This window comes from Pseudomonas sp. AL10 (assembly GCF_029960685.1).
Lineage (GTDB): Bacteria > Pseudomonadota > Gammaproteobacteria > Pseudomonadales > Pseudomonadaceae > Aquipseudomonas > Aquipseudomonas lactis.
Genome location: NZ_JASBQZ010000001.1, coordinates 55601 through 112449, shown reverse-complemented (window position 1 = coordinate 112449; position 56849 = coordinate 55601). Strand labels below are relative to the sequence as shown.

General features: G+C 61.3%; 50 protein-coding genes and 1 pseudogene (2 of these 51 running past the window's edge). 35 read left to right on the top strand and 16 right to left on the bottom strand.

Going from position 1 to position 56849, the window contains the following annotated elements; genetic code table 11:
* From QK296_RS00535 to QK296_RS00505, 7 genes are all read left to right on the top strand, one after another.
* A protein-coding gene (locus tag QK296_RS00535; RefSeq protein ID WP_003195249.1) for a glutamine synthetase family protein crosses the window boundary here: on the top strand, positions 1 to 1214 show its 3' portion. 145 nt of this gene lie to the left of the window's left edge; the window shows 1214 of its 1359 coding nt (coding positions 146–1359); the start codon falls outside the window, past its left edge; it ends in the stop codon at positions 1212 to 1214.
* Between the two features lie 58 nt (positions 1215 to 1272).
* Positions 1273 to 2637, top strand: coding sequence for an aspartate aminotransferase family protein (locus QK296_RS00530; protein ID WP_192002069.1), 1365 nt, complete (start codon positions 1273 to 1275; stop codon positions 2635 to 2637).
* Between the two features lie 183 nt (positions 2638 to 2820).
* The gene (locus QK296_RS00525) at positions 2821 to 3915 is read left to right on the top strand and encodes a polyamine ABC transporter substrate-binding protein (protein ID WP_032897707.1); all 1095 of its coding nucleotides are present in this window, start codon (positions 2821 to 2823) and stop codon (positions 3913 to 3915) included.
* 239 nt (positions 3916 to 4154) lie between these two features.
* Complete coding sequence (locus tag QK296_RS00520) at positions 4155 to 5249, top strand: polyamine ABC transporter substrate-binding protein (RefSeq protein ID WP_003195242.1); 1095 nt, start codon at positions 4155 to 4157, stop codon at positions 5247 to 5249.
* 66 nt (positions 5250 to 5315) lie between these two features.
* On the top strand, positions 5316 to 6458 hold the full coding sequence (gene potA, locus QK296_RS00515; protein WP_003195240.1) for a polyamine ABC transporter ATP-binding protein: 1143 nt from the start codon (positions 5316 to 5318) through the stop codon (positions 6456 to 6458).
* Positions 6459 to 6493: 35 nt separating this feature from the next.
* Positions 6494 to 7375 (top strand): ABC transporter permease subunit, encoded by an 882-nt coding sequence (locus QK296_RS00510; RefSeq protein WP_169855749.1) that lies wholly within the window; start codon positions 6494 to 6496, stop codon positions 7373 to 7375.
* A complete protein-coding gene (locus tag QK296_RS00505; protein WP_003195236.1) occupies positions 7372 to 8256 on the top strand; it encodes an ABC transporter permease subunit in 885 nt (294 codons plus the stop codon). The genes QK296_RS00510 and QK296_RS00505 overlap by 4 nt, the downstream gene beginning before the upstream one ends.
* A 138-nt stretch (positions 8257 to 8394) precedes the next feature.
* On the opposite strand, the gene QK296_RS00500 is transcribed toward QK296_RS00505, so the two are convergent.
* Positions 8395 to 9036: an HD domain-containing protein gene (locus tag QK296_RS00500; RefSeq protein WP_069558179.1), complete on the bottom strand. Its 642-nt coding sequence runs from the start codon at positions 9034 to 9036 to the stop codon at positions 8395 to 8397.
* A gap of 247 nt (positions 9037 to 9283) precedes the next feature.
* Between QK296_RS00500 and QK296_RS00495 the strand changes: the two genes are divergently transcribed.
* Positions 9284 to 10249 carry a GlxA family transcriptional regulator gene (locus QK296_RS00495; RefSeq protein ID WP_003195232.1) on the top strand — a complete coding sequence of 322 codons (966 nt, stop codon included), beginning with the start codon at positions 9284 to 9286 and terminating at the stop codon, positions 10247 to 10249.
* Positions 10250 to 10366: 117 nt separating this feature from the next.
* Here the strand turns inward: QK296_RS00495 and QK296_RS00490 are convergent, their stop codons facing one another.
* Positions 10367 to 12721, bottom strand: coding sequence for a penicillin acylase family protein (locus QK296_RS00490; protein ID WP_003195230.1), 2355 nt, complete (start codon positions 12719 to 12721; stop codon positions 10367 to 10369).
* Between the two features lie 26 nt (positions 12722 to 12747).
* Positions 12748 to 13323: a DUF6436 domain-containing protein gene (locus QK296_RS00485; RefSeq protein WP_282390475.1), complete on the bottom strand. Its 576-nt coding sequence runs from the start codon at positions 13321 to 13323 to the stop codon at positions 12748 to 12750.
* Positions 13324 to 13421: 98 nt separating this feature from the next.
* Here QK296_RS00485 and QK296_RS00480 point away from each other — a divergent pair, with 98 nt between their 5' ends.
* Complete coding sequence (locus QK296_RS00480; protein WP_034134012.1) at positions 13422 to 14363, top strand: alpha/beta hydrolase; 942 nt, start codon at positions 13422 to 13424, stop codon at positions 14361 to 14363.
* 86 nt (positions 14364 to 14449) lie between these two features.
* Here QK296_RS00480 and QK296_RS00475 read toward each other — a convergent pair whose 3' ends face one another.
* Positions 14450 to 15202, bottom strand: a complete 753-nt coding sequence (locus QK296_RS00475) for a DUF2059 domain-containing protein (protein ID WP_003195224.1) — start codon at positions 15200 to 15202, stop codon at positions 14450 to 14452.
* A 131-nt stretch (positions 15203 to 15333) separates the two neighbouring features.
* On the opposite strand from QK296_RS00475, the gene QK296_RS00470 reads away from it, so the two are divergent.
* Positions 15334 to 15966, top strand: a complete 633-nt coding sequence (locus QK296_RS00470; RefSeq protein ID WP_057710221.1) for a 2OG-Fe(II) oxygenase — start codon at positions 15334 to 15336, stop codon at positions 15964 to 15966.
* A 2-nt stretch (positions 15967 to 15968) separates the two neighbouring features.
* Positions 15969 to 16451, top strand: a complete 483-nt coding sequence (locus QK296_RS00465) for a DUF523 domain-containing protein (protein WP_003195220.1) — start codon at positions 15969 to 15971, stop codon at positions 16449 to 16451.
* Between the two features lie 47 nt (positions 16452 to 16498).
* Here the strand turns inward: QK296_RS00465 and QK296_RS00460 are convergent, their stop codons facing one another.
* Positions 16499 to 16972 (bottom strand): transporter substrate-binding domain-containing protein, encoded by a 474-nt coding sequence (locus tag QK296_RS00460; RefSeq protein WP_003195218.1) that lies wholly within the window; start codon positions 16970 to 16972, stop codon positions 16499 to 16501.
* Positions 16973 to 17106: 134 nt separating this feature from the next.
* On the opposite strand from QK296_RS00460, the gene QK296_RS00455 reads away from it, so the two are divergent.
* Positions 17107 to 17547 carry a DUF4399 domain-containing protein gene (locus tag QK296_RS00455; protein WP_003195216.1) on the top strand — a complete coding sequence of 147 codons (441 nt, stop codon included), beginning with the start codon at positions 17107 to 17109 and terminating at the stop codon, positions 17545 to 17547.
* Between the two features lie 38 nt (positions 17548 to 17585).
* Here QK296_RS00455 and QK296_RS00450 read toward each other — a convergent pair.
* A pseudogene (locus QK296_RS00450) lies at positions 17586 to 17672 on the bottom strand (outer membrane lipoprotein carrier protein LolA); the annotation flags it as partial.
* 11 nt (positions 17673 to 17683) lie between these two features.
* A complete protein-coding gene (gene serA, locus QK296_RS00445) occupies positions 17684 to 18913 on the bottom strand; it encodes a phosphoglycerate dehydrogenase (RefSeq protein WP_003195214.1) in 1230 nt (409 codons plus the stop codon).
* Positions 18914 to 19118: 205 nt separating this feature from the next.
* Here serA and QK296_RS00440 point away from each other — a divergent pair, with 205 nt between their 5' ends.
* From QK296_RS00440 to QK296_RS00425, 4 genes are all read left to right on the top strand, one after another.
* Entirely contained in the window at positions 19119 to 20513 is a 1395-nt protein-coding gene (locus QK296_RS00440; protein WP_003195210.1) for an FAD-binding oxidoreductase, read from the top strand.
* A 22-nt stretch (positions 20514 to 20535) separates the two neighbouring features.
* The gene (locus QK296_RS00435) at positions 20536 to 21201 is read left to right on the top strand and encodes a fumarylacetoacetate hydrolase family protein (protein WP_034134009.1); all 666 of its coding nucleotides are present in this window, start codon (positions 20536 to 20538) and stop codon (positions 21199 to 21201) included.
* 247 nt (positions 21202 to 21448) lie between these two features.
* Entirely contained in the window at positions 21449 to 22372 is a 924-nt protein-coding gene (locus QK296_RS00430; RefSeq protein WP_137204141.1) for an SdiA-regulated domain-containing protein, read from the top strand.
* Positions 22373 to 22493: 121 nt separating this feature from the next.
* Positions 22494 to 23402, top strand: a complete 909-nt coding sequence (locus tag QK296_RS00425; RefSeq protein WP_034134008.1) for an SdiA-regulated domain-containing protein — start codon at positions 22494 to 22496, stop codon at positions 23400 to 23402.
* Here QK296_RS00425 and QK296_RS00420 read toward each other — a convergent pair whose 3' ends face one another.
* Both QK296_RS00420 and rpiA read right to left on the bottom strand, forming a co-directional pair.
* The gene (locus QK296_RS00420) at positions 23403 to 25349 is read right to left on the bottom strand and encodes an autotransporter domain-containing protein (protein WP_282390474.1); all 1947 of its coding nucleotides are present in this window, start codon (positions 25347 to 25349) and stop codon (positions 23403 to 23405) included. It lies immediately after the preceding gene.
* Between the two features lie 333 nt (positions 25350 to 25682).
* The gene (gene rpiA / locus QK296_RS00415; protein WP_003195201.1) at positions 25683 to 26354 is read right to left on the bottom strand and encodes a ribose-5-phosphate isomerase RpiA; all 672 of its coding nucleotides are present in this window, start codon (positions 26352 to 26354) and stop codon (positions 25683 to 25685) included.
* A 138-nt stretch (positions 26355 to 26492) separates the two neighbouring features.
* On the opposite strand from rpiA, the gene ilvA reads away from it, so the two are divergent.
* The gene (gene ilvA / locus QK296_RS00410) at positions 26493 to 28007 is read left to right on the top strand and encodes a threonine ammonia-lyase, biosynthetic (protein WP_003195199.1); all 1515 of its coding nucleotides are present in this window, start codon (positions 26493 to 26495) and stop codon (positions 28005 to 28007) included.
* A 40-nt stretch (positions 28008 to 28047) separates the two neighbouring features.
* Positions 28048 to 28461: a DUF2269 family protein gene (locus tag QK296_RS00405; RefSeq protein WP_282390473.1), complete on the top strand. Its 414-nt coding sequence runs from the start codon at positions 28048 to 28050 to the stop codon at positions 28459 to 28461.
* Positions 28462 to 28577: 116 nt separating this feature from the next.
* Here the strand turns inward: QK296_RS00405 and QK296_RS00400 are convergent, their stop codons facing one another.
* Entirely contained in the window at positions 28578 to 29234 is a 657-nt protein-coding gene (locus tag QK296_RS00400) for an HAD family hydrolase (RefSeq protein ID WP_281915962.1), read from the bottom strand.
* 143 nt (positions 29235 to 29377) lie between these two features.
* On the opposite strand from QK296_RS00400, the gene QK296_RS00395 reads away from it, so the two are divergent.
* Together QK296_RS00395 and ptsP are read left to right on the top strand one after the other, a co-directional pair.
* Positions 29378 to 29857, top strand: coding sequence for an RNA pyrophosphohydrolase (locus tag QK296_RS00395; protein ID WP_003176750.1), 480 nt, complete (start codon positions 29378 to 29380; stop codon positions 29855 to 29857).
* Between the two features lie 22 nt (positions 29858 to 29879).
* Positions 29880 to 32159 carry a phosphoenolpyruvate--protein phosphotransferase gene (gene ptsP, locus QK296_RS00390; protein WP_014720364.1) on the top strand — a complete coding sequence of 760 codons (2280 nt, stop codon included), beginning with the start codon at positions 29880 to 29882 and terminating at the stop codon, positions 32157 to 32159.
* A gap of 230 nt (positions 32160 to 32389) precedes the next feature.
* Here the strand turns inward: ptsP and QK296_RS00385 are convergent, their stop codons facing one another.
* Positions 32390 to 33136 carry an NRDE family protein gene (locus QK296_RS00385; RefSeq protein WP_282390471.1) on the bottom strand — a complete coding sequence of 249 codons (747 nt, stop codon included), beginning with the start codon at positions 33134 to 33136 and terminating at the stop codon, positions 32390 to 32392.
* A 216-nt stretch (positions 33137 to 33352) separates the two neighbouring features.
* On the opposite strand from QK296_RS00385, the gene lgt reads away from it, so the two are divergent.
* Both lgt and QK296_RS00375 read left to right on the top strand, forming a co-directional pair.
* Positions 33353 to 34165, top strand: coding sequence for a prolipoprotein diacylglyceryl transferase (gene lgt / locus QK296_RS00380; protein WP_057710229.1), 813 nt, complete (start codon positions 33353 to 33355; stop codon positions 34163 to 34165).
* Between the two features lie 51 nt (positions 34166 to 34216).
* Positions 34217 to 35050, top strand: a complete 834-nt coding sequence (locus tag QK296_RS00375) for a thymidylate synthase (RefSeq protein ID WP_014720362.1) — start codon at positions 34217 to 34219, stop codon at positions 35048 to 35050.
* Between the two features lie 130 nt (positions 35051 to 35180).
* Here QK296_RS00375 and cadR read toward each other — a convergent pair whose 3' ends face one another.
* The gene (gene cadR, locus QK296_RS00370; protein WP_003195185.1) at positions 35181 to 35621 is read right to left on the bottom strand and encodes a Cd(II)/Pb(II)-responsive transcriptional regulator; all 441 of its coding nucleotides are present in this window, start codon (positions 35619 to 35621) and stop codon (positions 35181 to 35183) included.
* Positions 35622 to 35706: 85 nt separating this feature from the next.
* On the opposite strand from cadR, the gene QK296_RS00365 reads away from it, so the two are divergent.
* The 8 genes from QK296_RS00365 to QK296_RS00330 all read left to right on the top strand — a co-directional run bounded on the left by QK296_RS00365 (position 35707) and on the right by QK296_RS00330 (position 45423).
* Positions 35707 to 38043 (top strand): heavy metal translocating P-type ATPase, encoded by a 2337-nt coding sequence (locus tag QK296_RS00365; RefSeq protein WP_282390470.1) that lies wholly within the window; start codon positions 35707 to 35709, stop codon positions 38041 to 38043.
* A gap of 16 nt (positions 38044 to 38059) precedes the next feature.
* Entirely contained in the window at positions 38060 to 38923 is an 864-nt protein-coding gene (locus QK296_RS00360) for a LysR family transcriptional regulator (RefSeq protein WP_044269645.1), read from the top strand.
* A gap of 212 nt (positions 38924 to 39135) precedes the next feature.
* Positions 39136 to 40200, top strand: coding sequence for a putative 2-aminoethylphosphonate ABC transporter ATP-binding protein (locus QK296_RS00355; RefSeq protein WP_169855667.1), 1065 nt, complete (start codon positions 39136 to 39138; stop codon positions 40198 to 40200).
* Position 40201: 1 nt separating this feature from the next.
* On the top strand, positions 40202 to 41914 hold the full coding sequence (locus tag QK296_RS00350; protein ID WP_212614830.1) for a putative 2-aminoethylphosphonate ABC transporter permease subunit: 1713 nt from the start codon (positions 40202 to 40204) through the stop codon (positions 41912 to 41914).
* 23 nt (positions 41915 to 41937) lie between these two features.
* Entirely contained in the window at positions 41938 to 42951 is a 1014-nt protein-coding gene (locus tag QK296_RS00345) for a putative 2-aminoethylphosphonate ABC transporter substrate-binding protein (protein WP_003195177.1), read from the top strand.
* A 123-nt stretch (positions 42952 to 43074) separates the two neighbouring features.
* Positions 43075 to 44205: a TIGR03364 family FAD-dependent oxidoreductase gene (locus tag QK296_RS00340; RefSeq protein WP_116667627.1), complete on the top strand. Its 1131-nt coding sequence runs from the start codon at positions 43075 to 43077 to the stop codon at positions 44203 to 44205.
* Positions 44202 to 44756 carry a phosphonate degradation HD-domain oxygenase gene (locus tag QK296_RS00335; RefSeq protein WP_003195174.1) on the top strand — a complete coding sequence of 185 codons (555 nt, stop codon included), beginning with the start codon at positions 44202 to 44204 and terminating at the stop codon, positions 44754 to 44756. The genes QK296_RS00340 and QK296_RS00335 overlap by 4 nt, the downstream gene beginning before the upstream one ends.
* Before the next feature lie 91 nt (positions 44757 to 44847).
* Positions 44848 to 45423 carry a hypothetical protein gene (locus QK296_RS00330; RefSeq protein WP_282390469.1) on the top strand — a complete coding sequence of 192 codons (576 nt, stop codon included), beginning with the start codon at positions 44848 to 44850 and terminating at the stop codon, positions 45421 to 45423.
* Positions 45424 to 45468: 45 nt separating this feature from the next.
* Here the strand turns inward: QK296_RS00330 and QK296_RS00325 are convergent, their stop codons facing one another.
* Both QK296_RS00325 and QK296_RS00320 read right to left on the bottom strand, forming a co-directional pair.
* Positions 45469 to 46848, bottom strand: a complete 1380-nt coding sequence (locus QK296_RS00325; RefSeq protein WP_003195170.1) for a DUF3482 domain-containing protein — start codon at positions 46846 to 46848, stop codon at positions 45469 to 45471.
* Positions 46841 to 48220, bottom strand: coding sequence for a DUF2868 domain-containing protein (locus QK296_RS00320; protein WP_282390467.1), 1380 nt, complete (start codon positions 48218 to 48220; stop codon positions 46841 to 46843). The genes QK296_RS00325 and QK296_RS00320 overlap by 8 nt, the downstream gene beginning before the upstream one ends.
* A gap of 69 nt (positions 48221 to 48289) precedes the next feature.
* On the opposite strand from QK296_RS00320, the gene QK296_RS00315 reads away from it, so the two are divergent.
* Entirely contained in the window at positions 48290 to 48802 is a 513-nt protein-coding gene (locus tag QK296_RS00315) for a dihydrofolate reductase (RefSeq protein WP_003195166.1), read from the top strand.
* Positions 48803 to 48887: 85 nt separating this feature from the next.
* Here the strand turns inward: QK296_RS00315 and QK296_RS00310 are convergent, their stop codons facing one another.
* Positions 48888 to 50279 (bottom strand): L-cystine transporter, encoded by a 1392-nt coding sequence (locus tag QK296_RS00310; RefSeq protein ID WP_003195164.1) that lies wholly within the window; start codon positions 50277 to 50279, stop codon positions 48888 to 48890.
* A gap of 242 nt (positions 50280 to 50521) precedes the next feature.
* On the opposite strand from QK296_RS00310, the gene QK296_RS00305 reads away from it, so the two are divergent.
* The 4 genes from QK296_RS00305 (at position 50522) to QK296_RS00290 (ending at position 55846) form a co-directional block, all read left to right on the top strand.
* Complete coding sequence (locus QK296_RS00305) at positions 50522 to 51583, top strand: haloacid dehalogenase-like hydrolase (protein ID WP_282390466.1); 1062 nt, start codon at positions 50522 to 50524, stop codon at positions 51581 to 51583.
* A 213-nt stretch (positions 51584 to 51796) separates the two neighbouring features.
* Positions 51797 to 52330 carry an RNA polymerase sigma factor gene (locus QK296_RS00300; protein WP_057702093.1) on the top strand — a complete coding sequence of 178 codons (534 nt, stop codon included), beginning with the start codon at positions 51797 to 51799 and terminating at the stop codon, positions 52328 to 52330.
* Positions 52327 to 53274 (top strand): FecR family protein, encoded by a 948-nt coding sequence (locus QK296_RS00295; RefSeq protein ID WP_282390465.1) that lies wholly within the window; start codon positions 52327 to 52329, stop codon positions 53272 to 53274. The genes QK296_RS00300 and QK296_RS00295 overlap by 4 nt, the downstream gene beginning before the upstream one ends.
* A gap of 130 nt (positions 53275 to 53404) precedes the next feature.
* The gene (locus QK296_RS00290) at positions 53405 to 55846 is read left to right on the top strand and encodes a TonB-dependent siderophore receptor (RefSeq protein WP_282390464.1); all 2442 of its coding nucleotides are present in this window, start codon (positions 53405 to 53407) and stop codon (positions 55844 to 55846) included.
* A gap of 186 nt (positions 55847 to 56032) precedes the next feature.
* On the opposite strand, the gene ilvD is transcribed toward QK296_RS00290, so the two are convergent.
* Positions 56033 to 56849: the 3' portion of a dihydroxy-acid dehydratase gene (gene ilvD / locus QK296_RS00285; RefSeq protein ID WP_003195159.1), read on the bottom strand. The gene runs 1025 nt beyond the window's last position; 817 of the gene's 1842 nt are visible here — the last part of the coding sequence; the start codon falls outside the window, past its right edge; its stop codon occupies positions 56033 to 56035.

The window sequence follows — 56849 nt, the reverse complement described above, 5'->3', positions numbered from 1 at the left end:
TGCCCGAAAGCGTTCTGTTGCAGACCGTGACCGGCGACTATGTCGAAGACGACATCTATTACGAATTGCTCGACCCGGCCGACATCGACATGATCTGCCGCCCCGACCAGAACGCGGTATTTCTGGTGCCGTGGGCCATCGAGCCGACCGCCCAGGTGATCCACGACACCTACGACAAGCAAGGCAACCCGATCGAGCTGTCGCCGCGCAACGTGCTCAAGAAAGTCCTCAAGCTCTATTCCGACCGCGGCTGGCAGCCCATCGTGGCGCCGGAGATGGAGTTCTACCTGACCAAGCGCTGCGAAGACCCGGACTTCCCGCTGCAACCGCCGATTGGCCGCTCCGGTCGCCCGGAAACCGGTCGCCAGTCCTTCTCTATAGAAGCGGCCAACGAATTCGACCCGCTGTTCGAAGACGTCTACGACTGGTGCGAACTGCAGGAACTGGACCTCGACACCCTGATCCACGAGGACGGCACCGCGCAGATGGAAATCAACTTCCGTCACGGCGATGCCTTGTCCCTGGCCGACCAGATCCTGGTGTTCAAGCGCACCATGCGCGAAGCCGCGCTCAAGCACGACGTGGCCGCCACCTTCATGGCCAAGCCCATGACCGGCGAGCCCGGCAGCGCGATGCACCTGCACCAGAGCATCATCGACATCGCCACCGGCAAGAACGTCTTCTCCAATGAAGACGGGACCATGAGCCAACTGTTCCTCAACCACATTGGCGGCCTGCAGAAATTCATCCCTGAATTGCTGCCTTTATTCGCCCCCAACGTGAACTCGTTCCGCCGCTTCCTGCCCGATACCTCGGCGCCGGTGAACGTGGAATGGGGCGAAGAAAACCGCACTGTCGGCCTGCGCGTCCCGGATGCCGGCCCGCAGAACCGCCGCGTGGAAAACCGCCTGCCGGGCGCCGACGCCAACCCGTACCTGGCGATTGCCGCCAGCCTGTTGTGCGGCTACATCGGCATGGTCGAAGGCCATAACCCGAGCGCGCCGGTGGTGGGCCGTGGTTACGAGCGACGCAACCTGCGTCTGCCGTTGACCATCGAAGACGCCCTGGAACGCATGGAAAACAGCAAGACCATCGAGAAATACCTGGGGCAAAAATTCATCACAGGCTACGTCGCGGTCAAGCGGGCCGAGCATGAAAACTTCAAGCGCGTGATCAGTTCGTGGGAGCGGGAATTCCTGCTCTTCGCCGTCTGATGCGCCGGGCGCGCCCTTCAAACGGCGCGCCCTTCACTGAAAAGTCTAGGAGATCGGTATGTCCAGCAACAACCCGCAAACCCGTGAATGGCAAGCCTTGAGCAATGATCACCATCTGGCGCCGTTCAGCGACTTCAAGCAATTGAAAGAGAAAGGCCCAAGGATCATCACCAAAGCCCGCGGCGTTTACCTGTGGGACAGCGAAGGCAACAAGATCCTCGACGGTATGGCCGGCCTGTGGTGTGTGGCGATCGGTTACGGTCGCGATGAACTGGCCGATGCCGCCGCCAAGCAAATGAAAGAACTGCCGTACTACAACCTGTTCTTCCAGACCGCACACCCGCCGGTATTGGAGTTGGCCAAGGTCATTTCCGATGTCGCGCCGGCCGGCATGAACCACGTGTTCTTCACCGGCTCTGGCTCCGAAGGCAACGACACCATGTTGCGCATGGTCCGCCACTACTGGGCGATCAAGGGCCAGCCCAACAAGAAAACCATCATTGCCCGCAAGAATGGCTACCACGGCTCTACCGTGGCCGGCGCCAGTCTGGGCGGCATGACCTATATGCACGAGCAGGGCGACTTGCCGATCCCGGGCATTACCCACATCGCCCAGCCGTACTGGTTTGGCGAAGGCGGCGACATGAGCCCCGAGGAATTCGGTGTGTGGGCCGCCAACCAGTTGGAAGAGAAAATCCTGGAGCTGGGCGTGGACAACGTCGGCGCCTTTATTGCCGAGCCGATCCAGGGCGCCGGTGGCGTAATTGTGCCGCCTGCCACGTACTGGCCGCGCATCAAGGAAATCCTCGCCAAGTACGACATTCTGTTTGTCGCCGACGAAGTGATCTGCGGTTTCGGCCGTACCGGTGAGTGGTTCGGTAGCGATTTCTACGACCTCAAGCCACACATGATGACCATCGCCAAGGGCCTGACCTCGGGCTACGTGCCCATGGGCGGCCTGATCGTGCGCGACGAAGTGGTGGCGGTGCTCAACGAAGGGGGCGATTTCAACCACGGCTTTACCTACTCCGGTCACCCGGTCGCTGCGGCTGTGGCCCTGGAAAACATCCGCATCCTGCGCGATGAAAAAATCGTTAACCGTGTGCACGAAGAAACGGCACCGTATTTGCAGAAACGTCTGAGGGAACTGGGCGATCATCCGCTGGTGGGTGAAGTACGCGGCGTCGGCATGCTCGGGGCGATCGAGCTGGTGCAGGACAAGGCGACGCGCAAGCGTCACGAAGGCAAAGGCGCCGGCATGATCTGCCGAACCTTCTGCTTCGAGAATGGCCTGATCATGCGCGCCGTGGGCGACACCATGATCATTTCGCCGCCGCTGGTCATCAGCAAGGCTGAAATCGACGAGCTGGTAACCAAGGCCCGCCATTGCCTGGACCTGACTTTGGCTGCCTTGCAGGGCTAAGTGCTAGGCTCAGTGCGCGGTGCATTGGGCAGTTAAAAATGCAGGGGCTTTGGTTGAAAGCCGGCCCCTGAACTTGCCAGACTGTCGCCCTGTTTTGTTGCCCTTCGGTTGGGCCGTAAAACATACAACGCTTGTGGCCCAAAAAAGAAAAAATTGGAGCATCACCAAATGAAGGCATTAGGTTTGAAGAACGCTGGCAAGACCCTCCTCGCCTTGTCCCTGATGGGCGCAATGGCGGGCGCGGCCCAGGCAGACAGCAAAGTGCTGCACGTCTACAACTGGTCCGACTACATTGCACCGGACACCATCGCCAACTTTGAAAAAGAGTCGGGCATCAAAGTGGTGTACGACGTTTTTGACAGCAACGAAACCCTGGAAGCCAAGTTGCTGGCGGGCAAGTCCGGCTACGACATCGTCGTGCCGTCGAACAGCTTCCTCGCCAAGCAGATCAAGGCAGGTGTCTACCAGGAGCTGGACAAGTCCAAGCTGTCCAACTACGACAACCTGAACAAATCCCTGCTCAAGGCCGTATCGGTCAGCGACCCGGACAACAAGCACGCCTTCCCGTACATGTGGGGCTCGATGGGCATCGGCTACAACCCGGAGAAGGTCAAGGCCGCACTGGGCGTGGACAAGATCGACTCGTGGGACGTACTGATGAAGCCGGAAAACATCGCCAAGCTGAAAAGCTGCGGCGTGAGCTTCCTCGATTCGCCAACCGAAATGCTGCCGGTAGCGCTGCATTACCTGGGCCTGCCGACCGACACTACAAAGAAGGCTGATCTGAAACAGGCCGAAGACCTGTTCATGAAAATCCGTCCTTCGATCGGCTACTTCCACTCGTCCAAGTACATCTCCGACCTGGCCAACGGCAACATCTGCGTGGCTGTGGGCTACTCGGGTGACATCGAACAGGCCAAAACCCGCGCGGCTGAAGCCGGTGGCAAGGTCAAGATCGCCTATGACATTCCCAAGGAAGGTGCTGGCAGCTTCTTCGACATGGTCGCCATTCCCAAGGATGCCGAAAACGTCGACGCTGCCTACGCATTCATGAACTACCTGCTCAAGCCAGACGTCATGGCCGCGATCACCAACAGTGTGCGTTTCCCGAACGGTAACGAGAAAGCCACCGCCCTGGTCGATAAAGACATCACCAGCGACCCGGGTATTTATCCGTCGGCCGAAGTGCAATCCAAGCTCTACGCCATTGCCGACATGCCGGCGGCAACTCAGCGTGAAATGACCCGTAGCTGGACCAAAATCAAATCCGGTAAATAACGCACAAACCTGTAGGAGCGAGCTTGCTCGCGAAAATCGTCAACGATAACGCAGCGCCTCTGGTCGCCCGCGTTGCCTGTGAGTTCTTCGCGAGCAAGCTCGCTCCTACAAACAGCGGCAACCGTACAGAAAATAAATGACAGAAAGTTTTGCCGGATCGGTTTATCGACGGTAAGTTGCGCGCCGGTTTTGTTGCCGGGCAACAACTTCAAGGCCCCAACTATTAAGAGGACCTCCACTTGCCAATTTCTTTATTTCGCAAAGCCATGCTGGTGGGTGCAGGTATCACGCTGGCTGCCAGCGTACAGGCCGCACCGACGGTGCATATTTATAACTGGTCGGACTACATCGGCCCCGACACCCTGGCCAACTTCGAAAAGGCCAGCGGTATCAAGCCTGTGTATGACGTGTTTGACTCCAACGAAACCCTGGAAGGCAAGTTGCTCGCCGGGCGTACCGGCTACGACGTCGTGGTGCCGTCCAACCATTTCCTGGGCAAGCAGATCAAGGCTGGCGCGTTCCAGAAGCTCGACAAGTCACTGCTGACCCACTACGCCAACCTCGACCCGGTACTGCTCAAACGCCTGGAAAAGAACGACCCGGGCAACCAATACGCCGTGCCGTACCTGTGGGGCACCAACGGCATTGGCTACAACGTCGACAAGGTCAAGCAAGTGCTGGGTGTCGACAAGATCGACTCCTGGGCGGTGTTGTTCGAACCGGAAAACATGAAGAAGCTGGCCACTTGCGGCGTGTCGTTCATGGACTCGGCCGATGAAATGCTGCCGGCAGTACTCAACTACATGGGCCTGGACCCCAACAGCACCAACCCGGCCGACTACAAGAAAGCCGAGGAAAAATTGCTGAAAGTGCGGCCCTACGTGACCTACTTCCATTCCTCCAAATACATCTCGGACCTGGCCAACGGCAACATCTGCGTGGCGGCCGGTTTCTCCGGCGATGTGTTCCAGGCCAAGGCTCGCGCAGCAGAGGCGGGCAAAGGCGTGAACATCGCCTACACGATTCCAAAAGAAGGCGGCAACCTGTGGTTCGACGTGCTGGCGATTCCCAAGGATGCCAGCAACGTCAAGGAAGCCCACGCCTTCATCAACTATTTGCTGCAGCCTGAGGTGATCGCTCAGGTCAGCGATCAAGTCGGTTACGCCAACCCTAACCCAGGGGCGGACAAACTGATGGAGCAATCGATACGCACTGACGCAGCGGTTTACCCACCGCAGGCGGTTCTCGAGCGGACATTCGTCAACTTTGAGCTACCCCCGAAAGTGCAGCGTTTAATGACCCGTAGCTGGACCAAGGTCAAGACGGGCAAGTAAGGCTCAAACTATCCAAGGCTGGCCCGCATTGGGCCGGCTGCACAGTTTTTTTTGGGAGTTTCGTAAATGGCAGTTGCCTCCGGCGCCTATAAGAAAGCCCTCGAGGGCGACCAAACACCGAAAAAGGTGCTGGTCAAAATCGACCGGGTCACGAAGAAGTTCGACGAGACGATTGCCGTGGACGATGTGTCCCTGGAAATCAAGAAAGGCGAGATCTTCGCCTTGCTCGGTGGTTCGGGTTCGGGCAAATCCACCTTGCTGCGCATGCTGGCAGGTTTCGAGCGCCCAACCGAAGGTCGCATCTACCTCGACGGTGTGGACATCACCGACATGCCGCCCTACGAGCGGCCGATCAACATGATGTTCCAGTCCTACGCCTTGTTCCCGCACATGACCGTGGCGCAGAACATCGCCTTCGGCCTGCAACAGGACAAGATCCCCAAGGCTGAAGTCGACGCACGCGTGGCCGAGATGCTCAAGCTGGTGCAGATGAGCCAGTACGCCAAGCGCAAGCCGCACCAGTTGTCCGGCGGCCAGCGCCAGCGTGTGGCGTTGGCTCGTTCCTTGGCCAAGCGCCCGAAACTGCTGCTGCTCGATGAGCCAATGGGCGCGCTGGACAAGAAGCTGCGCTCGCAGATGCAGCTTGAGTTGGTGGAGATCATCGAGCGCGTTGGGGTGACCTGCGTGATGGTGACCCACGACCAGGAAGAGGCCATGACCATGGCCGAACGCATCGCGATCATGCACCTGGGCTGGATCGCCCAGATCGGCAGCCCCATCGATATCTACGAAACCCCCACCAGCCGCCTGGTGTGCGAGTTCATTGGCAACGTCAACATCTTCGACACCCAAGTGGTGGACGACGCTGAAGGCCACGCGGTGCTCAAGTGCCCGGACCTGGACCGCGACATCTACGTGGGCTACGGCATCGCCACCTCGGTGGAAGACAAGTCGGTGACCTACGCCATTCGCCCGGAAAAGCTGCTGGTGACCACCGAAATGCCAACCTGCGAGCACAACTGGTCCAGCGGCAAGGTGCACGACATCGCCTACCTGGGCGGCCACTCGGTGTTCTACGTGGAGCTGCCGAGCGGCAAGCTGGTGCAGTCCTTCGTCGCCAACGCCGAACGCCGTGGCCAGCGCCCAACCTGGGGTGACCAGGTGTATGTGTGGTGGGAAGACGATAGCGGCGTGGTACTTCGCTCATGAACATGAAGAAATTCAAGCGGCGCTTGGATCGCATCGTGCCCAATGGCAAGCAGGTGGTCATCGGGATTCCCTTCCTCTGGCTGTTCCTGTTTTTCGCACTGCCGTTTTTCATCGTGCTGAAAATCAGCTTTGCCGAAGCCGATGTGGCGATCCCGCCCTATACCGAGATCTATACCTACGTTGAGCAAAAGCTGGAGGTGGTGCTGAACCTGGCCAACTACAGCTTGCTGGCGGGCGACGAGTTGTACATCGCCGCCTACCTGGGCTCGCTGAAGATGGCGTTTTTCAGCACGCTGCTGTGCCTGCTGATCGGCTACCCGATGGCCTACGCCATCGCCACCGCGCGCAAAGAGATGCAGACCGTGCTGGTGCTGCTGATCATGATGCCCACCTGGACCGCGATCCTGATCCGGGTGTATGCGTGGATGGGCATCCTCAGCAACAACGGCCTGCTCAATGGCTTCCTGATGTCCATGGGCTTGATCAACGAGCCGCTGCAGATCCTCAACACCAACATCGCGGTGTACATCGGCGTGGTCTATTCGTACCTGCCGTTCATGATCCTGCCGCTGTACGCCAACCTGGTGAAGCACGACCAGAGCCTGCTGGAAGCCGCCTCCGACCTGGGGTCGAGCACCTTCAACAGCTTCTGGAAAATCACCGTGCCGCTGTCCAAGAACGGCATCATCGCCGGTTGCATGCTGGTGTTTATCCCGGTGGTGGGCGAGTTCGTGATTCCTGAACTGCTCGGCGGCCCGGAAACCCTGATGATCGGTAAGGTGTTGTGGCAAGAGTTCTTCAACAACCGTGACTGGCCGGTGGCGTCTGCCCTGGCGGTGGTGATGCTGGCGATCCTGATCGTGCCGATCATCCTGTTCAACCGCAGCCAAGCCAAAGAGTTGGAGGGCAAGATATGAAACGCTTTCGTTTCTCCAGCTTCATGCTGGTCGCAGGCTTGTTGTTCATCTACCTGCCAATGTTGATCCTGGTGATCTACTCGTTCAACGAATCCAAGCTGGTAACAGTGTGGGGCGGTTGGTCGATCAAGTGGTACGTGGGCCTGTTGGACAACACCCAGTTGATGGGCTCGGTGGCCCGCTCCCTGGAAATCGCCTGCTACACGGCGGTGGCGGCGGTGGCGTTGGGTACCCTGGCAGCCTTCGTGCTGACGCGCATCAGCCAGTTCAAGGGCCGCACGCTGTTCGGTGGCCTGGTGACGGCGCCGTTGGTGATGCCCGAAGTGATCACCGGTCTGTCGCTGTTGCTGCTGTTCGTGGCCATGGCGCAGATGATCGGCTGGCCCCAGGAGCGTGGCATCGTCACCATCTGGATCGCCCACACCACCTTCTGTGCGGCGTATGTGGCGGTGGTGGTGTCGGCGCGCTTGCGTGAGCTGGACCTGTCGATCGAAGAAGCGGCGATGGACTTGGGCGCACGGCCGTGGAAGGTGTTCTTCCTGATCACCATCCCGATGATCGCGCCGTCGCTGGCTGCGGGCGGGATGATGTCCTTCGCACTGTCCCTGGATGACCTGGTACTCGCCAGCTTCGTGTCGGGCCCCGGTTCCACCACCTTGCCGATGGAAGTGTTCTCGGCGGTGCGCCTTGGGGTTAAGCCCGAGATCAACGCCGTGGCGAGCCTGATTCTGTTGGCGGTGTCGCTGGTGACCTTCCTGGTGTGGTTCTTCAGCCGTCGGGCCGAAGAGCATCGCAAGAAGGCCATCCAGCAGGCGATTGAAGAGGCTGCGGCGGATGGCTGGCAACAGCCGGACAAGCGCCGGGCGCCAGCACCGGTCTAACTGCCGGAACAGGGTGAAAATGTGGGAGCTGGCTTGCCTGCGATTGCGGTGTATCAGTCACTTATAAGATGCTGACCCACCGCCATCGCAGGCAAGCCAGCTCCCACAGTAGTTTTGCGGTGCTTATAAAATCGGGTTTCAGTCAGCCCACGGCGATGTGCGGATCACCTGCACAAAATTCATCGGCTTGAACCCAGGCTCCTGGTCCACCAGCACATCGGTCTTCACGTTGCCAAACGTGGTCTGCGGGCGATGGCGCAAGCCGTCGGCGAACGCGCAGATGATGCACTCCTTGAACCCTTCACCCCGTGGATGCGCATGCACCACCGCTTCGCGCTGCACGCTGCTGAAGGCGGCGTAGTCCATGCCCAGCACGTCCATCTCCACACCAGCGGTCACCAACGCCACCGTGGGGCGCAGGTGTTTCGGCACGCCCGGCGTGGTGTGCAGGGCGATGGACAACCACACTTGTTCAATATCGTCATCGCTCAACCCATAAGGCTTGAGGAACGCGGCGGCGGCGTTGGCGCCGTCCACTTCGAAACGCTCGTCGTCACTGCGGTGGCCTTCCACCAGGCCCAGGTCATGGAACATCGCGCCGACGTAGAGCAACTCCGGGTTGTAGGCCAACTGCTTGCGCTCACCGCTCAAGGCGCCGAACAGGAAGACCCGACGCGAATGGTGGTAGAGCAGGTCGGACTCGACGTCGCGGATGTATTCGGTGGTGGCCCGGGCCAAGGCGCTGTCAGGAATCTGGATACCGGCTATGGTGGTGCTCATGGTGGATCTCCTCTGGAAAGATTCCAGTCTGGTCCCATGACCCAGGAGCGGCTATCGCCACAGGGAGGCGATCCCGGCCAATGTGCCACCACATCGTGCCAAGCCTGTAAGCGATCCCCTGTGGGAGCTGGATTGCCTGCGATAGCATCACCTCGGTGTACCTGAGGTACCGAGGCGTCTGCATCGCAGGCAAGCCAGCTCCCACAAGGGATTGGTGTTTATTCAGTGGAAAAAGGTGTTTGTGAGTATGGGCAAAACCGTCGCCATCCTGATCTTTCCTGGTGTTCAGTCGCTGGACGTGACCGGGCCGATGGATGTGTTCTGCGAGGCCAACCGCTTCCTGGCGCCCGAGGCTCACTATCGGCTGGAAGTGCTCGGCTTCGGCCACGGCGCCATGGCGGCCTCCAACGGTTTGTCATTGCAGGCGCACAAGCACTACAGCGAAGCTCGGCAACCCTACGACCTGCTGCTGGTCGCCGGTGGCCCGCAGTTACCCTTCGACGATTTCGGCCCCGAGTTTGACGCCTGGCTGCGCACTGCCGCCGCTAAGGCACAGCGCTTCGGCTCGATCTGCAACGGCGCCTTTATGCTGGCCCGTGCGGGCCTGCTGGACGGTAAGACCGTCACTACCCACTGGAACGACGCCGCCAGCCTGGCGCGCCTGTGCCCCTCTGCCCAGGTCGAAGCCGACCGTCTCTATGTGCAGGATGGCAAGCTCTACACCTCCGCCGGGGTCACGGCAGGTATCGACCTGTCGTTGTATCTGCTGGCCCAGGATCACGGCCCGGAAGTCGCCCTGAGCGTGGCCAAGCGCCTGGTGGTGTTCACCCAGCGCTCGGGCGGGCAATCGCAGTTCAGCCCGTTCCTAACCCCCCATGCCGAAACCACCTCGGCGGTGGCGCTGGTGCAGCTGTACGTGTTGGCCAACCTGACGGGAGACCTGACCATTGCCGACCTGGCCAAGGCGGCCAATATGAGTGCACGTAATTTCTCCCGGGTGTTTGCCCGTGAAGCGCGGATTACGCCGGCGGAGTTTGTCGAGAGGGCGCGTGTGGATGCGGCGCGGGTGATGCTTGAAAGCAGCCATGCACCGCTTAAAACCGTGGCCTATCAATGTGGCTTTCGCGACGCCCAGCACATGCGCAGTGTGTTCAACCGCCGGCTGGGCGTCACGCCGCAACAGTTCAGGCTTAACTTTGCGGCGCCGGTTTGAGCGATGATCGTTCCCACGCTCTGCGTGGTAACGCCTCTTGGGACGCTCTGCGTCCCCGCTTTTAAGGGCGGACGCGGAGCGTCTACGGCTGCATTCCCACGCGGAGCGTGGGAACGATCATCGGGCGGGCAGCAGTTTCAAGGTGCCGCGGGTATTGGCCGTCACTTCCTCATCACTGAAGTGCGCCTGCTCGTACCTTCCCTCGATATAGCTCTGCGCCTGGTCGCCATAGTGCGTATCAAACGGCACACCGCTTTGCCCCACCGGGTTGATGGTGAGGGCGTGGGTCGGGTCGGCGAAGTCGATCAGGCGCCGTGTCGACGGGCCGTAGGTCACCGGCCACGGTGCCGGGCCAATCAGCGCGGTCTGGTTGTTCGGAACCTCATGGCTGCCCGGCGCCGGGAACGGGCCGACGTTGAAAATTTTATCCAGCGGCTTTTGCAGGCCCAGCGGGTGGCCGTGGGTCAGGGTGTGCGCCTTGCCCCACTGCCATTGCGCCGGGTCATCGCCGAACGTCGCCTTGAGGTGGGCCAGGCTGTTGTCCCAGGCGAGCTTGACGGTATCGGCGCGGTTGCCGTTCCACCAGGGCGAGTCTGCCGATGCGGCCAGGCGGGGCAATGCGGCGTCGATCACGCGGGTGCCGAGCAAGGTCTTGAACAAGGCATCGCCGAGTTTGGGGTGAAAGGTCGCGTCGCTGAGGTTGAACAGCAACTGGTTGAACAGCGTGGCGCTGGTGGAGTCCAGCGGGTAGTCACCCTTCCAGTTGGCAAGCTGTTCCACCAATTTGAGTTGCGCCGGGTCCTTGACCACCTCGCGCAGCACCGGCAACAGCGGCGCCAGCAGGCGCGTGCCGTAGGCGGTGGTGGTGCCCAGTTGCAGGGCCTGGCTGTTGGTCACATCCCACTTCACGCTTTTGTCGCTCAACTGCACGTTCAACTGCTGGCCACGATCCGCCAGGTTGTAATAGCCGGGGATCGGCATGCCGGTGGGCGATGCTGGCTGGGCATTGGCGGACACCACATAGCCGCGCGGCGGGTTTTCTTCCTGGGGGTTGGCACTGAAGGGGTAGAAACCCAGCTTGTCGGCCTGGGCGGTACTGCCGTCGAGGATGAACGCCGGGTTGACGCCGGCCGGGCGGATCGGCAACTGCGCCGCCGCCCACCAGCCGATATCGCCCTTGGCGTTCGCCCACACGATGTTCAGGCCCGGCGCCGAGACCTTCGCGGCCGCGGCACGCGCCTTGGCCAGGGTATCGGCACGGTTGAGCTGATAGAAACCATCGAGGATCGGGTTTTCGCTGTCGAGGAACGCCCACCACATGGCAATCGGTGTGCTGCCGGCGTTCTCACCGAGCACATCGTTGATGATCGGGCCGTGGGGCGAGCGGCGCAGGGTGAGGGTCACCGGCGCCTGGCCCTTGACCTGGATCTGCTGCTCGCTGCTGCTCATGTCCACCCATTGGTCGTGATACCAGACCTGGTTGGGGTTGTTTGGGTTGACCTTCTCGGCGACCAGGTCGAGGTCGTCGTTCTGGAACATGGTCAGGCTCCAGCCGAAGTCCAGGTTGTGCCCCAGGAACGCCACCGGTACCAGCGCGTTGTGGTAGCCGTATAGCTCGAAGCCTGGCGCCGACAGTTGCGCCTCGTACCAGACCGAAGGCACCGAAAAACGGATATGAGGGTCACCCGCCAGCAACGGCTTGCCACTTTGGGTATGGCTGCCGCTGACGGCCCAGGCATTGCTGCCTTCGAACTGCGGCAGGCCGTTGTCGGCCAGGGCCTGTTCGCTCAGGGCGGCGATGGCGCCAAGGGTCTGCCAATCGCTGGCCGCCAGGTTGAGTGCGCCCTTGGGTTGCCAGTCGAGATCGAAGACCTTCAAGTAGTCGCTGCCCAGCCGGTCACGCACATAGGTCAGCACCGGCTCGGTGCGAAAGGCCGCGGCAAAGCTGTAGGCCATGTACCCGGCGACGCTGATGCTGTCTTCGGCGGTAAACGGGCGCTTGGCGATGCCCAGCACATCGAACTCCATGGGGCTGGCGTGGCTGTCCTGATACTGATTGATCCCGTCCAGGTAGGCTTGCAGGGCCTTGGACGAGGCTGAGCCAGGGTCCATATGCTCCACATAGCTTAAGGCACGCTCGCGGATGCGCAGGCTGCGAAAGAGCTTATCGGTGTCCAGCAGCTTGGGCCCCAGCACCTCGGCCAGTTCGCCACGGGCCAGGCGCCGCATGATCTCCATCTGGAACAGGCGGTCCTGGGCGTGCACATAGCCCAGGGCGCGGTACAGGTCGGCTTCGTTCTCGGCGCGGATATGCGGTACGCCACGGTCGTCGTAACGCACCGTGACCGAGCCTTGCAGGTGCGCCAGCGTCACCGTGCCCTGGCGCGTAGGTTGTTTGCTGTAGACGTACCAACCGGCGCCCAGGGCGACCAGCACAATCAGCACCGCAAAAACCTGCAAGACGCGCTTCATGAACATTCCTTACCAAAGTGGACGGGCTACAGATCCTTAGGCCACGAACAATAGCAGCCTACCGCGAGGGTGTGAGTGGCATTCACGTCGCGTCCGGTTCCAAGGGCCTTGAGAATTGGCTCGATAAAACTGTTGCTGGCGTTGCAGGTCAGGCCTTCGCTATAGGGGCCGAAATACGCCAGCTTGCCGGTGCGGTCCCAAATGCCCACGGCCGGGCTGGCGGGTATCTGGTCGGCGCCGGGCAGGGTATCAAGGACTTTCAGGTGGCGCAGGTTCTCGGGCAACTGGCCGTGGCTGCCGGGTTTTTGCAGGGCATAGAACTCCACGCCCTGGGGCGCGTACTGCTCGATCAACTCGCCCAGGTGTTGCTGGTTACCGACATTGCACGGGCAGGCCGGGTCCCAGAAGTGCACCAGACGAATCGGGCCAGGGCCGCTGAGGGCGGCAGGCAGTTGCAGCGCATCGCCGGAAAATACCGCCGTGTGTTCGCTGAAGGCGCGCAGGTAGCGGCCCTGGAACCAGTCATACGCAGCCCACAGCACCCCCGCGCAGATAACCAGGATCAGGCTGGCGAACAGGGCATTACGGTAGGGCGGTCGCATTGGATGTATCCTCGCAGGTCGCGTAGCTTGCCATGCTTGTCCTGACAGATGAATATCGCAGCTCGATATTCATCTTCACCGCAAGTCTGGAAGCCTTTATGCCCGTCACCTTTGACCCTGATCATCTGCGCGAAAGCTTGCGCCCCCTGGTGGATGCGCAGCCGCTGTCAGCCGAGGCGAGGGTTTACCAGCGTTTCTACGGGCTCGACCTGGCCGCACGCCAGGTGCCGGCGGTGAGCCGCCTGGGGCGTTTTGAGGTGGATGGGTTTGAGGTGGTGGCCCAGGTCTGGTGGCCGCCGGCGCCGGTGGCGACGATGTTCCTGTTTCACGGTTTCTACGATCACATGGGGCTGTATCGCCATGTGGTGGATTGGGCGCTGGACCAGGGCTTCGTGGTGATCGCCTGCGACCTGCCGGGCCATGGCTTGTCCAGCGGCGTGCGCGCCAGCATCGATGACTTTGCGGTGTACCAGAGCGTGGTGCAGGCGTTGTTCGTCGAGGCCAAGGCTTTGCAATTGCCGCAACCCTGGCACCTGTTCGGGCAAAGCACCGGCGGCGCCATCGTGGTGGACCACCTGCTCAACCACGGCGCCCAAAGCCCGGCCCAGGGCAAGACCTTCCTGCTGTCGCCGTTGGTGCGGCCGCGTGCCTGGGGTTGGTCGCAGGTCAGCTATTACCTGCTGCGCCCCTTCGTCAAAGGCATCGCCCGGCGTTTCAGCGATAACTCCAACGACCCGGCGTTCAAGCCGTTCCTGGAAGCCGACCCGCTACAGCCTCGCCAACTGCCTACCGCCTGGGTGGGGTCGCTGGCGCGCTGGATCAAACGCATCGAAGCCGCACCCCGCAGCCCCCGGCGCCCGGTGATCGTGCAGGGTGAGGAAGATATGACGGTGGACTGGCAGCACAATCTGCAGGTGTTGCGGGGTAAGTTCGATCAGCCTGAGGTGTTGATGCTCAAGCAGGGTCGGCATCACTTGGCCAATGAAATTCCGCAGATTCGCTATGAGTACTTCAGTTTTCTCACAAGCCACCTGAAATAACGCAATCCAAATGTGGGAGCTGGCTTGCCTGCGATAGCGGTGTAACTGACAGATCGCAATCGCAGGCAAGCCAGCTCCCACAGGGTTTACTGCGTCAGGCTTGAGGTGCTCTGGCCAACGGCAAGCCCTGCGCGAATGGCGGCAAGGGCAGCCTGGTAATACGCCTTGCCCTCCGGCGACTCGGCAAAGGTGGCGAACTCTTCCAGCTCCGGGTCGGACAAATCCCGATAGACATACAGCAAGGTATTGTTCAAATCCTTGTCGATCTGCTGCATCAGCCGCTCGCGCTGGCCATTCAACATGCCTTGTGCCTGGCCACCGCCTAGCAAGCCGGGGATCATCTGGCTCAAGCTGTCGGCCGCCACGCCCGCAATCGCCAGGCTGACCTCGGCACCGGCCTCGCGGGCAGGCAGGGCCTGGGCCAGGTGGCCGATGATCAGGCTGCGGGTGGCATCGGCTTCGAGTTTGGGCAGGCCCTGGGCGTTTTTCGCCAATTGGTCGCGGCGCGTGGCCAGCAACTCGGCGGCGACAATCTTGCGGCCCAGGGGCGATTGGAAAAACGCCAGGGCAGGTTTCGGGTCGGGCAAGTGCTTGCGCAGTTGCGCCTCGGCACGCTGGTCCATGGCCTGGGCGGCAAAGCGTTTATTGCTGTTGTCCACCAGCGCCTGGTACACCACTGGCGGCAGGCTATTGCGGTAGCGCTGCTGGGCGGCACTGAGGGCGTCATTGAAGTGCGCACGTTGTTCGGCCCAGCCGGCGACCTTATACAACTGGTCATGGCCGTCTGCCCAGGCGGGCAAAACGCAGAACATCAACACAGAAAAAAACAAACGACGCATAAGGACTCCTGTCAGTCGGCCACTATTGTCCGTGTCGGGCGTAGGATTTGTCGAGAAGTCCTATCAGTCACCTGACTAAAGTGTATTCGGACGCTCAACGGCGCTGTCGGATTTTCAGGCGTATGGATACTATGCGCGCCATGCAAATACCCCTCGATCACCCGCTGCTGCAACGCATCGTCGACGACCTGGCCGAAAAAGGCTGGTCGCAGCAAAATGGCTTCCTGCCCCAGGCTCTGACCCTGGAGCTGGCGGCTGAGTGCCGTAAACGTGCGGCGCAGGGTGAATTGGCGCCCGCAGCGGTAGGGCGTGGGCCGGCCCAGGAGATTCGCGAAGGCATTCGCGGTGACCATATCCAGTGGCTGGAGGAGGGTGACGCGCCTATCTGCGACACCTATATGGGCGTGATGGACGGCCTGCGCCTGGCGATGAATCGCAGCCTGTTCCTGGGCCTGGAAGATTTCGAAAGCCACTTTGCGATGTACCCGCCGGGGGCGTTTTACCTCAAGCATGTAGACCGTTTTCGCGACGACGACCGGCGCATGGTCTCGGCGGTGATTTACTTGAACGACGCCTGGCTGCCCGAGCATGGCGGCCAACTGCGCATGTACCTCAAGGGCGGTGTCGAATACGACGTGGTGCCTGCCGGGGGTTGCCTGGTGGTATTCCTGTCGGGCGAGGTGCCCCACGAAGTCCTGCCCGCTACGCGTGAACGCCTGTCCTTGACGGGCTGGTTTCGCCGGCGGGGCAACGAGCCGTTTTAAACATGGAAAAGATTCTGGTCAGCCGCTGCCTGCTCGGGCACAAAGTGCGTTATGACGGCGGGGCCAGCGGCCCGTTCGACCAACTGGCAGCGTGGCAAGCTGAAGGTCGCGTGGTTGCCATCTGCCCGGAAGTGGCGGGCGGCTTGCCCACACCGCGGTCATCGGCCGAAATCCCAGGCGGGCAGGGCATCGACGTGTGGGAAGGCCGCGCCCAGGTGCTGACGGCCGAGGGCGAAGACTTCACCAGCGCCTTTCTCGACGGTGCCCGCCAGGCCTTGGCGCTGGTGCAACGCCATCACATCCGCATCGCCATTCTCAAGGCCAACAGCCCATCCTGCGGCAACCTGTTGACCTATGACGGCACCTTCAGTGGGGTGAAGGTCAGTGGCGAAGGCGTCACGGCGGCGCTGCTCAAGCGCCATGGTGTGCAGGTGTTCAGTGAGCTGCAGTTGCCAGAGGCGGCGGTGGCCCTCACCCGGCTTTAGAAACTTGCATAAATCAAATGTGGGAGCAGGCAAGCCAGCTCCCACATTTACTGCACCTCAAACCACTTCTTTGTCAGCGCCTTCAACCGGCCATCGTCCGTCACCCGCTTCAACGCCCCATTCAAACTGCTTTTGAACGCCGGGTTGCCCTTCTGGAACGGGATCGCCAATTGCGGCTTCTGGTGATAAGCCTCACTGAAATCGAAACGATCCTCAAGCTCGGCAGTCATAGCGATATGGTTAATGGCCACGTCGTACTTGCCGGTTTCCACGCCGGAAAGCAGGTCAGCGTTATCGGTGGTGATAAACGAGGAGCGCACCTCCATTTCCTTGGCCAGCAGTTCACCCAGCTCCACTTCAAAGCCTGCGAGTTTGTCGCCCTCTTTGAAATTGTACGGCGGGGTGTTGGCTTCCAGGGCGATGCGCAGTTCACCGCGATCGTTGACGTCGTCAATCAGTTCGGCATGAGCCAAGGGGCTCAGAAGAGCAAGCAGCAGCAACAGGCCAGGCGAAAAGCGCATGGTCACTCCTAAAGAATTCGTACAGGCGAGGCGCCGTTGAGCATCGTTTTGCTATGGTGTCGGGTGCCTTGGACCGCAATTTATCGCGAAGTTGTCATAACCCTACAGATTTCACAGAAAAACTGGAGAAGCGAATGAAAGCCCTTTTGTCCCGTGCAACGATTGCCAGCCTTTTGCTGGGTACCTCGATGTTGGCCAGCGCCGCAGACCTTCCGCGTACACCTGCACCTGAAGGCGCGGAAGTGTTTATCGTCTCGCCGAAAGATGGCGCCACCGTTGATAAAACCTTCACCGTCAAATTCGGCGTCAAGAAGCTGGACCTGGAGCCGATCGACAAGCAAGTGCCTAACGCCGGTCACCACCACCTGCTGGTAGACCAGGAAGTGGGGGCGCTCAACGCTAACGAGGCGATCCCGGCCACGCCTACCTCGATTCACTTCGGCAAGGCGCAAACCGAAACCGAGCTGACCCTGACGCCAGGCAAGCACACCCTGCAACTGGTGGCCGGCGACAACGTGCATCGCCAGTTCGAACCCACTGTTGCATCGAAAGTGATCACTGTTAACGTCAAATAAAAAAACGGGAGCCCTTTGCGGGGCTCCCGTTTTTTATTGGTAGGAGCGAGCTTGCTCGCGAAGAACCTGAGGGCGCCGCGTTTAATCAGGCTAAACGCGTCATCGTTGACGTTCTTCGCGAGCAAGCTCGCTCCTACTAGAACAACACGCGGCTACGAATAGTGCCGTTGATGTGCTGCAGCTTCTCTTGCGCCAGGTCCGAGTACTCGGCGTCGACGTCGATCACCACGTAGCCGACCTTCTCGTTGGTCTGCAGGAACTGACCGGAGATGTTGATGCCATTTTCCGCGAAGACCTTGTTGATCTCCATCATCACGCCAGGGATGTTCTGGTGGATGTGCAGCAGGCGGTGCTTGCCCGGGTGAGCCGGCAGGGCCACTTCCGGGAAGTTGACCGACGATACCGAAGTACCGTTGTCGCTGTACTTGACCAGCTTTTCCGAGACTTCCAGGCCGATGTTGGCTTGGGCTTCAGCGGTGGAGCCGCCGATGTGCGGGGTCAGGATCACGTTGTCCAGGCCACGCAGCGGGCTTTCGAAGATGTCGTCGTTGGAGCGTGGCTCCACCGGGAACACGTCGATGGCAGCGCCGATCAGGTGCTTGTCCTTGATCGCGTCAGCCAGGGCGTCCAGCTCGACCACGGTACCGCGAGCGGCGTTGATCAGGATCCCGCCTTTCTTGATCGCGCGGATTTCCTTCTCGCCGATCATCCACTGAGTCTCGGCCGTTTCCGGCACGTGCAGGGTGACGATGTCGGACATGCCCAGCAGCTCGGTCAGGCTGGCCACTTGGGTGGCGTTGCCCAATGGCAGCTTGGTCAGGGTGTCGTAGAAGAACACCTGCATGCCCAGGCCTTCAGCCAATACCGACAGTTGCGTGCCGATCGAGCCGTAGCCAACGATACCCAGCTTCTTGCCGCGGATTTCGAAGGAGTTGGCCGCGCTCTTGATCCAGCCGCCACGGTGGCAGGAAGCGTTCTTCTCAGGGATACCGCGCAGCAGCAGGATGGCCTCGGCCAGCACCAGCTCCGCAACGGAACGGGTGTTGGAGTACGGTGCGTTGAACACCGCGATGCCGCGCTCGCGCGCTGCATTGAGGTCGACCTGGTTGGTGCCGATGCAGAAACAGCCGACAGCCACGAGTTTCTTGGCGTGGTCGAAGATCTCTTCGGTCAGCTGAGTGCGGGAGCGAATGCCGATAAAGTGCGCGTCGGCGATCTTTTCCTTGAGCTGGGCTTCCGGCAGAGAACTGGTGATGTACTCAATGCTGGTGTACCCGGCGGCTTTCAGAACGTCGACAGCCGATGGGTGGACGCCTTCCAGAAGAAGGAACTTGATCTTGCTCTTATCGAGAGAAGTCTTGCTCATCTGCGTAAACCTGTATCCCGGAGAAAATTGGCAGGGAGTCGAGCAGCGCAAGCTGACCCGGACGGCAGGAAAGCCGTCACCGCAGAAACGCCCTTTGGGTCTGTCCTGCGGGGGCGGTATGCTAGCATACGCACCCCGCTAAACACCTATTCCTGCGACGTGAAGCGTTCTCAGGATGACCATGAATTGTTCGAGAGTTCTGTCGATGACCCATCCTGCCCTGATTGATGAGCTAAAGACCCTGGTTGAGCCCGGCAAAGTGCTGACCGACGCCGACTCCCTGGAGGCTTACGGCAAGGATTGGACCAAGCACTTCGCCCCCGCACCCACCGCCATCGTGTTCCCCAAGACCACCGAGCAGGTGCAGGCCATCGTACGCTGGGCCAATGAACACAAGGTGGCGCTGGTGCCATCGGGTGGGCGCACCGGGCTGTCGGCGGCTGCCGTGGCCGCCAATGGCGAAGTGGTGGTGTCGTTCGACTATATGAACCAGATCCTCGACGTGAACCTCACCGACCGCACCGCCGTGTGCCAGCCGGGTGTGGTCACCAAGCAGTTGCAGAACGTCGCTGAAGAAAACGGCCTGTATTACCCGGTGGACTTCGCCTCGTCCGGTTCCAGCCAGATTGGCGGCAATATCGGCACCAATGCCGGCGGGATCAAAGTAATTCGCTATGGTATGACCCGCAACTGGGTGGCCGGCATGAAGGTCGTCACTGGCAAAGGCGATGTGCTGGAGCTGAACCGCGACCTGATCAAGAACGCCACCGGCTACGACATGCGCCAGCTGTTTATCGGTGCCGAGGGCACCCTGGGCTTTGTGGTCGAAGCCACCATGCGCCTGGACCGTGCGCCGAAGAACCTCACGGCGATGGTGCTCGGTACGACTGATTTCGACTCGATCATGCCGGTGCTGCATGCCTTCCAGAGCAAGCTGGACCTGACCGCCTTCGAATTCTTCTCCGACAAGGCCCTGGCCAAAGTCCTTGGCCGTGGCGATGTGCCGGCGCCGTTCGAAACCGAGTGCCCGTTCTACGCTCTGCTGGAATTCGAAGCCACCACCGAAGAAGTCGCCAACCACGCCCTGGAAACCTTCGAGCATTGCGTGGAGCAAGGCTGGGTGCTGGATGGCGTGATGAGCCAGAGCGAAACCCAGCTGCACAACCTGTGGAAACTGCGCGAGTACATCTCCGAAACCATTTCCCACTGGACGCCGTACAAGAACGACATCTCGGTGACTGTCTCGAAAGTGCCGGCGTTCCTGAGCGAAATTGACGCGATCGTCGGTGAACACTACCCGGACTTCGAAATCGTCTGGTTTGGCCATATCGGTGACGGCAACTTGCACCTGAACATCCTCAAGCCGGAAAACCTGAGCAAGGATGAGTTCTTCGCCAAGTGCGCCACCGTGAATAAGTGGGTGTTCGAGACCGTCGCCAAGTACAACGGCTCGATCTCCGCCGAGCACGGGGTGGGCATGACCAAGCGCGATTACCTGACCTACAGCCGTTCACCGGTTGAAATCGAATACATGAAGGCCGTTAAAGCGGTGTTTGACCCTAACGGGATCATGAACCCCGGCAAGATCTTCGCTGTTTAATCGCACCTGAAGGAGTCGTTCCATGAGCTACCAGCACAAGTATGTCGACGGCACCAACATCCACTTCCCGGTGGGTAAAGTGGTGTGCATCGGGCGTAACTACGCCGAACACGCCAAGGAACTGGACAACCCGGTGCCCACCGAGCCGCTGCTGTTCATCAAACCGGGCAGCTGCGTGGTGCCGTTGGAAGGCGGTTTTGCCATACCGACCGAACGTGGTTCGGTGCACTACGAAGCGGAAATCGCCGTGTTGATCGGCAAGCCTTTGTCCGCCAAGCCGAGCCGGGAAGAAGTGCTGGACGCCATCTCCGGCTTCGCCCCGGCCCTGGACCTGACCCTGCGCGACAAACAGGCCGAGCTCAAAGCCAAGGGCCTGCCGTGGGAAATCGCCAAGTCGTTCGATGGCGCGGCGGTGATTGCGCCCTTCGTGGTCAGCAGTACCTTTGCGGACATGGCCGATATCGGCATTCGCCTGAGCATCAACGGCGAAGTGCGCCAGGACGGCAACAGCGCTCAGATGCTCAACCCGATTGTGCCGATGATTCAGTACATGGCAGGTTGCTTCTCCCTGCAAGCGGGCGACGTGATCCTGACCGGCACCCCGGCGGGTGTTGGCCCGTTGAATGTGGGGGATGAAGTGGTGTTGGAACTGGCAGGTGTGAACCGTTTCGAAAGCGTTGTGCGCTAAGTAGCCGGCACACTGCGATCAAACTGTGGGAGCGGGCTTGCCCGCGATTGAGGGCGTTCAGTCAACTGTTCAGTGACTGTCACACCGCCATCGCGGGCAAGCCCGCTCCCACAGTTGTTTGTGTACATCTGCAAGATCCGGCGTTTTGCATTTTTTTCACACGCCATCCGGATAATTCCCTGCTCTTGCGCGCGGGTCCTTGAATCCTGTGCTATCCCCTACAGCTCACTTTCCGGAAAAGCGCTCAATGGTCGTGCCTCTGCCCACTTCGAAAACCTCGCTCCGCTCTCGCTTGTCCATGCGCTGGTATTCCTGGGTGTTCTTGGCCGGTGCCATTTTGTATGGCATCGCCTGGGCCATGCACTGGGACGATCGCGGCCTGCTGTGGGTGCTGGAACGTTTCGAGAGTTCGGCCGAACGCCGCGAAAGTGTGTGGCTGCCGGACTATCACGTGGTGATCGACGCCAAGTTGCTGCCCGGTATGGAGAAGGATGAGGCATCAGACCTGTCCTATAACCCGCAGACCAAAACCCTGTTTTCGGTGATGGGCAAGAACCCCTTTCTGGTTGAGCTGAGCCTGCAAGGCGATGTGTTGCGCAAAATGCCCCTCAACGGCTGGAACAATCCGGAAGGTGTGGCGGTGATGGAAAACGGCTTGATGGCGGTGGTCGATGAGCGCGATCACAGCCTCACCGTGGTCAAGGTGGACGCCAGCACCACCGCGCTGAACAAGGCCGATTTCCCCAGTCATGACCTGGGCCCGTCCAAAGACCAGAACAAAGCCTTTGAAGCCGTCACCTGGGACAAGCGTAACCAGCAACTGGTGCTGGGCGAAGAGCGCCCGCCGGCCTTGTTCACCTGGAAAAGCGATGGCAATACGCTGACCGGCGACAAGCAAAAACTGGCCAGCACCGAACTGGATGTGCGTAACCTCTCGGCTTTATCAATCGACCCACGTACCGGGCATTTGCTGGTGCTGTCGGCCGATTCCCACCTGCTGCTGGAACTGGATGAAACGGGCGAGCAAGTCAGCTTCATGACCTTGCTTGGCGGCTTCAATGGCCTGAAAGACACGATCCCCCGTGCCGAAGGCGTGACCATGGACGAGAGCGGCAACCTGTACATGGTCAGTGAACCAAACCTGTTCTATCGCTTTGAAAAGCAGAAATAACTGACGAATTACGTCAGACTTTTCTTTATAAACGGCATTCGCCAGACAGTCCGGTGCGTTTAAGTTTAAATTCAGGTGACCTTGATATCTATTCGCCAGTTTTTTCTCTGAGCCCGCCCCGATGCGTCGACTTGCCCGCCCTAAACCTGCTGTTTTTATCTTGCTATTGCTCGCCTTGGTCGCTGCCGGGCTGGTGGCACAGCAGTTCCGTCTGTTCGAACGCGCCTGGTTCAACTGGCGGGTGTGGTACCAGCCTGCGGATGAGCGCGCCATTGGCCTGGCGGACTACCGTGTCACCCTCGAAGGCCAGGTGATCGAAGGGCTCGACGACGATGTCTCGGCCCTGACCTACGACCCCGTGCGCAAAAGCCTGTTTACCGTCACCAATAAAAACGCCGAACTGGTCGAGTTGTCGCTGGAGGGCAAGATCCTGCGGCGCATTCCGCTGGTGGGCTTTGGCGATGCCGAAGCGGTGGAATTTATCAGCGACAACATCTACGTCATCAGCGATGAGCGCCAGCAGCGCTTGATCAAAGTGCATGTGGACGAAGACACCAAGTTCCTCGACGCTGCCGATGCGGAGCAAATGACCCTGGGCGTGCACGTCGGCGGCAACAAGGGCTTTGAAGGGTTGGCCTACGATTCGGTGGGCAAGCGCTTGTTCGTGGCCAAGGAACGCGACCCCATGCTGATCTACGAGGTGCACGGGTTTCCCCATTTCAAGCCGGAAAAAACCTATTCGGTGCATGTGATCAACAACCCCAAGCGCGATGCCGGGCTGTTTGTGCGCGACCTGTCGAGCTTGCAATACGACGAGCGCAGCGGCCATCTGTTGGCGCTGTCGGATGAGTCGTTCCTGGTCTTGGAGCTGGATATTGATGGTCGCCCTCTAAGCAGTCTGTCGTTGCTTAAAGGGCGCCATGGCCTGAGCAAGCGCGTGCCCCAGGCCGAAGGGATCGCCATGGATGACGACGGCACGCTGTACATGGTCAGCGAGCCCAACCTGTTTTACGTGTTCAAGAAACCCTGATCAGAACATCCATTGCACGCCCAGCGAATAACCGGTCTGGCTGCCTTCGGCATGCCCGAGGCGGCCGTTGACCTCGGCGAACACGCCCAGCTGTGGGGTGATCGCCAGTTGGCTGCCGAGTTGTGCGCGAGCATAGCTCTTATCCACTGAGCCCAGCCTGGCGGTGCGGGCCTGGCCATCGGCGCGTGCGGTAAGCTGCAAGTCTTCCAGGCGGCCATCGGCCAATTCCTTTACCCAGGCGATGTCGCCGTAGGGCATCAGGTTCAGACCATAGGGCAGGGCAACAGCGCCGCGTACGCGCCAGCCGAGGCTGGCTTCCAGCGAGTCGAAAGACTGCTCTTCGTATTCCAGGGCCGTGCGCAGGTTCTGCTTTTCGTGGAACTTGTCGATGCGGTAATGGCTGTAGTCCAGGCCGGCGAACGGCCCGCTCTTGATCGCGCCAAAGTCAAAGTCATAGCCACCCAGCACCCGTGCGCCCAGCGCCAGGGCATCGGTGTCGCCCGTCAGTTGCTGGTTGAGCAGGATCGGCCCGCCATTGGCCTGGATGACCAGGTTGCGCTTGGAATCGAAGCGCGTGTGGCCCACGCTCAGGTCACCGGCCAGCCAGCTTGGCCCACCATCGTTGAGCAGTGCATAGACGGCTGCCTGCCAGGTGTCGCTGTCGAGCTTGCCGCGATGCTCCAGTTTGTCGCGCCCATTGAGGTAGCTGAGGCTGGCGCCGATATTCAGGCTTGAAGTCAGTTGGTAGTCGCCGAGGGCATGCAGGCCCAGGCGTCGGGCTTCGGGGTTGGGGGCAGTGTCAAAGCCGCTGTCCGGGTTGTATTCGCCATCCACGCCGATCTCGCCATCAAAGCTGCCCACCTCGCGGCTGGCCGCTTGCAGGGTCAGCCAGCGGCGATCATGCAGGCGTACCAGGGCCTGATGCTGGCGTTGCAGGTTGTCTTGCATATTGCGCGCAACGGCACCGCCGGAAGCGGTCGAGGCCATCAGGTCGGCGTTGGTCAGTTCCAGCACCAGGCGGCTGAGCAGGCGTGAATAGTCACGCAGGCGCTGGTCGATGCGCGCCTGGCCGAATGCATCGGTCAGCACGGCTTTGTTGTCTTCGGTGGGGTCGTGCCAGGTCGAGCCGCCGGGGATTTTCGGGTTGTCGGTCTGGGTGTAGCCGTCCAGGTCGCCCAGTTCCCAGTTGGTGGCCTCTATATAAAGGATCGGGATATTCAGCGGTTCGAACGCTTCACCATCGCTGCAGCAGCCAGTGCCCTTCGGGTACTGCGGGTCGAGGCCGGGGTTGCTGAACAGTGGGATGTTCAACTCCTTGGCGATCTGGAAGGTGTGCTCGCGCAAGGAGGCCAAGGCCGGGTTGGCGGTGCTGTTCTGGCCGGCGTGGGCATACATCATGTCACCGGTGATCAGGCTGTCGAGGTTGATCATCGCGAGCATGTTGGCGCGCTGGCTGGCGCTGAGTGAGTCGACAAAGGCCCGCGAGCCACGCAGGCCTTCTTCTTCGGCGCCGAAGCCAACGATTTGCAGGCCATTTTCCAGTGACAGGCCGCCGAGGTTCTTCGCCACCTCAGTCAACACGCTGGCGCCGGAACCGTTGTCATCCAGGCCTTGTAGGGTCGGGCGGCCGAAGTAGGTATCGAAATGCGCGCCAATCACCACGTACTGGGCCTTGGTGCCAGCGGCAGAGGCCACCACGTTTTGCGAAGCCCGGCTGCCGTTGTTCCAGGTGAAATCCTGGCGGCTGATGTTATAGGCCGTGCCCATCTGGCTCTGCATCCAGTCGGCTGCCCCGGCAAAATTGGCCGTGCCGCGATAACGGCCAGGGTAATCGTTGATCAGCTTTTCCAGGGTGGTGTTGGCGTGCTGGCCGTAATCGTACGCCTGGCTATGGGTGGGCAACAGGGCACCGGCAACGCTGATGGCGAGGGCTAGAGGCTTTATCACAAGGTCTTCCTTGAGGTGAGGGGGACGTTCAAGCCCAGACCCTTTGCACAATGCGCGCCTCATTCCCTGGGCGGCTGCAAATTGGCGCATTGTTAAACGCGTGGGTCGCGTGGCTGTAATTTGTAACGGATTGGATACCAGGCGGGGCAGGGGATGCCGTGACAGAGCGCACGGTTTTGGCGAGGAGTGCTGCGAAAAGTAGCGTTTTTGTTACATCGCTTTAGAGCCGAGCGCTAACACATGTGGGAGCTGGCTTGCCTGCGATGGCCTCGCCTCGGTATCCATTGATACACCGAGTCGTCTGCATCGCGGGCAAGCCCGGCTCCCACAGGGTCAGGCTTTGAGGGTTTTCACGCCTTCCGGGGTACCCAGCAGCAATACATCCGCCGGGCGCGCGGCGAACAGGCCGTTGGTGACCACGCCCACAATGGCGTTGATCTGCGTCTCCAGTTCCACCGGGTTGGTGATCTGCATATTGAACACGTCGAGGATGATGTTGCCGTTATCGGTCAACACGCCTTCGCGGTACACCGGGTCGCCGCCCAGTTTCACCAGCTCGCGGGCCACGTGGCTGCGGGCCATGGGGATGACTTCCACCGGCAGTGGGAACGTGCCCAGCACGGGGACCAGCTTGCTCGCGTCGGCGATGCAAATGAAGGTCTTGGCCACGGCCGCGACAATCTTCTCGCGGGTGAGGGCCGCGCCGCCGCCTTTGATCAGGTTCAGGTGTTCGTCGCTTTCATCGGCGCCGTCGACGTAGAACTCCAGGTCGCTCACGGTGTTGAGTTCGTACACCGGAATGCCATGGCCCTTGAGGCGGGCAGCGGTGGCTTCGGAACTGGCGACGGCGCCGTCGAACGCGCCCTTGTGCTGGGCCAGTGCGTCGATAAAGCAGTTGGCGGTGGAACCGGTGCCGACACCGACGATGCTCTTGTCGTCGAGTTTAGGAAGGATTAAATCGACAGCGGCCTGGGCCACTGCCTGTTTGAGTTGATCCTGGGTCATGCGGGCTCCGGAACGGGCGGGGAATTAACGAGGGCGGTGAGTATAACCCAACAAAACCTCGGGATTCGTGTGGTCGCCCGGCCAAACGCTGGGTTAGACTCCTTGGCCCTGCCCAACCCGTGAAGTAGATGCCTGCCGATGCTTGAACACTACGTCAAAAAAATCCTCACCTCGCGCGTTTACGACATCGCCGTGGAAACCCCCTTGCAGACTGCCCGCCAGCTCTCCGAGCGGCTGGGTAACAAAATTTGGCTCAAGCGCGAAGACTTGCAGCCGGTGTTCTCGTTCAAGATTCGCGGCGCCTACAACAAGCTGACCCAGCTCAGTGCCGAAGAGCGTGCACGCGGCGTCGTCACCGCGTCGGCCGGCAACCATGCCCAGGGCCTGGCCCTGGCGGCCAAGGTGCTGGGGGTGAAAGCCACCATCGTGATGCCCAAAACCACCCCGGAGATCAAGGTCGAAGGCGTGCGTTCCCGTGGTGGCAAAGTGGTGTTGCACGGTGATTCCTTCCCGGAAGCCCTGGCCTACTCGCTCAAGCTGGTCGACGAAAAAGGCTACGTGTACATCCACCCCTACGATGATCCGCATACCATTGCCGGGCAGGGCACCGTGGCGATGGAGATCCTGCGCCAGCACCCAGGGCCGCTGGACGCGATTTTCGTACCGGTGGGCGGCGGCGGCCTGATCGCCGGGATTGCGGCGTATGTGAAATACCTGCGCCCGGAAATCAAGATCATCGGCGTGGAGCCGGACGACTCCAACTGCCTGCAAGCCGCCATGGCGGCGGGCGAGCGCGTGGTTTTGCCGACTGTGGGAATCTTCGCCGATGGCGTGGCGGTGGCGCAGATCGGCCAGCATACCTTCGACATCTGCAAAGACTATGTGGACGAAGTGATCACCGTCAGCACCGATGAAATCTGTGCGGCGATCAAGGACATCTACGATGACACCCGCTCCATCACCGAACCGGCCGGTGCGCTGGGTGTGGCCGGGATCAAAAAGTACGTCGAGACCCGTGGCGTCAGCGGCCAGAGCTTTGTCGCCATCGACTCGGGTGCTAACGTCAACTTCGACCGTTTGCGCCATGTGGCCGAGCGCGCCGAGTTGGGTGAAGGTCGTGAGGCCATCATCGCCGTGACCATCCCCGAGCGGCCGGGCAGCTTCAAGGCCTTCTGCGAAGCGGTGGGCAAGCGCCAGATCACCGAATTCAATTACCGCTACCACTCCGGCAGCGAAGCGCACATCTTCGTCGGCGTGCAGACCCACCCGGAGAACGACCCGCGTAGCGCGTTGGTGGCCAGCCTGACCAGCCAGGGTTTCCCGGTGCTGGACCTCACCGAGAACGAACTGGCCAAGTTGCACATCCGCCATATGGTCGGTGGGCATGCGGCCAAAGTCAGCGACGAGTTGGTGTTTCGCTTCGAATTTCCGGAGCGACCGGGGGCGTTGTTCAACTTCCTGCACAAGCTCGGCGGGCGCTGGAACATCTCGATGTTCCACTACCGCAACCACGGCGCGGCTGACGGCCGAGTGGTGGCGGGCTTGCAAGTGCCGGCGGACGAGCGCCACCTGGTGCCTGCCGCGTTGGCGCAAATCGGTTACCCGTACTGGGATGAAAGCGAAAACCCGGCTTACCAGCTGTTCCTCGGTTGAGCGACTACGCTGACTGAGCGGCCTAAAAGGAATAGAGACCATGGAAACGCTGACCACCCTCAAGGTGATCCACATCACCGCCACCGTATTGCTGCTGCTCAGCGGCCTGGGCCTGGCGGTATTGGCGTGGCGTAAACGCAGCGCCGGCCCGTCTGCGACCGTGCAACGCCCCTGGGCATTTATATGGCTGCTGATGGGGATATGCCTGGTGAGCATGCCGTTCACCGGCTGGTGGCTGGTGCACCTGCTCGGCAGGCCATTGGGGCAAACCTGGATCTTGGGCTCCAGCATCCTCTACACCGTGGCGGCGCTGGCCTGGTTCTGGCTGGTGGCGCGGCTCAATCGGCTGCGCAAGGGCGAGGGCGGGAGCCTGAATTTCACCCTGGTGCTGGCGGTGGTCAGCCTGGTGGGGTTTGTGGCGATTGCAGGGCTGATGGGCGCCAAGCCTGTTTGATTCCCTGTAGGAGCGAGCTTGCTCGCGAAAAACTCAAGGGCGCCGCGTTCATTCAGGATGCGCGCGTCATCGTTGACGATTTTCGCGAGCAAGCTCGCTCCTACAGGTGAAACCGGTCAGCTGCGCAGTGTAATCACCGGCCAACCACGCTTTTCAGCCTCAGCGCGCAAATTCGGATCCGGATCCACTGCCACCGGGTGGGTCACCTGCTCCAGCAACGGCAAATCATTCATCGAATCGCTGTAGAAGTAGCTGCCTTCCAGGCTATGCCCGGTTTCTTCCAGCCAACGGTTCAAACGTGTCACCTTGCCCTCACGAAAGCACGGCACATCAGTGCTGCGCCCGGTATAGCGGCCGTCCACCATTTCGCACTCGGTGGCGATCAAGGTCTCGACGCCCAGGCGTGCGGCAATCGGCGCGGTGACGAAGCGGTTGGTGGCGGTGATGATCACCAGCTTGTCACCGGCGGCGCGGTGCTTGGCCAGCAGCTCGACGGCCTTGGGGAGCATGATGGGCTCGATGCAGTCGCGCATGTAGTCGTTGTGCCACGCGTCCAGCTGGGCCATCTCGGTGCGGCCGAGGATTTCCAGGCAGAAGTTCAAGTAGGCGGCGTTATCCAGCGTGCCGGCCAGGTAGTCCTGGTAGAACTCATCGTTGCGGGCCTTGTAGGCCACCGGGTCGAGAAAACCGCGTTCACACAGGTAATCGCCCCAGGCGTGATCGCTGTCACCGCCCAGAAGGGTATTGTCCAAGTCGAATAAGGCCAGGCGCATTGCAGTTACTCGCTGAAAAGTCTGTAAAAAGGCGTCCAGAATACGGTCTTTTCACAAGAGTGCACATAAGGTAAGAAGCCTCGTTGCCGCTGGAACAACCTTTGTGGAACAATGCGGCGACATGCGTTTGCGAGGTTGTTGCCGTGATCGACCCCGATGGTTTCCGTCCTAATGTCGGCATTATTCTGACGAATGATGCCGGACAGGTGCTATGGGCTCGCCGAATCAACCAAGATGCCTGGCAGTTTCCTCAAGGTGGAATCAACCCCGACGAAACCCCTGAAGACGCCTTGTACCGTGAGTTGAACGAAGAAGTCGGCCTTGAGCGCGAAGATGTACAAATTCTGGCCTGTACCCGTGGCTGGTTGCGCTATCGTTTGCCGCAACGCCTGGTGCGTACCCACAGCCAACCGCTGTGCATCGGCCAGAAGCAGAAATGGTTTCTTTTGCGCCTGATCTCCAACGAGCAGCGGGTGCGGATGGATTTGACCGGTAAACCGGAGTTCGATGGCTGGCGCTGGGTCAGCTATTGGTATCCGTTGGGCCAGGTGGTGACATTCAAGCGCGAGGTTTATCGTCGCGCTCTCAAAGAGCTTGCCCCGCGCCTTTTAGCGCGCGACTGACGACGGAGTTCGACCCCGAGCCATGCTCAATACGCTGCGCAAGATCGTCCAGGAAGTTAACTCCGCCAAGGATCTCAAGGCGGCGTTGGGGATTATTGTGTTGCGCGTCAAGGAAGCCATGGGCAGCCAGGTCTGCTCGGTTTACCTGCTGGACCCCGAGACCAACCGTTTTGTGCTGATGGCCACGGAGGGCTTGAACAAGCGCTCCATCGGCAAGGTCAGCATGGCGCCCAATGAAGGTCTGGTGGGCCTGGTGGGGACGCGTGAAGAACCCCTGAACCTCGAAAACGCGGCCGATCACCCGCGTTATCGCTACTTTGCCGAAACCGGCGAAGAGCGCTACGCCTCGTTCCTTGGCGCACCGATCATTCACCACCGCCGCGTTGTCGGCGTGTTGGTCATCCAGCAAAAAGAGCGTCGCCAGTTCGACGAAGGCGAAGAAGCCTTCCTGGTGACCATGAGCGCGCAACTGGCCGGGGTTATTGCCCACGCCGAAGCGACCGGCTCGATTCGCGGCCTGGGACGCCAGGGCAAGGGTATCCAGGAAGCCAAGTTCGTCGGTGTCCCGGGTTCGCCAGGCGCTGCGGTGGGTACCGCGGTGGTCATGCTGCCGCCCGCCGACCTCGATGTGGTGCCGGACAAGACCGTCAGTGACATCGACGCCGAGATCAAACTGTTCAAGACCGCCCTCGAAGGCGTGCGCGCCGACATGCGCAACCTGTCGACCAAGCTGGCGACCCAGCTGCGCCCCGAAGAGCGTGCGCTGTTCGACGTGTACCAGATGATGCTCGACGACGCGTCCCTGGGTAACGAAGTCAAGACCGTGATCAAGACCGGCCAGTGGGCCCAGGGCGCGTTGCGCCAGGTGGTCACCGATCACGTCAACCGTTTCGAAATGATGGACGACGCCTACCTGCGCGAGCGCGCATCGGATGTGCGCGACCTGGGTCGCCGTCTGTTGGCGTATTTGCAGGAAGACCGCAGCACCAACATGGTCTTCCCCGATAACACCATTTTAGTCAGTGAAGAATTGACCGCCACCCAGCTTGGCGAAGTGCCTGAAGGCAAGCTGGTGGGCCTGGTGTCGGTATTGGGTTCGGGTAACTCCCACGTGGCGATCCTGGCCCGGGCCATGGGTATCCCGACGGTGATGGGCCTGGTAGACCTGCCGTATTCCAAGGTCGATGGCATCGACATGATCGTCGACGGGCATCGCGGCGAGGTGTTCACCAACCCCAGCGACGTGCTGCGCAAGCAATACGCCGAGGTGGTGGAAGAAGAGAAGCAACTGGCCCAGGGCCTGGATTCGCTACGCGAGCTGCCGTGTGTCACCCCCGACGGCCACCGCGTACCGCTGCTGGTGAACACGGGCCTGCTGGCGGATGTAGCCCGTGCGCAGCAACGCGGTGCCGAAGGGGTGGGGCTGTACCGCACCGAAGTGCCGTTCATGATCAACCAGCGTTTCCCGAGCGAGAAGGAGCAGCTGGCGATTTATCGCGAGCAACTGCAAGCCTTCCACCCGTTACCGGTGACGATGCGCAGCCTGGATATTGGCGGCGACAAGTCACTGTCCTATTTCCCGATCAAGGAAGACAACCCCTTCCTTGGCTGGCGTGGCATCCGCGTTACCCTCGACCATCCCGAAATCTTCCTCGTCCAGACCCGCGCCATGCTCAAGGCCAGCGAGGGCTTGAACAACCTGCGCATCCTGCTGCCGATGATCTCCGGCACCCATGAACTGGAAGAAGCCCTGCACCTGATCCACCGTGCCTGGGGCGAAGTGCGCGACGAAGGCGCCGATGTGCCGATGCCGCCGATTGGGGTGATGATCGAAATCCCGGCGGCGGTGTACCAGGCCAAGGAACTGGCGCGGCAGGTGGACTTCCTGTCGGTGGGCTCCAACGACCTGACCCAGTACCTGCTGGCCGTGGACCGTAACAACCCACGGGTGGCCGACCTCTACGACTACCTGCACCCAGCGGTGCTGCAAGCGCTGCAACACGTGGTGCGCGACGCCCATGCCGAAGGCAAACCGGTGAGTATCTGCGGCGAAATGGCCGGCGACCCCGCGGCGGCGGTGCTGTTGATGGCGATGGGTTTTGACAGCCTGTCGATGAACGCCACCAACTTGCCGAAAGTGAAGTGGATGCTGCGCCAGGTGGAGTTGAGCAGGGCCAAGGATTTGCTCGCCGAGTTGATGACCATCGACAACCCGCAAGTTATCCACAGCTCGCTGCAACTGGCGTTGAAGAACCTGGGGTTGACCCGGATGATCAACCCGGCCTCGGCCAAAACCCTGTAGGAGCGAGCTTCTAGCAGATCGTTCCCGCGCTCTGCGTGGGAATGCAGCCCTGGACGCTCCGCGTCGGCTTTTAGAGCGTGACGCAGAGCGTCACAAGAGGCGTTCCCACGCAGAGCGTGGGAACGATCAAAGACCGAGGCGCCTTCATCGCAGGCAAGCCAGCTCCCACCTGTGGAATGCATTCCCCTGTGGGAGCTGGCTTGCCTGCGATAGCGGTGGTCCAAGCAGCGCTAAAACATCAGGTCCACCTCACCCAGCCGCCCCCCGTGCGGGCCAAAGCTGCGCTCCAGCATCCGCCGCGTCCCATCGGCATTCACAATCAGCGCCGTGCTCGCCCGTGTCCCGTAACTGGGGCTGGCGATAAACACGCTCGACAGCAGGCTTTCAGTCGCCAGGCCTACGCCGGTGTCCGGCAGCTCGGCAAACGGCGCGGTCTGCGGGTCGCTCAGAATCTCCAATAGGGCCTCCGGCTCGGGGTTCTCCAGCACTGCGCTGAACGCCGCCTTGGCCTTTAGCAACTTCGGCCAGGGCGTATCCAGCCCGGCATTGGATAACCCGTACACCCCAGCCTTCAGCAACGTCGGCTCGGTGTCATTGGCGTTGTAGTGCCACAGCTCATCCCGCGTGCCCACCAGCAGGTTGAACCCGGCATATTCAATCGAGCGGCCATTCACATCGGCCAAATACTCGTCAATCGGCAGCGAACCAATGAGAAACCGCGCGACCAGCTCGCCACGAGACCTGCGTGCCGGTGGCTGGTGCGGGTCGCGGATGTTGGTCAGGGCGGCAAAGCGGCCATCGGCGTTCACCCCAAGCCAGGTACCTCCCGCTTCCTGATCGCGACCGGCATAGACATGGGGCGCATCCGCCCACTGGGCCAGCGGCAGGCTGGGGCGGGCGTAGAACTCATCGCGGTTGGCCGCGACGATCAGCGGTTGGGCATGGCCCGGTCGCCAGGCGAAAACAATCAGGCACATCGGGTGACCCCTTTTGTGTTTTTGCCACTCTACCCACAGACGCGCAGGTGTTCCATCGTCTCGAAGTTGGGCCGCGCACCTCTGATCCGTTAACATGCCGGGCTGTTTGGTGTGTATGTGAACTTCTTAATTTGATCTCGCAGCTGTAACGCAGGCTTAATCGCACATCGGCATGGTCCGGTGCGTCATGACTAAATGTTTTAACGAGGAGTCGCAATGCTGCCTTACCCGCAGATCGACCCGGTGGCCCTGGCCATCGGTCCGCTGAAAATCCATTGGTACGGGTTGATGTACCTGATCGGCATCGGCGGTGCCTGGCTGCTGGCTTCCCGGCGCCTGAACCGTTTCGACCCGACCTGGACCAAGGAAAAGCTCTCCGACATGGTGTTCTGGATGTCGATGGGCGTGATCGTCGGCGGGCGCCTGGGGTATGTGCTGTTCTACGACCTGTCTGCGTATCTCGCCAACCCGACCCTGATCTTCGAAGTGTGGAAGGGCGGCATGGCGTTCCACGGCGGGTTTATCGGCGTGATGATCGCCGCCTGGTGGTTTGGCCGGCGCAATGGCAAGTCGTTCTTCCAACTGATGGACTTCGTTGCCCCCTTCGTGCCGATCGGCCTGGGCGCCGGGCGCATTGGTAACTTTATCAACGCCGAGCTGTGGGGCAAGCCGACCGACGTGCCGTGGGCGATGGTGTTCCCGGCGTTCAGCGACCCGGCGCAACTGCCACGCCACCCGTCGCAGCTGTACCAGTTCGCGTTGGAAGGTGTGGCGCTGTTCCTTATTCTGTATATCTTCTCGCGCAAGCCACGCCCAACCATGGCCGTGTCGGGCATGTTCGCGCTGTTCTACGGGATTTTCCGCTTCATCGTCGAATTCGTACGGGTACCGGATGCGCAGTTGGGCTACCTGGCATGGGGCTGGCTGACCATGGGTCAGGTGCTTAGCCTGCCGATGATCCTGGCGGGCCTGGGCATGCTGTGGTGGGCGTACAATCGCCCGCAGCCGCTGAAGAACGCCGCGCTTTAAATTCGAATGCCGAGACCAGGAGGTCTTGGCTTCAACGATACGGGTAAAAACATGAAGCAATATCTCGAACTGCTGCAGGACGTCGTGACCAATGGCCTGACCAAGGGCGACCGCACGGGCACCGGCACCAAGGCTGTGTTTGCGCGTCAGTATCGGCATAACCTGGCCGACGGCTTCCCGCTGCTGACCACCAAGAAGCTGCACTTCAAAAGCATCGCCAACGAACTGATCTGGATGTTGAGCGGCAACACCAACATCAAGTGGCTCAACGAAAATGGCGTGAAGATCTGGGACGAATGGGCCACCGAAGACGGCGACCTGGGCCCGGTGTACGGCGAGCAGTGGACCGCCTGGCCGACCAAGGACGGCGGCACGATCAACCAGATCGACTACATGGTGCACACGCTCAAGACCAACCCCAACAGCCGTCGCATCCTGTTCCACGGCTGGAACGTCGAATACCTGCCGGACGAAACCCAGAGCCCGCAGGAGAACGCGCGTAACGGCAAGCAAGCCCTGCCGCCATGCCATTTGCTGTACCAGGCGTTCGTGCATGACGGCCATCTGTCGATGCAGCTGTATATCCGCAGCTCCGACGTGTTCCTGGGCCTGCCGTACAACACTGCCGCGCTGGCGTTGCTGACCCACATGCTGGCCCAGCAGTGCGACCTGATCCCCCACGAGATCATCGTCACTACCGGCGACACCCACGCCTACAGCAACCACATGGAGCAGATCCAGACCCAGTTGGCGCGTACGCCGAAAAAACTGCCGGAACTGGTGATCAAGCGTAAGCCTGCGTCGATCTACGACTATAAGTTCGAAGACTTCGAAATCGTGGGCTACGACGCCGACCCGAGCATCAAGGCTGACGTGGCTATCTAAAGCCTTATTCGGTGAAAAACTGTGGGAGCTGGCTTGCCTGCGATGGCAGAGTGTCAGGCGACATCAATGTTGCTGGTCCACCGCTATCGCAGGCAAGCCAGCTCCCACATGGGTTCGGTGTTCACTTGGGTTAGTGGCCGTGGCTTCTGCCCACATGCGAAGGCTCGGCCTCGCTGGCCGCAATCCCTCCGCTGACCTCCAACTGCTGCAAGATCCCGCACTGGTTCCCACCGCCGCAACGTTGGCGCAGGTCCAGCAGTTGTTCCTGCAAGGCCAACAATCCGTCGATCCGCGCTTTCACATGATGGATATGCTCGTCGATCAACGCATTCACGCTTTCGCACTGGTCCTGGGGGCTGTCGCGTAGCCCCAGCAGGCTGCGGATTTCTTCGAGGGTCATGTCCAGGCTGCGGCAGTTGCGGATAAAGGTCAGCCGCTCGGTGTGCGCCTGGGTGTACACGCGGTAGTTGCCATCGGTGCGGGCCGGGGGCGGCAGCAGGTTTTCCTTCTCGTAATAACGGATGGTTTCCACCGGGCAATCGGTGAGTTTGGCCAGTTCGCCGATCTTCATCGCAGCAATCTCCAAATGGGTGCTTGACCCTATAGTGGCTACAGGGTCTTTACTTGGCAACAGGCACCTTTACGGACGCGACCTGATGAGCCACTCCATTCATACCCCGCACAAGCACGACCACAAGCACGACCACAAGCATGATCACGATCATGACCACCCGCATGACCACCCGCATGACCACGATCACGATCACGGCCATGATCATAAACATGACCATGGGCCCGCCAAACTCACGCCTGTGGATAACCATGGCCATTCCGGCTCCTGCTGCTCCGGCGCTGCCGGGCCTGCCATCGTGACCCTGAGTGAGGCGCCCACCGCCGGCTCGCGCCTGAGCACCTTCCGCATCGAAGCCATGGACTGCCCTACCGAGCAGACGCTGATCCAGAACAAGCTGGGCAAGCTCGCTGGCGTGCAGCAACTGGAATTCAACCTGATCAACCGCATCCTCGGCGTCACCCATGACCTGCCGAACACGGCGCCGATCACCGAGGCAATCAAGTCCATCGGCATGCAGGCCGACCCTATCGAAGAAGGCAGCCCCGCCGCCGCGCCGCCCGCCAAGAAACATTGGTGGCCGTTGGCGGTGTCGGGCGTGGGTGCCCTGGGGGCCGAGGTGTTGCACTTCACCGGCGTGGCGCCCACCTGGGTAATCGCGCTGGTGGCGTTGGTGTCGATCCTCAGCGGCGGCCTTACCACCTACAAGAAGGGCTGGATTGCCCTGAAGAACTTCAACCTCAATATCAATGCCTTGATGAGCATCGCGGTGACGGGCGCGATCCTGATTGGCCAGTGGCCGGAAGCGGCGATGGTGATGTTCCTGTTCACCGTGGCCGAGTTGATTGAGGCCAAGTCCCTGGACCGGGCGCGCAACGCCATCAGCGGCCTGATGCAGATGACCCCGGAACAGGCCACGGTGCGCCAGGCCGACGGTTCCTGGCTGGAAAAAGAGGTCAAAAGCATCGATCTTGGCGCGATTGTCCGAGTAAGACCCGGTGAGCGCATCGGCCTCGACGGTGAAGTCACGGCCGGTCAGTCCACCATCGACCAGGCGCCGATCACCGGGGAAAGCCTGCCGATTGAGAAAACCGTGGGCGATAAAGTCTTTGCCGGCACCATCAACCAGGCCGGCTCCCTGGAGTACAAGGTCACCGCAGCGGCGAACAACTCCACGCTGGCGCGGATCATCCACGCGGTGGAACAGGCTCAAGGCGCACGCGCACCGACCCAGCGCTTTGTCGACAGTTTCTCCAAGGTCTACACCCCGGCCGTCTTCCTGTTTGCCCTCGGTGTGGCGGTGATTCCGCCGCTGTTCATGGCGGGTGTGTGGTTTGACTGGATCTACCGCGCCCTCGTGCTGCTGGTGGTGGCCTGCCCGTGTGCCTTGGTGATCTCCACCCCGGTGACCATTGTCAGCGGCCTGGCAGCTGCGGCGCGCAAAGGCATCCTGATCAAAGGCGGCGTGTACCTGGAGGGCGGCTACAAGCTTGACTACCTGGCCCTCGACAAGACCGGCACCATCACCCATGGCAAACCGGTGCAAACCGATTACCTGCCGCTGTTCCCGAATATCGAAGACAGCGCGCCGACCCTGGCCGCGAGTTTGGCATCGCGTTCTGACCACCCGGTGTCCCTGGCGATTGCCAACGCGGCTGTGGATAAAAACCTGTCGACTCAAGCTGTGGATAACTTCGAAGCCTTGGCCGGGCGTGGTGTGCGGGGTGATATCAACGGCCAGACCTATCACCTGGGTAACCACCGCCTGGTGGAAGACCTCGGCCTGTGTTCCGAGGCCCTGGAAGAAAAACTCTTCGCCCTGGAAAAACAAGGCAAGTCCGTGGTGTTGCTGCTGGACAAGTCCGGCCCGCTGGCGCTGTTTGCCGTGGCCGACACGGTCAAGGAGAGCAGCCGCGAAGCCATCCAGCAATTACACGACCTGGGCATCAAGACCCTGATGCTCACCGGCGACAACACCCACACCGCCCAGGCCATTGCAGCCCAGGTCGGCATCGACCAGGCCCAGGGCGACCTGTTGCCCACCGACAAACTGCAAGCCATCGAAACCCTCTACGGCCAGGGCCATCGGGTGGGCATGGTCGGTGACGGTATCAACGACGCCCCGGCCCTGGCCCGTGCCGAGATCGGCTTTGCCATGGCCGCGGCGGGCACCGACACGGCGATCGAGACCGCCGATGTGGCGCTGATGGACGATGATTTGCGCAAGATTCCGGCTTTCATTCGGTTGTCGCGGCAAACGTCGAGTATCCTCAAGCAGAACATCGCCCTGGCGCTGGTGATCAAGGCGATCTTCCTGGCCGTCACGTTCATGGGCATGGCGACCATGTGGATGGCGGTCTTCGCCGACATGGGCGTGAGCCTGCTGGTGGTGTTCAATGGCCTGCGCCTGGTGCGCAAATAGCGGATGAGAGGGTGGTGTGCTGAGTGCTGAGTTAAAGGCGTTTTTCATGGTCGCCCGCCTGGGCAGCATTACCCAGGCGGCGAAGAAACTCGGCTTGAGCCAGCCCACGGTGACCACCCAGATTCGCAACCTGGAAAGCCACTACGGCGTCGAGTTGTTCTACCGTGGCGGCCGCCGCCTCACCGTCAGCGACGAAGGCGCGCGGCTATTGCCGATGGTCAAGGCGCTGTTGCAGCAGGAAGCGGATATCGAGTTTTTCCTGCGCAACAACGGCCAGGTCCAGGGCGCGCTGAGGATTGCCGCGACGGCGCCGTATTACATCCTCGATCTGGTCAAAGCCTTTCGCGAGCGCCTGCCCCAGGTGGAAGTGTCGGTGGAAATTGGCAACTCCCAGCAGGTGCTTGAAGCGCTGGACGATTACCGCGTCGATGTCGCGGCCTCATCGCAATTGCTGGAAGACGCCCGGCTGATCCGCCGCGTGCTGGGCACCGACCCGCTGGTGCTGGCGGTGCACCGCAATCACCCGTTGGCCAAGCTTGATCATGTACCGTTGAGCGCGCTTATCGGGCACACCTTGCTGATGCGTGAAGCGGGCTCCACCACCCGCCGGCTGACGGAAGAGATGTTGAAGAACGCCGGCGTGGGGTACGGGCCGTTGCTGGAGATTGGCAGCCGTGAGTCGATTCGCGAGGCGGTACTGCGCAATATCGGCATCAGCATCATTGCCCGCCAGGAAGTGCCCCATGACCCGCAATTGCGTGTGCTGACCATCGAGAATGCACCGCAGATTCCGGAGTACCTGTATTGCCTCAAGGAGCGCAAAGGGGCGCGGTTGCCGGCGGCGTTTCTTGGTTTGGCTCAGGAAATGTCACCCCTCTGATCGTTCCCACGCTCCGCGTGGGAACGCCGCCGAGGACGCTCCGCGTCCGTGACGCGGAGCGTCACTAGAGACATTCCCACGCAGAGCGTGGGAACGATCATGAGTCCTACACAAATCCACCAATACCACTATCACCTCCTTTTGCCTTTCTGCCACACCAGCTACGCATTGCCTCCCTAGCATGGCCTTCATCCGTTCGATGAGGTGCCACCATGCACACAGCCCTGACCCAACCCGGCGCACCGATGAAAGTGCGCGCAATCCAGAAACGCTTTGGCGCATTCACCGCGCTGGACAACGTCTCCCTGGACGTCGCCGCCGGCGAGCTGGTGTGCCTGCTGGGCCCTTCCGGTTGCGGCAAGACCACACTGCTGCGCTGCATCGCCGGCCTGGAGCGCCAGGACAGCGGTGAGCTTTACCTGGGCGAGCGCGACGTGTCCTTGCTGCCACCCCAGGCGCGGGACTACGGCATCCTGTTTCAGTCCTACGCGTTGTTTCCCAACCTCAGCGTTGAAGCGAACATCGGCTATGGCCTCACCGGCAGCGGCCGCGATGAAGTGCGCAAGCGTGTCGCGCAGATGCTCGAACTGGTCGGCCTGGTGGGCAGCGAAAAGAAGTACCCCGGCCAACTCTCCGGCGGCCAGCAACAGCGCGTCGCCCTGGCCCGCGCACTGGCGCCGGCGCCGTCGTTATTGCTGTTGGATGAGCCGATGTCGGCCCTCGATGCCCGGGTGCGCGAGCACCTGTGCACTGAACTGCGCCAACTGCAGCGGCGCCTGGGCATCACCACCTTGATGGTGACCCACAACCAGGACGAAGCCATGTTGATGGCCGACCGCATTGCCGTGATGAACAACGGCAAGGTCGAGCAGTACGCCACGCCCCAGGAAATCTACGACCGCCCGGCCACGCCGTTCGTGGCGGAGTTTGTCGGCCAGGGCAACTGGTTGCCGTTCAGCCGTAACAGCGCCAGCCATGCCCAGGTGGGTGGGTTGAAGATGCGCCTGGCTGAGGACGCGGGTGTCGCCCAGTCCGGCCGCTTGTTCTGCCGCCCGGAAGCCATTTGCGTCAACCCGCCGGTGCATGAAGAAAACCTGTTCCCGGCCAAGGTTCGCGAGATTACCTTCCTCGGCAACCGCTGCCGCATGAGCTTTGAGCTGGAACAATTGCCGGGCCATCCGTTGCTGGCTGAACTGACGCCGGAAGCCATGCCGCGCCTGGGCGCCCAGGACATCTGGGTGGCGTTGCCGCCGCGCAGCCTGCAGGTGTTTGCCTGAGATGGGGGCTGTGATGACATTGCCGGTACCGCGTCAGGTGTCCCGCGCCGAGTGGGGCGACCGCCTCTTTGTGGTCGGCGGCAAATGGCTCTGGCTGGGCCTGTTGGTGGTGGCGGTGCTGTTGCCGCTGTTGGCGATCTTCTGGCGCGGCTTCAGCAGCGAAGCCGGGCAGGGCGGTGGCCTGGTGGCCGCGCGCGAACTGCTGAGCAGCGCCAACTTCCACTGGTTGCTGGGCAATAGCCTGAAAGTGTCCCTCAGTGTGGCGGCCATCGTCGTGCCGCTGGCCTACTTGTTTGCCTATGCCCTGCAACGCACGCTGATCCCCGGCAAGTCCATCTGGCGCGGCCTGTCCTTGCTGCCATTGATGGCGCCGTCGATGCTGCCGGGCATTGCCCTGGTTTATCTGTTCGGCAACCAGGGCCTGCTGCGGGGTTTGTTCTCGGAGAATATCTACGGTTTCTGGGGCATTGTGCTCGGTGAGGTGATCTACACCTTTCCCCATGCCTTGATGATTTTGCTGTCGGCGTTGTCCCTGGCGGATGCGCGTTTGTTCGACGCCGCTTCTAGCATGGGCGCCAGCCCGGCCCGGGCGTTTCGCAGCATTACCTGGCCGGCCACGCGCCAGGCGGTGTTCGCCGCATTCTGCCTGGTGTTCACCCTGACCATTACCGACTTCGGGGTACCGGTGGTGGTGGGCGGCGATTACCAGGTGCTGGCGCTGGAGGCCTACAAGGCCGTGGTGGGCCAGCAACAGTTCGGTCGCGGCGCGTTGATCGGCATGGTGTTGCTGCTGCCGGCGCTGTTCAGCTTTGGCGTGGATGCGTGGTTGCGCCGTCGGCATGGCGACGCGATGAGCGGCCGCGCCCAGGTGTTCCAGCCAGCGCCATCACGGCTGCGCGACGGGTGCTACCTGGCCATCGTGCTGCTGATTTGCGCGGCGTTGCTGGTGGTGTTCGGCATGGCGGTGTACTCCTCGCTGGTGAAATTCTGGCCGTACAACCTGTCGCTGTCGCTCAACCACTACCAGTTCGAAGACACCGCTGGCGGCGGCTGGCTGGCCTATCGCAACAGCCTCACCATGGCGTTGTGCACGGCGTTGATCGGCAGCGTGCTGATTTTCACCGGTGCCTACCTGATGGAAAAGACCAAGGGTCAGAAGAACCTCAACCTGGCACTGCGCATGCTCAGCTTCGTGCCGATGGCCGTGCCGGGCCTGGTCCTGGGGCTGGGCTACGTGTTCTTCTTCAACCTCAACGGCAACCCGCTGCATGTGTTGTACGGCAGCATGGCGTTGCTGGTGGTGTGCACCATTGCCCACTACCTGACCACCGCGCAGATGACCGCGACCACCGCCTTGCGCCAGTTGGACGCCGAGTTCGAAGCTGCCGCGCTGTCCCTCAAGGCGCCGTTGTATCGCCACTACCTGCGCGTCACGGTGCCGATCTGCCTGCCGGCGCTGCTGGACATCCTGCGCTACCTGTTTGTGTCGGCGATGACCACCGTGTCTGCCGCGATCTTCCTCTACAGCCCCGACACCATCCTCGCCGCCGTCGCCGTGCTGAACATGGACGACGCCGGCAATGTAGGCGGCGCGGCGGCCATGTCGACCCTGATCCTGTTCACCTCGGCCAGCGTCTCGCTGCTGCTGGCGTGGGCCTCACGTGGCGCGCTGCGCCGCTCCCAAGCCTGGCGCCAGCGCGCACCCGGCCAATAAAACATCCCTGAAGGAGGTGCTCCATGTTCAAGCCCCTGGCGCTGGTCGCTGCAGTCCTCACGGCATTCAGCCTGAATGCTTTCGCCAAGACCGAGTTGACGGTGTACACGGCCCTTGAAGCCGAGCAATTGAAGACCTACAAAAAAGCTTTCGAACAGGCCAACCCCGACGTCGAGATCAAGTGGGTGCGCGACTCCACCGGCATCATCACCGCCAAACTGCTGGCCGAGAAAGACCGCCCCCAGGCTGACGTGGTGTGGGGCCTGGCCGCCTCCAGCCTGGCGATCCTCGATCAGCAAGGCATGCTGGAAAACTACGCGCCCAAGGACTTGGACAAGATCGGCAAAAACTACCGCGACGCCGCCAATCCTCCGGCCTGGGTCGGCATGGACGTGTGGGCTGCCACCATCTGCTTCAACACTGTCGAAGCCGAGAAACAGGGCCTCACCAAACCAATAAGCTGGCAGGACCTGACCAAGCCCGAATATAAGGGCAAGATCGTGATGCCTAACCCGGCGTCTTCAGGCACCGGCTTCCTGGATGTCAGCGCCTGGCTCCAGACCTTCGGCGAGAAGCAAGGCTGGCAGTACATGGATGACCTGCATCAGAACATCGGCCAGTACGTTCACTCCGGCTCCAAGCCGTGCAAGCTGGCGGCCTCCGGTGAGTTCCCGATCGGTATCTCCTTCGAATACCCGGCGGTTCAGCTCAAACGCCAGGGCGCGCCGCTGGACATTATCCTGCCCAAAGAAGGCCTGGGCTGGGACATCGAGGCCACCGCCGTGATCAAAGGCACTGCCCACGCTGACGCAGCGAAAAAACTCGCTGACTTCTCCGCCAGCACCGCGGCGATGGATCTGTACAAGGACAACTTCGCCGTGCTCGCCCAACCGGGAATCGCCAAGCCACAGACCGAATTGCCAGCGGACTATGAGCAACGGTTGATCAAGAACGACTTTGTCTGGGCTTCCAAAAACCGTGACAGCATCCTGGCCGAATGGCGTAAGCGTTATGACGGCAAGTCGGAAAAACAGTAACCGATCGTTCCCACGCTCCGCGTGGTAACGCCGCTCTGGACGCTCCGCGTCCGCTTTTAAAGGTCGTGACGCGGAGCGTCACCGGATGAATTCCCACGCGGAGCGCGGGAACCAGAGGACAGTATGAGTAGTGATCTGTTAGTCGTCGGCGCCGGCATTCTCGGCCTCTCCCACGCCTATGCCGCCGCCAGGCGCGGCCTCAAGGTCAAGGTGTTCGAGCGCAGCGCCACGCCATTGGGCGCCTCAGTGCGCAACTTCGGCCAGGCACTGGTCACCGGTCAACCACCAGGGCCAATGCTGGACCTGGCGCGGGAAAGCCGCGAAATCTGGGGTCAGTGGGCGCAAGCGGCGGGCCTGGCGCTCAAGCGCAATGGCTCCTACCTGTTCGCCCGCACCGAAGCCGAAGAACATCTGCTCGAAGCCTTCTGCGCCGGGCGCGCGCGGGAGCACGGCTACAACGTCGAGCTGCTGCAAGGTGCTGCCATGAACGACCTGTACGCTGGCCAGTTCCGTCATCACCGCGCCGCACTGCATGGCAAGGACGATCAGCAACTGTATTCCCGCGAGGCTATCCCGGCGCTGATCCATTATCTGAGCCAGGCGCTGAACGTGGAGTTTCACTTCTCCACCCTGGTGCGGGAGGTTGAACCGGGCCAGTTGCACAGCACGGCGGGCAGCTTTCGCGGCGAGCAGATCATCGTCTGCTCCGGCCACGATTATCAGACCCTGCTGGCCGACGCCATCGCCGCGCTCAACCCGCAAACCTGTCGCCTGCAAATGCTGCGCGCCCGGCCAGCGCTCAACCTGAACCTGCAACATGCCTTGCTCACCGGCTTGAGCTGCGTGCACTACGGCGCCTTTGCCGACCTGCCGGAAGCGGCCGCGGTGCAGGCGCAGATCCTGCGGGAAACGCCGTACCTGCACGAGCACGGCATTCACCTGTTGATCAGCCCTACGCCCCATGGTGAGTTGATCATCGGTGACTCCCACCATTACGACAGCGATCCGTCGCCCTTCAACGCCGAGCAGGTGGATGACTGGCTGATCGAACTGGCGCAGCAGACCCTGGGTTGCAAGGTCCAGGTGGTCGAGCGTTGGCAGGGTGTCTACGGTTCGCGCGGGCCTGGGCCGTTTTCGTTTGTGCAGGCGGCACCCGGCGTCAGCGCTGCCTTGATGCACACCGGCGTAGGGATGAGCGTGGGGCCGGCGATGGCCGAGCGTAATATCAGCACGCTGTGGGGCGCGACGCGATGAGCCCGGAACAGGCGATTGCCCAGGTGTTTGGCTTGTACGAGCAGCACGGCACGGCTGACTACATCGGCGAGCCGGTGTCGCAAATCGAGCACATGTCCCAGGCCGCGCAATTGGCCATGGCCGAAGGGTTTGACGACGAGGTGGTGCTGGCGGCGTTTTTCCACGACATCGGCCACCTCTGCGGCCAGGGCTGCGCGAACATGGGCGGTTATGGTGTGGTCAGCCACGAGCGGCTGGGCGCCGATTACCTGCGCCGCGCAGGCTTCAGCGAACGCTTGGCCAAATTGGTGGAATACCACGTGCAGGCCAAGCGTTACCTGACCTTCAGCCAACCGGACTATTTCGCCCGCTTGAGCCAAGCCAGCCGTCGCACCCTGGGTTATCAGGGCGGCGTGATGAGCGCCGAAGAGGCCAGGGCTTTTGAACAGGACTCGCTATATGCCGTGAGTTTGCGTATGCGCCACTGGGACGAGCAGGCCAAGCAAACGCAGGTGCCGGTGTTGGATCTGCAACTGCTCAAAGCCATGGCCGCCCGACTACTGGCCGCGTAGACGGGCCTTACACACATCGCAGATACGCCGCCTGGAGCCTCGATAGCCGCCGCACTAAGGTGCTTGCTTCTTAGCCAAGGGAGCAACGCAGATGCGCTATTTGAAGGTAGTTGCACAGGATCAAACGGGAGATGGCCGGGCGAATACGGTGCGTCTTCAGTTCTACCAAGGTACGCCCTGCAATCAGGACGAGTTGCTCAATGAGGCCGTAGCCTATGACCTCACCTCAGACGCAAAGGTCGATTACAGCAGGGGAGACGTTACCAATGACGGTCAGGAAAGCAGTCTTGATCGAGCGTTGCTGGATCAATTTGCCAATGCCTATTTGAAGATCAACTGGGTGAATCGCGGCGCCAGTAGCCGGCTTTACATGAAGATCTTTTCCGAAGACTTCTATAAAGACGGCACCCCCGACACCGTGCGCCTGCACTTACACAAAGGCCCAGGGCTGCTGAGTTCGGACGCTCAGGTGTCTTGGAGCGCCGCCTATGATTTTGATAACAACGGTGAACTTGAGTGGAACATTCACGCCGACATCAACTGCGATGGCGTCATTGATGAAGTTGATAAGCACTTGGTCCAGCAATTGGCTGAGCTTTATTTGAAGTTCAATTGGCACACACCTGAGCCCTTCGATGCCAAGGTTGTGGATATTCAGGCACATTGATCAGTAAGCAAAAGACCACACCGTTTGACGCTGCTTACTGAGCATTCAAGGCATGAGCCCCGGTTCATTCAGTTGCAACGACAATGCCTCGACCTGCTCCTGACGTTCGGCCTGGCTCAGTTTGGCGTGGGGGTTGAGGGACGACCATTGCGGATAGGCGCGGGCCTTGTGCAAGGCGTCCGGCAGCTTGCCTTCGCGCCAGGTTTTGTCCTGGGGCGTATCGACCTTGATGCTGTGCATCGCCGCATGCCCGCGCAGGTTCAGGGCCTTGAGCAGTTGGCGTTGGCGCAGGGCGAGCAGGCGCAGCACGCTGTCATCGACGGTGAGTTCGCGTTGACCCTTGATCTTGCCCATCAGGCGGCTGCCATAGCTGCGTGCGGTTTGCAGCGCACCGCCGGCAATCGCGCCGGCCAGGGCAGCAGCGCCCAGTGTCAGGCCACCGACCAGCAGATCCACGCCCGCACCGGCGGCCGCACCGGCGGCGATCCCGCCACCCACGCGCACGCCCAGTTGCTTGAGAGTTTCGGGGTTGAACAGGTCGTCGCCCCAGCGCCCGTCCAGCAACGGCAAGTCGCTGGCGGCGGCGTCCTGTGGGCGGAAGCCGAACAGTTTGAGCAGGGCTTCGACGCACTTTTGTTCGCGCTGGCGCACGGCCTTGCGTAAATCGCTGATGGCCTGGGGCTCATCCTCGGTGGTGACGCTGCGGCGGCAGGCGGCGCAGTCGATCAGCAACTCGGCGATCAGCCGTGCCGCGCTTTGCTGGCGAGCCTGGCGCTGGGCTTCTTGATCGAGGATCAGGCGTTCCAGCTGGGGGCGGGCGTTTTCCAGCAGCAGGGCCAGGCTTTCATACAGCCGACGTTCGCCGTCTTCGGGCGGTGCCACGCTGTCGAAACGCACCAGCGCATGCAGGCCGAGGCGGGCCAAGGCTTCGCGCCAGTCTGGTTCGCGGTGGTCGCTGCTGCTGACAAAGTTGAGCACTGGCAACAACGGCTTGCCGCAACTGGCCAGCACTTGCAGCTCGTCGCGGTACTTGGCCAGCACCGGCTCGCGGGCATCGATCACGTACAGGCCAGCATCCGAGGCCAGCAATTGGCGCAGCACCTTGGCTTCCTGTTCGAAACGCTGGCGTGCCTCGCTGCCTTCCAGGAAACGCGCCAGCCGCGCAGGGCCATCCAGGCGTTCACCGGGGCGGTCGAGGCGTTCCAGGTAATCGAGCAGGGCGATGGCGTCTTCCAGGCCGGGCGTGTCGTACAGCTCCAGCAAGGCTTCGCCATCTACCGATAGGCGCGCACCTTCCACGTGCCGCGTGGTACTGGGGCGATGGGACACTTCGCCAAAGCCGACATCGCGGGTGAGGGTGCGCAGCAGTGAGGTCTTGCCCACGTTGGTGTGGCCGACCACGGCGAGTTTCAGCGGTTTAGTCATGACCGGTCTCCAGCCAGCTTAACGGCGCGCAATCGGCAAACGACAGCTCAAGCTGTTGCAGCGCGGCATGCCAGTCGCCCAGGCGCTCGGCGTCCAGCGCCTGGCCCGGTGGCGCCTGCAGCAGCCATACGCGGGTGTCGCTGGCGCTGCGTGCCAGCTCGGCGATCAGCGCCAGGCTGCCACGGTCGGGCGAGCGGCGCGGGTCACAGGCGATGGCCAGGCGCGCGGGTGGGAAACGGCTGAGTTGCTCCAGCAGTTTGTTGCGTGATTCGCGGCTGTCGAGGATGCCGGCGTTCTTGACGTTGGCAGGCAGTTTGGGGGGCCACGGGTGTTGCTCGTCGAGTTCGATGGCGACTAGCAAGGCGCCATCACTCTCCAGCTCACTTGCGCCGCCGCTGATCGGGTGCAGGTGATCGGGCGCCACATCGTTGACCCCCAGGCGCTCGCTGCTGGGCATCAGGCGTTCGCGCAGTTGGGCGTAGCCGGGCAGGTTGAGGTCCAGGCGCAACGCTGCGCGCCCGCGTTTCCATCGCCACAGGCACAGCAGGGCGAGGATCAACCGCGGCAACAGGCCGTAGACCAGCAACACGCCCACCAGCCAGGCGGCCCAGGCTTGGCGGGCGCTTTCGATATTCAGCGCGGAGTCGCCGCTGGCGCGGATCATCTCCACGGTGGGCACATTGAAACCCAGCAGAGCCGGGAGTGTGCCGAGGGCCTGGGTCACGGCGACAAAGGTATCGGCACCGAGAATGGTGGTTTCCCACACAAACCCGTAGCGGCGGGTGGCAAGCAGGGTCAGCAGGATCACCAGGGCGCTGAGCAAGGCCAGCAACCACAAGCTGTTGACCAGCACACCCACCGCCCAGCGATTGAGTTTTTGCCGTTGCAGCAACAGCAACAACGCCGGGGCCAGTTGCGCGGCCTTGGCGTCACGGGCCAGTTTCTCGCTGAGCCACAACCACAGCCGGCCAAGGCTGGCGCTGTGTTCGCCGGCAAACAGCAGGCCCAGGGCCCAACTGATCAGCAAGATCAGGTTCAGGCCGAGCAGGCTGCCCAAGGCCCAGAACACATTCACCGGGGCCAGGCCATTGCCCAGCGCGGCGAACGCCAAACCGGCGCCGCTGATGACGGCGACCACCGCCAGTAACACCAGCGCCAGGCGTGCGCCTTGCAGCCAGCGGCTGAGCGCGGCGGCCAAACCATCGCGCTCGGCCAGGTGCAGCGCACGCTGCTGGATGCGCGTGGGCAGGTCGCCCCCGGCGGTGCGGGCCAGGCGGTTGGCTTCCAGGTCTTCCAGGGGGCCGGCGTGTTCTTCGCGCAAGCGCACGGTTTCTGTCAGCCAAAGTCTGTGCAGCGGGTTCAGTGCAGTCACGCGCCGTCCTGTCGTGTTGATGAGGTTGGAGCATAACCGCTGGCTCGCCGCTCTGGTATTCTCGTCGCCATGAAAAAAACTCTCCCTTTAAGCCTGATCGCAGCCCTCGGTGAAAACCGTGTGATCGGCGTCGACAACAGCATGCCCTGGCATTTGCCGGGGGATTTCAAATATTTCAAGGCCACCACGCTCGGCAAGCCGATCATCATGGGGCGCAAGACCTGGGATTCCCTGGGCCGACCGCTGCCGGGGCGCTTGAACCTGGTGGTCAGCCGTCAGACCGATCTTGTGCTGGAAGGTGCGCAAGTTTTTCCTTCACTGGACGCGGCGGTAGAGCGGGCTGAGGAGTGGGCCAAGGCGCAAGGCGTGGACGAGCTGATGCTGATCGGCGGCGCGCAGTTGTATGCGCAAGGGCTGGAACAGGCCGATCGCTTGTACCTGACCCGCGTGGCGCTGAGCCCGGAAGGGGATGCGTGGTTTCCAGAGTTTGATAGGAACCAGTGGAAGCTGGTGTCGAATGTCGAGAATCCGGCTGAAGGTGATAAGCCGGCCTATAACTTCGAGGTGTGGGAAAAAGCCTAAAAGCATCGCAGGCAAGCCAGCTCCCACAGTTTGATGTGTGGATACATTCAAATGTGGGAGCTGGCTTGCCTGCGATGGCGGTCTATCAGACCTGCGCTAACTCGGCATGCTCATCGGCATTCAACAGCGCTTTATCCGTCTGCCCCATGATCTGGCTGGTAATCGCCCCGGCCGTCATCGAACCATTCACGTTCAACGCCGTACGGCCCATGTCGATCAGCGGCTCCACGGAAATCAACAGCGCCACCAGTGACACCGGCAAGCCCATGGCCGGCAGCACGATCAGCGCGGCAAAGGTCGCACCGCCGCCGACGCCGGCAACGCCCGCCGAACTCAAGGTCACAATCGCCACCAGGGTCGCGATCCACAGCGGGTCCAGCGGGTTGATGCCCACGGTCGGCGCGACCATCACCGCCAACATGGCAGGGTAAAGACCGGCGCAACCGTTCTGGCCGATGGTCGCGCCAAACGAGGCGGCGAAACCGGCGATGGATTGCGGAATGCCCAGGCGACGGGTCTGCGCTTCAATGCTCAGCGGAATACTCGCAGCGCTGGAGCGGCTGGTGAAGGCGAAGGTCAGCACCGGCCACACCTTGCGGAAGAAGCGCAGCGGGTTGATCCCGGCCAGGGACAGCAGCAGGCCGTGCACCACGAACATCAGGCCCAGGGCCAGGTACGACACCACGACGAAACTGCCGAGCTTGATGATGTCTTGCAGGTTGGAACCGGCGACCACTTTGGTCATCAGCGCCAGCACACCATAAGGGGTCAGCTTCATTACCAGGCGCACCAGGCGCATCACCCAGGCTTGCAGGGTGTCGATGGCGTTAAGGACTTTCTGGCCTTTTTCCACGTCGTCCTTGAGCAGTTGCAGCGCGGCAACCCCAAGGAACGCGGCGAAAATCACCACGCTGATGATCGACGTCGGCTTGGCCCGGGCCAGGTCGGCGAACGGGTTGGCCGGTACGAACGACAGCAGCAACTGCGGGATATTCAGGTCGGCGACCTTGCCTGCGTAATCACTCTGGATCACTTGCAGGCGCGCCATTTCCTGGGTGCCGGCCACCAGCCCTTCGGCGGTGAGGCCGAACAGGTTGGTCAGGCCGATGCCGATCAGCGCCGCGATGGCCGTGGTGAACAGCAGCGTGCCGATGGTCAGGAAGCTGATCTTGCCCAGGGACGAGGCGTTATGCAGGCGCGCCACGGCACTGAGGATCGAGGCGAACACCAGCGGGATCACGATCATTTGCAGCAGTTGCACATAGCCGTTGCCGACCAGGTCAAACCAGCCGATGGAGGCTTTGAGCACCGGGTTGCCGTCGCCATAGATCGTGTGCAACGCCGCGCCGAACAGCACGCCCAGCACCAGGGCGAACAGCACCTTCTTGGCCAGGCTCCAGTTGGTACGGCGGGTTTGTGCCAGGCCCAACAACAGGGCCACGAACACCAATAAATTGAGAATCAGGGGCAGATTCATTGAAGCTCCGTTGAGAAGGCAGCCAATCGCGTGAGCCTGCGATTGCGAACCGGGAAGCCTAACAGCTTGAAATATATTGATTTAATACCGATATGGAATGGTAACTGTCGTTTTTGGAATAAGGGTTTGACGCTCAGGCGTATGCCCTTGGCGTGATCACGACGTCCTGGGTCGTGCTCGGGCGATAACTGTCATACGGATTTGTTAGCGTCGATGTCTTTCACTTGAGGGAGACAACGCCTATGAAGCTCGCGCCGAAACTATTGGTATCCGCCGCCTTTTGCCTCGGGCTTGCCAGCCAGGCGTTTGCCGCCACCGAGTTGAAACACTGGCCGGCACCTGCCGCCAAACAGCTCAATGAAATGATCGCCGCCAACGCCAACAAGGGTAACTACGCGGTGTTCGACATGGACAACACCAGCTACCGTTACGACCTTGAAGAGTCGCTGCTGCCGTTCATGGAAAACAAGGGCCTGATCACCCGCGAAACCATGGACCCTTCGCTCAAGCTTATCCCCTTCAAAGACACCGCCGATCATAAGGAAAGTCTGTTCAGCTACTATTATCGTCTGTGCGAAGTCGACGACATGGTCTGCTACCCGTGGGTTGCGCAGATTTTTTCCGGCTTTACCCTCAAGGAACTCAAAGTGCAGGTCGACGAGCTGATGGCCTCCGGCAAGCCCGTGCCGGTCAGCTATTTCGAAGGCGACGTGGTGAAAAAATCCGAGATACAGCCGCCGAAAGTCTTCACCGGCCAGGCCGAGCTGTACAACAAACTGATGGAAAACGGCATCGAGGTCTATGTGATGACCGCCGCGTCCGAGGAGCTGGTGCGCATGGTCGCGGCTGATCCGAAGTACGGCTACAACGTCAAACCCGAGAACGTCATCGGCGTGACCACGATGCTCAAGGACCGCAAGACCGGCGAGCTGACCACCGCACGCAAACAGATCACTGCCGGCAAGTATGACGAGAAGAGCAACCTCGGCCTGGAACTGACCCCTTACCTGTGGACCCCGGCGACCTGGATGGCCGGCAAGCACGCGGCGATCCTCACCTATATCGACGAGTGGAAAAAACCGGTGATAGTCGGCGGTGATACACCGACCAGCGATGGCTACATGCTGTTCCACGATGTGGACGTGGCCAAGGGCGGCATCCACCTGTGGATCAACCGCAAAGACAAGTACATGACCCAACTCAACGGCATGATCGCCAAGCACGCGGCGGCGCAAGCCAAGGAAGGGCTGCCGGTGACGGCGGACAAGAACTGGGTGATCGTCAAGCCGGAAGATATCCAATAAGACCGAGTCACCTGCCTTCGCGAGCAAGCCCGCTCCCACATTCGACCGAGTTTCAACCTGAAATGCGGTCAACTGTGGGAGCGGGCTTGCCCGCGAAGGCGGTCTTAAGAACACCGCCGACTCAAAGGCAAAATAGATATCAATTGCGAACTAATCTCATTCTTTGCTAGCGTGCGCACTCCCTGAACCGTCCGTTCTTCTCAAGGTAGTGCTGTGTCCTCCTGGAATACGCAGATCGCGCGCCTGTTCGCGGAGCAGAAGAAAGCCCTCGAAGCCTTCGTCACGCGCCGCACCGGCAGCGCCCAGGTGGCTGCCGACCTGACCCAGGAATCCTTCCTGCGCCTGGCGCGCCTGGAGTCCGGCGAGAAGATCGATAACCTACCCGCGTTCCTCTTCACCATTGCCAGCAACCTGGTGCGCGACCACCAGCGCCAGGCTATCCGCCGCGAGCGCCTGGATGCCGGCGCACCGAGCGAAGAACTGCCCTGCAGCAACCCCGGAGCCGACGAACAACTGGCCGCCTATCAGCAGGAGCGACTGATGCAGGATGCGATCCTGGGCCTGCCCGAGGCGACTCGGCAGATCTTCCTGCTCTATCATGTCGACGAGCTTTCCTACCGCGAGATTGGCGAACGCCTGTCGATCAGCCCGCGCAGTGTGGAATACCAATTGCGTCGCGCCTTGATTGAATGCCGTGGGTACATCAAGACGCGCCTAGCCTGCGATGCACAAGGACGTCGGTCATGACTGCCCTGCCTACTGCTGATGTGTTGTTCGAAGAGGCGTCCGGCTGGTATTTCCGCCTGCACGCCGAGGACTTGACCCCGGCTGAAATGGACGCCTTTGCTGCGTGGCTCGGGCAGGGCCAGGCGCAGGATGATGCCTGGCAGGAAGTGCAGGCGATGCTTGGCGGCCTGCGTGAGCCGGCGCGCGTCATTCGCCGTGCCGAGCAGGCCACCTGGCGTACACCGCTGCGGCGCTGGGCGTATGCGGCTGCCGTGTTGCTGGCCGTGGGCCTGACCGTGCAAAGCACTCCCTGGCTTGACCGCTTGCGCGCCGACTACGCCACCGCCACTGGCGAGTCGCGCAGCATCGAACTGGCCGATGGTTCCCACCTTCAACTCAACACCGACAGTGCGGTGCAAATCCGCATGAGTGCGGGTGAGCGGCAGATCCGTTTGCTGCGTGGTGAAGGTTTCTTCGATGTGACCAAGGACCCCGCGCGGCCCTTCGTGGTGCAGTCGGGCGACGGCTGGGTGAAAGTGGTCGGCACCCAGTTCAGTGTGACGCGACGTGATGACCAGACGCGTGTGCAGGTAGCGCAGGGCAAGGTTGAGGTCAGTGCAGGGAGCGGCACACCGGTCTATCTGGAACCGGGGCGGGCCGTGGAGTATCAGGGCCAGCACCTTGCCGACGTCCACGGTTTCGACCAGGCCAGCGGCTTTGCCTGGCGTCAGCGGCAACTGGTGTTCCGTCAGCAACCTTTGTCGGTGGTGGTCTCTGAGCTGAACCGCTACTGGCCCGGCAAGACGCTGGTGCTCGGTGATGCGTTGCGCAATCGGGTAGTGTCCGGCGTGTTCGAAATCGACAAACCCGATGCCGTGCTCAAGGCGCTGGAATACACCCTCAACCTGCGTGCCGAGCATTACACCCCGTATTTGCTGGTGTTGCGTGAAGGCAATGCGTCCTGACGGCAATTTCTCAAAATATTTTCAGGGTTTCCCCGTAAGCCATCGTCCTTGATCACTGAGGCGTAAATAGTAAGCACTCTCAAGTAGTGCGGCGCCGATCACAGACTTTTTGTACCGGGGAGCACCATTCATGGCACACCGATTCGCCACACGGCCCTTGCTGGCCTTGGCCATTTCCTTGGCCAGCTGTATCGCGCCGTCGTACCTGCAGGCCGCGGAGGCCAACCAGGCCCAGACCTACCGCTTCGATATTGCCGGGCAGGGCCTGGACGCTGCGCTGGCGGCGTTCTCGGCGGTGACGCGGGTTCAGGTGCTAGTGAATGGGGAGTTGACCCAGGGGGTGATATCGCCGGGTGTGAAGGGCAACCTGGGGCAGCGTGAAGCCTTGGGGCAACTGCTCGGCGGCACGGGGCTGAGCGCGGCGTTTATCAATGCCGATACCGTCACCCTGGAAAAACGTGTGGTAGCAGGCAATGCCCTGGAAGTGGGCACCACCACCATCACGGCCGAACGCCTGGGCGTCACCACCGAAGGCACGGGCTCGTACACCACGGGGGCCGTGACCCTGGGCAAGGGCGAACAAAAACTCAAGGACATCCCGCAGTCGGTCAGCGTCATGACCCGCAAGCAGATGGATGATCAGAACACCACCAAGCTCTCTGAAGTGGTCAAGCGCACACCCGGCCTGACAGCGACCAAGTCTCCCGGCTCCGGAATGTTCATCTTCTCCCGCGGTTTCGAGGTTGGCACCCTGCAATACGACGGTGTGGGAATTCCACGTAACACTTACACCTTGGGCAGCTATCTCACCGAAAACATGGCCATTTACGACCGCGTCGAGACGCTGCGCGGCCCGGCCGCCTTGCTGCAAGGTGCCAATAGCCCCGGCGGCACCATGAACCTGGTGCGCAAGCGCGGGCAGCAAGCGCCGACGGCGACCATTACCGCCAAGGCTGGCTCATGGGACCACTACGGCACTCAGGTCGATGTCGGTGGCCCGCTGAACGCCGAAGGCACCTTGCGCGGCCGCTTCGTGGCGGATTACGACACCACCGACTCCTTCGTCGACTATGCGGGCGGCTGGAACCAGACGGTTTATGGCGCCGTCGACTACGATTTCACTCCCGACACCACCGTCGGCCTGGGCATCAGTAACCAGAAGGGCCATTCGCGCCCCAACTTCATGTCGTTGCCCCGTTATGCCGACGGCAGTGATATCGGTCTGCCACGTTCGACATTTGTCGGCGCCAGTTGGAACCGCAGCGTCAACAATCAGACTCAGGTGTTTGCCGACATCGAGCACCGCTTCAACGATAACTGGAAAGTGAAAGCCGCACTGGTAGCCATGGATGAGCACAACGACGCAACCTACCAGGCGACGTGGGACACGGTACCCGTCGGCGGTGGCACTGTGCCCTATGTGGATTGGATCACCGACTTCAATACCAAGAGCCGCGGCGCGGATGTGTATGTAAACGGCAAGTTTGAGGGGCTGGGCTTCCAGCAGGAAGTGGTGCTGGGCGCCAACTATTCCAAGCTCACCACCGACGACCAGTGGGCACGGGCTTCAAATCCCGGCGCGGATATCTTCAACATCGACCACAACCGCCCACAGCGCGACAAATACCAATTGTTCCAGGAGGGTGCCGCCTCGAAGAGCTGGTATGACATTCGCCAGAAAGGCATCTATGGCACCTGGCGTGTGAAAGTCCTGGACCCGCTGACGTTGATCGTCGGTGCGCGTACCAGTTGGTATGACTATTCCTACATTGGCCAAAGTGGTTTCAAAGGCACATATGGTGCCCCGCAAGACAATACCACCCAGTCCAATGGCAAGGTTACGCCCTACGCCGGCCTGGTCTATGCGCTCAACGAGCAGTGGTCGGCGTACGCCAGCTATGCCGATGCCTTTGAGCCGCAAACCAACCTGACCACCTCCGGCTCCCTGCTCAAGCCTATCGAGGGCAAAAACTACGAGTTGGGCATCAAGGGAGAGCTGGCTGACGGGCGCCTCAATACCTCGTTTGCGATCTTCCGTTACGATCAGGAAAACCGTAGCGTGCAGGACCTGCAAGGGCCAATGAACTGCAATGGTTGGTACTGCTCGGTCGCCTCTGGCAAGGTCCGCAGCCAAGGCTTTGAAGCCACACTCAGTGGTGAGGTGCTGCCAGGCCTGCAGCTGGCCTCCAGCTACACCTACAACACCACTGAATTTCTCAAGGACGACACCTACGAAGGCAAGATTTTCAGCACCTGGACCCCCAAGCACTTGCTCAAGGTCTGGGGTGATTACCAGTTGCCGGGCGATTGGCAGCATTGGAGCGTGGGTGCCGGTGTGTCCGCGCAAAGCAGCACCGAAGCCTATGACCGTACGTTCAGCGTGCCGGGCAATGCACTGTGGGATTCGCGGGTGGCCTACAAGATCAACCAGGAATTCACCGTGGCGGCAAACCTGAACAACATGTTCGACAAGAAGTATTACATCCCGGCCTACAACGCGAACTGGGGCAGCAACTACTACGGCGACCCACGCAATGTGATGTTCACCATGACCTACACCCCACAGTTCTAAGAGATTACCTATATCCAATGTGGGGGCTGGCTCGCCCGCGATGGCGGTATGCCAAACAAGAACTCACCGGCAGGCCCATAGCTATCGCAGGCAAGCCAGCTCCCACAGTTGATCCTCGGTGTTGTGGAGGCTTTGGCCAGGCAAAAAAATGCCCCGCACCTGGCGGGGCATTTTTACGCGCGGGGCTTACAGGCCGTCGAGCATGGCTTTGTTGCGTACCGCACCCTTGTCGGCGCTGGTGGCCAGCAGGGCGTAGGCCTTCAACGCGGTGGTGACTTTGCGCGGACGCTTTTCTACCGGCTTCCAGCCTTTCTTGTCCTGCTCAACCCGGCGTGCCGCCAGTTCTTCATCGCTGATCAACAGGTTGATCGAGCGGTTTGGAATGTCGATCAGCACCTTGTCGCCATCCTGCACCAGGCCAATCGCGCCGCCGGCAGCGGCTTCCGGGGAAGCGTGTCCGATGGACAGGCCCGACGTGCCGCCGGAGAAACGGCCGTCGGTCAGCAGGGCGCAGGCTTTGCCCAGGCCTTTGGATTTCAGGTAGGACGTGGGGTAAAGCATCTCCTGCATACCCGGGCCGCCTTTGGGGCCTTCGTAGCGGATGATCACGATGTCGCCTTCCTTGACTTCGTCCGCGAGGATGCCGCGTACCGAGCTGTCCTGGCTTTCGTAGATCTTGGCGCGGCCTTCGAAAACGTGGATGGATTCATCCACACCCGCCGTTTTGACCACACAACCGTCGAGGGCGATGTTGCCGTACAGCACGGCCAGGCCGCCTTCTTGCGAGTAGGCGTGCTCGACACTGCGGATGCAGCCGTTTTCACGGTCGTCGTCCAGGGTGTCCCAACGGGTCGACTGGCTGAACGCGGTCTGGGTGGGGATACCGGCCGGGCCGGCCTTGAAGAAGGTGTGCACGGCTTCGTCGTCAGTCTGGGTGATGTCCCATTTGGCGATGCCTTCGGCGATGGATTTGCTGTGCACGGTCGGCAGATCGGTGTGCAGC

What these genes read in the sequence shown, in the direction of transcription:
- QK296_RS00530 (WP_192002069.1), top strand. Translation starts at nt 1,273, where the DNA reads ATGTCCAGCAACAACCCGCAAACCCGTGAATGGCAAGCCTTGAGCAAT.
- potA (WP_003195240.1), top strand. Translation starts at nt 5,316, where the DNA reads ATGGCAGTTGCCTCCGGCGCCTATAAGAAAGCCCTCGAGGGCGACCAA.
- QK296_RS00505 (WP_003195236.1), top strand. Translation starts at nt 7,372, where the DNA reads ATGAAACGCTTTCGTTTCTCCAGCTTCATGCTGGTCGCAGGCTTGTTG.
- QK296_RS00500 (WP_069558179.1), bottom strand. Translation starts at nt 9,036, where the DNA reads ATGAGCACCACCATAGCCGGTATCCAGATTCCTGACAGCGCCTTGGCC.
- QK296_RS00495 (WP_003195232.1), top strand. Translation starts at nt 9,284, where the DNA reads ATGGGCAAAACCGTCGCCATCCTGATCTTTCCTGGTGTTCAGTCGCTG.
- QK296_RS00490 (WP_003195230.1), bottom strand. Translation starts at nt 12,721, where the DNA reads ATGAAGCGCGTCTTGCAGGTTTTTGCGGTGCTGATTGTGCTGGTCGCC.
- QK296_RS00485 (WP_282390475.1), bottom strand. Translation starts at nt 13,323, where the DNA reads ATGCGACCGCCCTACCGTAATGCCCTGTTCGCCAGCCTGATCCTGGTT.
- QK296_RS00480 (WP_034134012.1), top strand. Translation starts at nt 13,422, where the DNA reads ATGCCCGTCACCTTTGACCCTGATCATCTGCGCGAAAGCTTGCGCCCC.
- QK296_RS00475 (WP_003195224.1), bottom strand. Translation starts at nt 15,202, where the DNA reads ATGCGTCGTTTGTTTTTTTCTGTGTTGATGTTCTGCGTTTTGCCCGCC.
- QK296_RS00470 (WP_057710221.1), top strand. Translation starts at nt 15,334, where the DNA reads ATGCGCGCCATGCAAATACCCCTCGATCACCCGCTGCTGCAACGCATC.
- QK296_RS00465 (WP_003195220.1), top strand. Translation starts at nt 15,969, where the DNA reads ATGGAAAAGATTCTGGTCAGCCGCTGCCTGCTCGGGCACAAAGTGCGT.
- QK296_RS00460 (WP_003195218.1), bottom strand. Translation starts at nt 16,972, where the DNA reads ATGCGCTTTTCGCCTGGCCTGTTGCTGCTGCTTGCTCTTCTGAGCCCC.
- QK296_RS00455 (WP_003195216.1), top strand. Translation starts at nt 17,107, where the DNA reads ATGAAAGCCCTTTTGTCCCGTGCAACGATTGCCAGCCTTTTGCTGGGT.
- serA (WP_003195214.1), bottom strand. Translation starts at nt 18,913, where the DNA reads ATGAGCAAGACTTCTCTCGATAAGAGCAAGATCAAGTTCCTTCTTCTG.
- QK296_RS00440 (WP_003195210.1), top strand. Translation starts at nt 19,119, where the DNA reads ATGACCCATCCTGCCCTGATTGATGAGCTAAAGACCCTGGTTGAGCCC.
- QK296_RS00435 (WP_034134009.1), top strand. Translation starts at nt 20,536, where the DNA reads ATGAGCTACCAGCACAAGTATGTCGACGGCACCAACATCCACTTCCCG.
- QK296_RS00430 (WP_137204141.1), top strand. Translation starts at nt 21,449, where the DNA reads ATGGTCGTGCCTCTGCCCACTTCGAAAACCTCGCTCCGCTCTCGCTTG.
- QK296_RS00425 (WP_034134008.1), top strand. Translation starts at nt 22,494, where the DNA reads ATGCGTCGACTTGCCCGCCCTAAACCTGCTGTTTTTATCTTGCTATTG.
- rpiA (WP_003195201.1), bottom strand. Translation starts at nt 26,354, where the DNA reads ATGACCCAGGATCAACTCAAACAGGCAGTGGCCCAGGCCGCTGTCGAT.
- ilvA (WP_003195199.1), top strand. Translation starts at nt 26,493, where the DNA reads ATGCTTGAACACTACGTCAAAAAAATCCTCACCTCGCGCGTTTACGAC.
- QK296_RS00405 (WP_282390473.1), top strand. Translation starts at nt 28,048, where the DNA reads ATGGAAACGCTGACCACCCTCAAGGTGATCCACATCACCGCCACCGTA.
- QK296_RS00400 (WP_281915962.1), bottom strand. Translation starts at nt 29,234, where the DNA reads ATGCGCCTGGCCTTATTCGACTTGGACAATACCCTTCTGGGCGGTGAC.
- ptsP (WP_014720364.1), top strand. Translation starts at nt 29,880, where the DNA reads ATGCTCAATACGCTGCGCAAGATCGTCCAGGAAGTTAACTCCGCCAAG.
- QK296_RS00385 (WP_282390471.1), bottom strand. Translation starts at nt 33,136, where the DNA reads ATGTGCCTGATTGTTTTCGCCTGGCGACCGGGCCATGCCCAACCGCTG.
- lgt (WP_057710229.1), top strand. Translation starts at nt 33,353, where the DNA reads ATGCTGCCTTACCCGCAGATCGACCCGGTGGCCCTGGCCATCGGTCCG.
- QK296_RS00375 (WP_014720362.1), top strand. Translation starts at nt 34,217, where the DNA reads ATGAAGCAATATCTCGAACTGCTGCAGGACGTCGTGACCAATGGCCTG.
- cadR (WP_003195185.1), bottom strand. Translation starts at nt 35,621, where the DNA reads ATGAAGATCGGCGAACTGGCCAAACTCACCGATTGCCCGGTGGAAACC.
- QK296_RS00365 (WP_282390470.1), top strand. Translation starts at nt 35,707, where the DNA reads ATGAGCCACTCCATTCATACCCCGCACAAGCACGACCACAAGCACGAC.
- QK296_RS00355 (WP_169855667.1), top strand. Translation starts at nt 39,136, where the DNA reads ATGCACACAGCCCTGACCCAACCCGGCGCACCGATGAAAGTGCGCGCA.
- QK296_RS00350 (WP_212614830.1), top strand. Translation starts at nt 40,202, where the DNA reads ATGGGGGCTGTGATGACATTGCCGGTACCGCGTCAGGTGTCCCGCGCC.
- QK296_RS00345 (WP_003195177.1), top strand. Translation starts at nt 41,938, where the DNA reads ATGTTCAAGCCCCTGGCGCTGGTCGCTGCAGTCCTCACGGCATTCAGC.
- QK296_RS00340 (WP_116667627.1), top strand. Translation starts at nt 43,075, where the DNA reads ATGAGTAGTGATCTGTTAGTCGTCGGCGCCGGCATTCTCGGCCTCTCC.
- QK296_RS00335 (WP_003195174.1), top strand. Translation starts at nt 44,202, where the DNA reads ATGAGCCCGGAACAGGCGATTGCCCAGGTGTTTGGCTTGTACGAGCAG.
- QK296_RS00330 (WP_282390469.1), top strand. Translation starts at nt 44,848, where the DNA reads ATGCGCTATTTGAAGGTAGTTGCACAGGATCAAACGGGAGATGGCCGG.
- QK296_RS00325 (WP_003195170.1), bottom strand. Translation starts at nt 46,848, where the DNA reads ATGACTAAACCGCTGAAACTCGCCGTGGTCGGCCACACCAACGTGGGC.
- QK296_RS00315 (WP_003195166.1), top strand. Translation starts at nt 48,290, where the DNA reads ATGAAAAAAACTCTCCCTTTAAGCCTGATCGCAGCCCTCGGTGAAAAC.
- QK296_RS00310 (WP_003195164.1), bottom strand. Translation starts at nt 50,279, where the DNA reads ATGAATCTGCCCCTGATTCTCAATTTATTGGTGTTCGTGGCCCTGTTG.
- QK296_RS00305 (WP_282390466.1), top strand. Translation starts at nt 50,522, where the DNA reads ATGAAGCTCGCGCCGAAACTATTGGTATCCGCCGCCTTTTGCCTCGGG.
- QK296_RS00295 (WP_282390465.1), top strand. Translation starts at nt 52,327, where the DNA reads ATGACTGCCCTGCCTACTGCTGATGTGTTGTTCGAAGAGGCGTCCGGC.
- QK296_RS00290 (WP_282390464.1), top strand. Translation starts at nt 53,405, where the DNA reads ATGGCACACCGATTCGCCACACGGCCCTTGCTGGCCTTGGCCATTTCC.